The sequence below is a fragment of the Pseudomonas sp. LBUM1664 genome (assembly GCF_059695895.1).
In genome coordinates this window covers 1088347-1143427 of record NZ_CP166791.1, presented here as the reverse complement: position 1 = coordinate 1143427, position 55081 = coordinate 1088347, and the positions used below count along the sequence as shown (strand labels likewise).

General features: G+C 59.8%; 56 protein-coding genes and 1 riboswitch (2 of these 57 running past the window's edge). Of the genes, 25 read left to right on the top strand and 31 right to left on the bottom strand.

Features of this window, described 5'->3' with window-relative positions; genetic code table 11:
- Positions 1 to 17 carry the start of a winged helix-turn-helix transcriptional regulator gene (locus ACA047_RS05370; RefSeq protein ID WP_497357333.1) on the bottom strand. Its footprint begins 475 nt before the window's first position, so the window shows 17 of its 492 coding nt (coding positions 1–17); it begins with the start codon at positions 15 to 17; its stop codon lies beyond the left edge, outside the window.
- 112 nt (positions 18 to 129) lie between these two features.
- On the opposite strand from ACA047_RS05370, the gene fabF reads away from it, so the two are divergent.
- From fabF to ACA047_RS05355, 3 genes are all read left to right on the top strand, one after another.
- Positions 130 to 1398: a beta-ketoacyl-ACP synthase II gene (gene fabF, locus ACA047_RS05365; protein WP_497357331.1), complete on the top strand. Its 1269-nt coding sequence runs from the start codon at positions 130 to 132 to the stop codon at positions 1396 to 1398.
- 88 nt (positions 1399 to 1486) lie between these two features.
- Positions 1487 to 2575, top strand: coding sequence for a LirA/MavJ family T4SS effector (locus tag ACA047_RS05360; protein ID WP_497357329.1), 1089 nt, complete (start codon positions 1487 to 1489; stop codon positions 2573 to 2575).
- Between the two features lie 156 nt (positions 2576 to 2731).
- Positions 2732 to 2866 (top strand): hypothetical protein, encoded by a 135-nt coding sequence (locus ACA047_RS05355; RefSeq protein WP_497357327.1) that lies wholly within the window; start codon positions 2732 to 2734, stop codon positions 2864 to 2866.
- Positions 2867 to 3191: 325 nt separating this feature from the next.
- Here ACA047_RS05355 and ACA047_RS05350 read toward each other — a convergent pair whose 3' ends face one another.
- Positions 3192 to 4163, bottom strand: a complete 972-nt coding sequence (locus ACA047_RS05350; protein ID WP_497357325.1) for a DMT family transporter — start codon at positions 4161 to 4163, stop codon at positions 3192 to 3194.
- Positions 4164 to 4254: 91 nt separating this feature from the next.
- Here ACA047_RS05350 and ACA047_RS05345 point away from each other — a divergent pair, with 91 nt between their 5' ends.
- Positions 4255 to 5169, top strand: a complete 915-nt coding sequence (locus tag ACA047_RS05345; protein WP_497357323.1) for a LysR substrate-binding domain-containing protein — start codon at positions 4255 to 4257, stop codon at positions 5167 to 5169.
- On the opposite strand, the gene tnpC is transcribed toward ACA047_RS05345, so the two are convergent.
- The 5 genes from tnpC to ACA047_RS05320 all read right to left on the bottom strand — a co-directional run bounded on the left by tnpC (position 5166) and on the right by ACA047_RS05320 (position 8322).
- Positions 5166 to 6731 carry an IS66 family transposase gene (gene tnpC, locus ACA047_RS05340; RefSeq protein WP_497357321.1) on the bottom strand — a complete coding sequence of 522 codons (1566 nt, stop codon included), beginning with the start codon at positions 6729 to 6731 and terminating at the stop codon, positions 5166 to 5168. The genes ACA047_RS05345 and tnpC overlap by 4 nt on opposite strands.
- A 61-nt stretch (positions 6732 to 6792) precedes the next feature.
- Complete coding sequence (tnpB, locus tag ACA047_RS05335; RefSeq protein WP_497357319.1) at positions 6793 to 7128, bottom strand: IS66 family insertion sequence element accessory protein TnpB; 336 nt, start codon at positions 7126 to 7128, stop codon at positions 6793 to 6795.
- Positions 7125 to 7454: an IS66-like element accessory protein TnpA gene (tnpA, locus tag ACA047_RS05330; protein ID WP_497357317.1), complete on the bottom strand. Its 330-nt coding sequence runs from the start codon at positions 7452 to 7454 to the stop codon at positions 7125 to 7127. The genes tnpB and tnpA overlap by 4 nt, the downstream gene beginning before the upstream one ends.
- Positions 7455 to 7659: 205 nt before the next feature.
- On the bottom strand, positions 7660 to 7842 hold the full coding sequence (locus ACA047_RS05325; RefSeq protein WP_497357315.1) for a hypothetical protein: 183 nt from the start codon (positions 7840 to 7842) through the stop codon (positions 7660 to 7662).
- Positions 7843 to 7950: 108 nt separating this feature from the next.
- Positions 7951 to 8322: a PH domain-containing protein gene (locus ACA047_RS05320; RefSeq protein ID WP_497357313.1), complete on the bottom strand. Its 372-nt coding sequence runs from the start codon at positions 8320 to 8322 to the stop codon at positions 7951 to 7953.
- 501 nt (positions 8323 to 8823) lie between these two features.
- Between ACA047_RS05320 and dctP the strand changes: the two genes are divergently transcribed.
- The 5 genes from dctP (at position 8824) to ACA047_RS05295 (ending at position 14999) form a co-directional block, all read left to right on the top strand.
- On the top strand, positions 8824 to 9819 hold the full coding sequence (gene dctP, locus ACA047_RS05315; protein ID WP_497357311.1) for a C4-dicarboxylate TRAP substrate-binding protein DctP: 996 nt from the start codon (positions 8824 to 8826) through the stop codon (positions 9817 to 9819).
- Between the two features lie 65 nt (positions 9820 to 9884).
- Complete coding sequence (locus tag ACA047_RS05310) at positions 9885 to 10517, top strand: TRAP transporter small permease (RefSeq protein WP_497357309.1); 633 nt, start codon at positions 9885 to 9887, stop codon at positions 10515 to 10517.
- Positions 10514 to 11797 (top strand): C4-dicarboxylate TRAP transporter large permease protein DctM, encoded by a 1284-nt coding sequence (gene dctM / locus ACA047_RS05305; protein ID WP_497357307.1) that lies wholly within the window; start codon positions 10514 to 10516, stop codon positions 11795 to 11797. The genes ACA047_RS05310 and dctM overlap by 4 nt, the downstream gene beginning before the upstream one ends.
- A gap of 145 nt (positions 11798 to 11942) precedes the next feature.
- Entirely contained in the window at positions 11943 to 12938 is a 996-nt protein-coding gene (locus ACA047_RS05300; RefSeq protein ID WP_497357305.1) for a TRAP transporter substrate-binding protein, read from the top strand.
- A gap of 153 nt (positions 12939 to 13091) precedes the next feature.
- Positions 13092 to 14999: an alkaline phosphatase D family protein gene (locus tag ACA047_RS05295; protein WP_497357303.1), complete on the top strand. Its 1908-nt coding sequence runs from the start codon at positions 13092 to 13094 to the stop codon at positions 14997 to 14999.
- Between the two features lie 135 nt (positions 15000 to 15134).
- Here the strand turns inward: ACA047_RS05295 and ACA047_RS05290 are convergent, their stop codons facing one another.
- From ACA047_RS05290 to ACA047_RS05265, 6 genes are all read right to left on the bottom strand, one after another.
- On the bottom strand, positions 15135 to 15635 hold the full coding sequence (locus ACA047_RS05290; protein WP_497357301.1) for a methylated-DNA--[protein]-cysteine S-methyltransferase: 501 nt from the start codon (positions 15633 to 15635) through the stop codon (positions 15135 to 15137).
- A 90-nt stretch (positions 15636 to 15725) separates the two neighbouring features.
- Entirely contained in the window at positions 15726 to 18461 is a 2736-nt protein-coding gene (locus tag ACA047_RS05285) for a winged helix-turn-helix domain-containing protein (protein ID WP_497357299.1), read from the bottom strand.
- A gap of 263 nt (positions 18462 to 18724) precedes the next feature.
- Positions 18725 to 20089: a DUF1329 domain-containing protein gene (locus ACA047_RS05280; RefSeq protein WP_497357297.1), complete on the bottom strand. Its 1365-nt coding sequence runs from the start codon at positions 20087 to 20089 to the stop codon at positions 18725 to 18727.
- Between the two features lie 25 nt (positions 20090 to 20114).
- The gene (locus ACA047_RS05275) at positions 20115 to 21974 is read right to left on the bottom strand and encodes a DUF1302 domain-containing protein (protein ID WP_497357295.1); all 1860 of its coding nucleotides are present in this window, start codon (positions 21972 to 21974) and stop codon (positions 20115 to 20117) included.
- 334 nt (positions 21975 to 22308) lie between these two features.
- Positions 22309 to 23991, bottom strand: coding sequence for a fatty acid--CoA ligase (locus tag ACA047_RS05270; RefSeq protein ID WP_497357293.1), 1683 nt, complete (start codon positions 23989 to 23991; stop codon positions 22309 to 22311).
- A gap of 173 nt (positions 23992 to 24164) precedes the next feature.
- Entirely contained in the window at positions 24165 to 24794 is a 630-nt protein-coding gene (locus tag ACA047_RS05265) for a LysE family translocator (RefSeq protein WP_497357291.1), read from the bottom strand.
- Positions 24795 to 24949: 155 nt separating this feature from the next.
- Between ACA047_RS05265 and ACA047_RS05260 the strand changes: the two genes are divergently transcribed.
- The 3 genes from ACA047_RS05260 (at position 24950) to ACA047_RS05250 (ending at position 27794) form a co-directional block, all read left to right on the top strand.
- Complete coding sequence (locus ACA047_RS05260) at positions 24950 to 25915, top strand: 2-hydroxyacid dehydrogenase (RefSeq protein WP_497357289.1); 966 nt, start codon at positions 24950 to 24952, stop codon at positions 25913 to 25915.
- A gap of 33 nt (positions 25916 to 25948) precedes the next feature.
- Positions 25949 to 26947: a methyltransferase gene (locus ACA047_RS05255; RefSeq protein ID WP_497357287.1), complete on the top strand. Its 999-nt coding sequence runs from the start codon at positions 25949 to 25951 to the stop codon at positions 26945 to 26947.
- A 50-nt stretch (positions 26948 to 26997) separates the two neighbouring features.
- Positions 26998 to 27120, top strand: a riboswitch (yybP-ykoY riboswitch).
- A gap of 89 nt (positions 27121 to 27209) precedes the next feature.
- Complete coding sequence (locus ACA047_RS05250; protein WP_497357285.1) at positions 27210 to 27794, top strand: TMEM165/GDT1 family protein; 585 nt, start codon at positions 27210 to 27212, stop codon at positions 27792 to 27794.
- Between the two features lie 139 nt (positions 27795 to 27933).
- Here ACA047_RS05250 and ACA047_RS05245 read toward each other — a convergent pair whose 3' ends face one another.
- The 4 genes from ACA047_RS05245 to ACA047_RS05230 form a co-directional block, all read right to left on the bottom strand.
- Complete coding sequence (locus tag ACA047_RS05245; protein ID WP_497357283.1) at positions 27934 to 28749, bottom strand: M48 family metallopeptidase; 816 nt, start codon at positions 28747 to 28749, stop codon at positions 27934 to 27936.
- Between the two features lie 223 nt (positions 28750 to 28972).
- Entirely contained in the window at positions 28973 to 29596 is a 624-nt protein-coding gene (locus ACA047_RS05240; RefSeq protein WP_497357281.1) for an SOS response-associated peptidase, read from the bottom strand.
- 35 nt (positions 29597 to 29631) lie between these two features.
- The gene (locus tag ACA047_RS05235; RefSeq protein ID WP_497357279.1) at positions 29632 to 29892 is read right to left on the bottom strand and encodes a putative signal transducing protein; all 261 of its coding nucleotides are present in this window, start codon (positions 29890 to 29892) and stop codon (positions 29632 to 29634) included.
- Between the two features lie 11 nt (positions 29893 to 29903).
- On the bottom strand, positions 29904 to 30086 hold the full coding sequence (locus ACA047_RS05230) for a CPXCG motif-containing cysteine-rich protein (protein ID WP_497357277.1): 183 nt from the start codon (positions 30084 to 30086) through the stop codon (positions 29904 to 29906).
- A gap of 138 nt (positions 30087 to 30224) precedes the next feature.
- Between ACA047_RS05230 and ACA047_RS05225 the strand changes: the two genes are divergently transcribed.
- A complete protein-coding gene (locus ACA047_RS05225) occupies positions 30225 to 31391 on the top strand; it encodes a 1-acyl-sn-glycerol-3-phosphate acyltransferase (RefSeq protein ID WP_497357275.1) in 1167 nt (388 codons plus the stop codon).
- A gap of 231 nt (positions 31392 to 31622) precedes the next feature.
- Here ACA047_RS05225 and ACA047_RS05220 read toward each other — a convergent pair whose 3' ends face one another.
- Positions 31623 to 31904 (bottom strand): hypothetical protein, encoded by a 282-nt coding sequence (locus ACA047_RS05220; protein ID WP_497357273.1) that lies wholly within the window; start codon positions 31902 to 31904, stop codon positions 31623 to 31625.
- A gap of 202 nt (positions 31905 to 32106) precedes the next feature.
- On the opposite strand from ACA047_RS05220, the gene ACA047_RS05215 reads away from it, so the two are divergent.
- Positions 32107 to 32313 carry a hypothetical protein gene (locus tag ACA047_RS05215; RefSeq protein ID WP_025215433.1) on the top strand — a complete coding sequence of 69 codons (207 nt, stop codon included), beginning with the start codon at positions 32107 to 32109 and terminating at the stop codon, positions 32311 to 32313.
- Positions 32314 to 32396: 83 nt separating this feature from the next.
- On the opposite strand, the gene ACA047_RS05210 is transcribed toward ACA047_RS05215, so the two are convergent.
- The gene (locus ACA047_RS05210; protein ID WP_497357271.1) at positions 32397 to 32981 is read right to left on the bottom strand and encodes a YajG family lipoprotein; all 585 of its coding nucleotides are present in this window, start codon (positions 32979 to 32981) and stop codon (positions 32397 to 32399) included.
- A 205-nt stretch (positions 32982 to 33186) separates the two neighbouring features.
- Here ACA047_RS05210 and ACA047_RS05205 point away from each other — a divergent pair, with 205 nt between their 5' ends.
- The gene (locus tag ACA047_RS05205; RefSeq protein ID WP_497357269.1) at positions 33187 to 33420 is read left to right on the top strand and encodes a hypothetical protein; all 234 of its coding nucleotides are present in this window, start codon (positions 33187 to 33189) and stop codon (positions 33418 to 33420) included.
- A 736-nt stretch (positions 33421 to 34156) separates the two neighbouring features.
- A complete protein-coding gene (gene mqo / locus ACA047_RS05200; protein ID WP_497357267.1) occupies positions 34157 to 35665 on the top strand; it encodes a malate dehydrogenase (quinone) in 1509 nt (502 codons plus the stop codon).
- Positions 35666 to 35781: 116 nt separating this feature from the next.
- On the opposite strand, the gene ACA047_RS05195 is transcribed toward mqo, so the two are convergent.
- Together ACA047_RS05195 and ACA047_RS05190 are read right to left on the bottom strand one after the other, a co-directional pair.
- Positions 35782 to 36069 carry a PA4642 family protein gene (locus ACA047_RS05195; RefSeq protein WP_497357265.1) on the bottom strand — a complete coding sequence of 96 codons (288 nt, stop codon included), beginning with the start codon at positions 36067 to 36069 and terminating at the stop codon, positions 35782 to 35784.
- A gap of 61 nt (positions 36070 to 36130) precedes the next feature.
- Positions 36131 to 36616: a hypothetical protein gene (locus ACA047_RS05190; RefSeq protein ID WP_497357263.1), complete on the bottom strand. Its 486-nt coding sequence runs from the start codon at positions 36614 to 36616 to the stop codon at positions 36131 to 36133.
- 267 nt (positions 36617 to 36883) lie between these two features.
- Here ACA047_RS05190 and dauA point away from each other — a divergent pair, with 267 nt between their 5' ends.
- Positions 36884 to 38626, top strand: a complete 1743-nt coding sequence (gene dauA / locus ACA047_RS05185; RefSeq protein WP_497357261.1) for a C4-dicarboxylic acid transporter DauA — start codon at positions 36884 to 36886, stop codon at positions 38624 to 38626.
- A gap of 26 nt (positions 38627 to 38652) precedes the next feature.
- On the opposite strand, the gene ACA047_RS05180 is transcribed toward dauA, so the two are convergent.
- The gene (locus ACA047_RS05180) at positions 38653 to 39126 is read right to left on the bottom strand and encodes a WbuC family cupin fold metalloprotein (protein ID WP_497357259.1); all 474 of its coding nucleotides are present in this window, start codon (positions 39124 to 39126) and stop codon (positions 38653 to 38655) included.
- 3 nt (positions 39127 to 39129) lie between these two features.
- Entirely contained in the window at positions 39130 to 39687 is a 558-nt protein-coding gene (locus ACA047_RS05175) for a hypoxanthine-guanine phosphoribosyltransferase (RefSeq protein ID WP_497357258.1), read from the bottom strand.
- A gap of 176 nt (positions 39688 to 39863) precedes the next feature.
- Here ACA047_RS05175 and upp point away from each other — a divergent pair, with 176 nt between their 5' ends.
- Positions 39864 to 40502, top strand: coding sequence for a uracil phosphoribosyltransferase (upp, locus tag ACA047_RS05170; RefSeq protein WP_497357256.1), 639 nt, complete (start codon positions 39864 to 39866; stop codon positions 40500 to 40502).
- Positions 40503 to 40504: 2 nt separating this feature from the next.
- Complete coding sequence (locus ACA047_RS05165; protein ID WP_497357254.1) at positions 40505 to 41779, top strand: uracil-xanthine permease family protein; 1275 nt, start codon at positions 40505 to 40507, stop codon at positions 41777 to 41779.
- Positions 41780 to 41921: 142 nt separating this feature from the next.
- On the opposite strand, the gene hemH is transcribed toward ACA047_RS05165, so the two are convergent.
- Positions 41922 to 42947 carry a ferrochelatase gene (gene hemH, locus ACA047_RS05160; RefSeq protein WP_497357252.1) on the bottom strand — a complete coding sequence of 342 codons (1026 nt, stop codon included), beginning with the start codon at positions 42945 to 42947 and terminating at the stop codon, positions 41922 to 41924.
- Positions 42948 to 42960: 13 nt separating this feature from the next.
- On the bottom strand, positions 42961 to 43860 hold the full coding sequence (locus tag ACA047_RS05155) for a TIGR01777 family oxidoreductase (protein WP_497357250.1): 900 nt from the start codon (positions 43858 to 43860) through the stop codon (positions 42961 to 42963).
- Positions 43861 to 44056: 196 nt separating this feature from the next.
- Between ACA047_RS05155 and ACA047_RS05150 the strand changes: the two genes are divergently transcribed.
- The 6 genes from ACA047_RS05150 (at position 44057) to ACA047_RS05125 (ending at position 49833) form a co-directional block, all read left to right on the top strand.
- Entirely contained in the window at positions 44057 to 45043 is a 987-nt protein-coding gene (locus ACA047_RS05150; RefSeq protein ID WP_497357248.1) for an NAD(P)/FAD-dependent oxidoreductase, read from the top strand.
- A gap of 190 nt (positions 45044 to 45233) precedes the next feature.
- A complete protein-coding gene (locus ACA047_RS05145) occupies positions 45234 to 46196 on the top strand; it encodes a YbgA family protein (RefSeq protein ID WP_497357246.1) in 963 nt (320 codons plus the stop codon).
- Complete coding sequence (locus ACA047_RS05140) at positions 46193 to 47134, top strand: MerR family transcriptional regulator (protein WP_497357244.1); 942 nt, start codon at positions 46193 to 46195, stop codon at positions 47132 to 47134. Before ACA047_RS05145 ends, ACA047_RS05140 begins: the two co-directional genes overlap by 4 nt.
- A 12-nt stretch (positions 47135 to 47146) precedes the next feature.
- Positions 47147 to 48598, top strand: a complete 1452-nt coding sequence (gene phrB, locus ACA047_RS05135; protein ID WP_497357242.1) for a deoxyribodipyrimidine photo-lyase — start codon at positions 47147 to 47149, stop codon at positions 48596 to 48598.
- A 127-nt stretch (positions 48599 to 48725) separates the two neighbouring features.
- Complete coding sequence (locus tag ACA047_RS05130) at positions 48726 to 49499, top strand: SDR family NAD(P)-dependent oxidoreductase (protein ID WP_497357240.1); 774 nt, start codon at positions 48726 to 48728, stop codon at positions 49497 to 49499.
- A gap of 28 nt (positions 49500 to 49527) precedes the next feature.
- Complete coding sequence (locus tag ACA047_RS05125; RefSeq protein WP_497357238.1) at positions 49528 to 49833, top strand: YkgJ family cysteine cluster protein; 306 nt, start codon at positions 49528 to 49530, stop codon at positions 49831 to 49833.
- A 111-nt stretch (positions 49834 to 49944) separates the two neighbouring features.
- Here ACA047_RS05125 and ACA047_RS05120 read toward each other — a convergent pair whose 3' ends face one another.
- The 6 genes from ACA047_RS05120 to hemA form a co-directional block, all read right to left on the bottom strand.
- The gene (locus ACA047_RS05120; protein ID WP_497357236.1) at positions 49945 to 50463 is read right to left on the bottom strand and encodes an acyloxyacyl hydrolase; all 519 of its coding nucleotides are present in this window, start codon (positions 50461 to 50463) and stop codon (positions 49945 to 49947) included.
- A 114-nt stretch (positions 50464 to 50577) separates the two neighbouring features.
- Positions 50578 to 51369: a glutamate racemase gene (murI, locus tag ACA047_RS05115; protein ID WP_497357234.1), complete on the bottom strand. Its 792-nt coding sequence runs from the start codon at positions 51367 to 51369 to the stop codon at positions 50578 to 50580.
- Positions 51362 to 52117: a molybdopterin-synthase adenylyltransferase MoeB gene (gene moeB / locus ACA047_RS05110; protein WP_497357232.1), complete on the bottom strand. Its 756-nt coding sequence runs from the start codon at positions 52115 to 52117 to the stop codon at positions 51362 to 51364. Before moeB ends, murI begins: the two co-directional genes overlap by 8 nt.
- Positions 52111 to 52941, bottom strand: coding sequence for a peptide chain release factor N(5)-glutamine methyltransferase (prmC, locus tag ACA047_RS05105; protein ID WP_497357231.1), 831 nt, complete (start codon positions 52939 to 52941; stop codon positions 52111 to 52113). The genes moeB and prmC overlap by 7 nt, the downstream gene beginning before the upstream one ends.
- Before the next feature lie 14 nt (positions 52942 to 52955).
- The gene (gene prfA, locus ACA047_RS05100; protein ID WP_497357229.1) at positions 52956 to 54038 is read right to left on the bottom strand and encodes a peptide chain release factor 1; all 1083 of its coding nucleotides are present in this window, start codon (positions 54036 to 54038) and stop codon (positions 52956 to 52958) included.
- A protein-coding gene (gene hemA / locus ACA047_RS05095; RefSeq protein WP_497357227.1) for a glutamyl-tRNA reductase crosses the window boundary here: on the bottom strand, positions 54035 to 55081 show its 3' portion. 243 nt of this gene lie beyond the right edge of the window; 1047 of the gene's 1290 nt are visible here — the last part of the coding sequence; its start codon lies off the right edge, out of view; the stop codon is at positions 54035 to 54037. Before hemA ends, prfA begins: the two co-directional genes overlap by 4 nt.

The following is a 55081-nucleotide window of genomic DNA, read 5'->3' as shown; positions in this document are numbered from 1 at the left end:
AGGGTCTTGCGCTGCATGGCAGTTCCTTACGGGGGGGCAAACATTTGTTGGCCTGGGCATGTTACTTTCATAATGATAGTAACGTCCATATGTCGCTATACCCTCATTAGCATAAGGAGCCAGACCGTCATGAACAAACGTATCGTCGTCACAGGCATGGGCGCATTGACCCCACTTGGCTGCGGAGTTGAGCAGATATGGCAGCGCCTTCTGGCCGGGCAGTCGGGGATCCGCCGCTTGCCGCAAGAGCTGATCGGCGATCTGTCGATCAGCATCGGTGGCCAGGTCCTCGACCGCACCCAAGATCCTGAGGCCGGCTTCGATCCGGATCTACTGCTGGCCCCAAAGGAACAGCGCAAGATGGACCGCTTCATTCTGTTCGCCCTGGCAGCGGCCCATGAAGCGTTGACTCAGGCCGGCTGGGCGCCGCAAACCCCAGAGGCGCAGGAGCGCACCGCCACCATCATCGCTTCGGGCGTGGGCGGATTTCCGGCGATTGCCGAAGCCGTGCGGACCACTGACAGCAAAGGACCGCGACGCTTGTCACCCTTCACCATTCCGTCATTTCTCAGCAATATGGCCGCCGGTCATGTCTCAATCAACCATGGTCTCAAGGGGCCGCTGGGGGCTCCAGTGACAGCGTGTGCAGCGGGCGTCCAAGCCATCGGCGACGCTGCGCGGATGATTCGCGCCGGGGAAATTGACGTAGCAGTCTGTGGTGGGGCGGAAGCGGCCATTCACCGGGTCAGCCTGGCGGGCTTCGCTGCCGCACGCGCTTTGTCGAGCGATTACAACGACACCCCGGAGCGCGCCTCGCGCCCCTTCGATCAGGCCCGTGATGGTTTTGTCATGGGCGAAGGCGCTGGCCTGCTGGTCATCGAAGAGTTGCAACATGCCCTGGCGCGAGGCGCCAAGCCGATCGCTGAACTGGTGGGTTATGGCACCAGCGCCGACGCGTACCACATGACCGCCGGGCCAGAAGATGGCGACGGCGCCCGCCGAGCCATGCAGCAAGCGCTGCGCCAAGCCGGCGTGGAGGCATCCCAGGTTCAGCACCTGAATGCCCATGCCACCTCGACCCCGGTGGGTGATAAAGGCGAGCTGGCGGCAATCAAAGCCCTGTTCGGCACAGACAGCGGCCTTGCGATCAGCTCGACCAAATCCGCCACTGGCCACCTGCTGGGTGCTGCGGGGGGGATCGAGGCGATTTTCACCGTACTTGCGCTGCGTGATCAGGTGGCCCCGGCCACACTCAATCTGGAAAACCCGGACACCGCCGCGCAAGGCCTTAACCTGATTCGCGGTCAGGCCCAGCACCTGCCCATGGAATATGCCCTGTCCAATGGCTTTGGTTTCGGCGGGGTCAACGCCAGCGTGCTGTTCCGGCGCTGGATTTAAGGCTCGGTATACAGACCGCCCATGGCAATCTCGATCGGCGCTACTAAGCTGTCACCTATGGAAGGCTACCCGCCTCAGGAGATTGCTCATGGGCCAGAATATCGAGGAGGTCAAAGCAGAGCTTAAGACTCTGTTTTCCGATAAGTTTGCCGCCAGTCAGCACTTCGGCACTTACTGTCGAATAGGCGCTTATTTATCTTCAGCCGATAACTGCGAGGGCGAGCTGAAGAAGCTGAATGACGAAATGCAGATCATCCTCGACCATCGGCTGGCTGATATTGGTGGTCGGATCGCCAAGGAAGTGGGGGGTACGATCACTCAAGACACGTTGCTAGAGCTGCTCGGGACTTTAGCCGGCGTGAGGCAAAACCGATTTGGAAAAGCGTTGGATTCGGTGGGAACCTCGCCATTATTCAAGTTCGCTAAAGAGCTGTTCAGTAAGCTGCTTACCGATGTTTTGGGCCGCTGGGAGAAAGATAATGGCTTTGATGTCGATCATGCGTGGGGGCTGGGAGCTCGTCGACCTGCGGATATTCTGATTGGCAATCCAAAATCCGATTTCAACAAGCAATTGGAGAGTGGTCGCCCCTTTAAAGACTTGGGCGCCGGCCCTCAGCATGGCGAGTTTACTCATAGGATCCAGTGGTATCTGGTGGGCAACGCGTTGCAGGGCATTAACGCTGGGGACGTCTATAAAGATGTGAAAATCTGGATAAGCAGAGGCAAGCTACTCTCCCATGGTGAGCGCTCTTTAAGCCCTGAAACGTTCAGCACCGATAACGGCTATAAACGATACCTCTGGGAATATTTATTCGACCGCGATGGTGAACCCTCTAACGCAAAAACCGTTGCGTTTCTGGCAAAAGCCGGAGATTTCAGAGGCCCCAGTAATTTGTCTGGACACCTGCTTGAGTCGCCAGGCGACTGCGCTTATCGTTTGCTGGCGTGGTGCATTCGGGATCGATTCAACAAGCGCGCACATGGGGTTATTGACACGGCCTACATGTTGAAAAAGGCGCCAGATGATAGTCGGCTCATAGAAGCGGAGAGAGCCTTCAACAGCGAGGCCAAAAAAGACCTGGATTACGCAAAAATGTTTGCGCCCATTGATGGCTTATTTATTCGACGTGGGACCTTCCGTGTCGCCGTGGACTGGCAGAAGTGGCCGGGGAAATAACCTTGAAAAGGTCTTGATCAACCCGAACTTTTTTATGCTCAGAAAACGATGAGCGGTCCGTTTTATCCGTGAAAACTGTCAGCTTTGACAGTAGCCAGTCACACGCCAAAAGCCTTGAATACCGCTGAGACGGCCGGACTCTTCCAGGCGGTGAACATGAACAGCCTCACCCTTAAAAAATCGGGACAACTGATAATCCTGCTGGGCTTCCTGTTCCTTTCACAACAGACGTTTAGCCAAGCACTCACGGGGACTGCCCTGCAATCCGGCGATGAAACGGCAGCCGTCTGACCCGTAATTATTACAACACCACAGTCACGGCCGGTAAGCCCAACCTGTTCATTCTTGACCCGGACTGGGTGTTGCAAAACAAGGGAAGGACCGTGCTGATCAACTATTCGGTCTTTATTACGCTTAGCCCACAGTGGATGTTTTCCCGCGTGCTCAGGGTTCAATTTTAAAACGGTGGTTCAGGCGTATCCGTCCGGCCAAGCCATCTACTCAGCCCCGCATAACCAAGGTAACGCCCGCCAAATACAACCAGGATAGGTATTGGGAGCGCTAGCGCCCACCAATTGGACGTCTAACACATTTGGGTTGTATGCCCGTGGTTGGCTTAAGACGCCGATAGCTTATCTTGCCCCATCTCGTGAGAGGCGAAGAGCATTCGGATGGCCAGCATTGCGCCTGCTAACACCGCCGTAATACCTAAGGTTTCATACAGCGTTGGCAAACGTTGCTCAAAAAGCAATCCGAATAGGGTCGCGAAAAGGGATTCGAGAGCAATTAGTTGCCCCGAAAGTACCATGGGTAAATACCGAGACGCTTTGTTCCACGCCCACGCCCCCAATACGGACGACAAAATTGCAATTAGAAATGCCCACACATAAAGGCCTCCAGCGTTGGCAAAGCTGGCGCCTTGAGAGGGCATTTCAAAAAGGTTAAATGCATACCCCAAGGGCATCACCAGAAGCATACCCAGCGCGCTCCCGACCATCATGAGTCCTGTCCACGCGCTTGTTGAATGTGCTGGGATTTTGCTCAGGCCTTTTTGGTTCAGCACACTGAACGCTAACCAAAACGCCACGGCACAAACAGAAAAAAACACCCCGAACACGGCGGCCCCTTGCGAGGCGAGTGGGGTATCGTTAGCCATAATATTGATGAGCAGCAGGCCGAACACCAGCATGGATAAAGGCAATGCCAGTTTTCGCCACGCCAACATCTTGTTTTGCGCATTTCCAAGCAGAGCCAGCATCACTGGCACCACCGCGATGAATGCTGGCGTCAGCACGGGGCCGCTGATCTTAACACCGCATGCAATGCAGACGCTGTACCCTAGATAACCTATGGCTCCCAGCGTCAGCGCCACCGTCCGCATAGAAAGTGTCAACTCTCGAACATTAGTGCGGTCGACGATCATCCAAACGACACCGATTACTCCAACGATCATGAATTTAACTGCCAGAAAGTCAAATATGCTGTAGTTCCCAGTGACATACGGAACTATAAAATTCGAACCCCAGCATAATGTTGCAAATACCGCAAAAAATACGCCGAGGGCAAAAGGATGAGCTGATGTGTTCATAGGCGACTCCAAGGCTGGTAATCGCAAGTTTGAACGTTTCCGGATGTATGCTACAAACGAGTTCTCAGCCCTCAATGCATAATCCATGGTTATGAATTTACTCGGCAAGTCACTTCCTCCACTCGCTAGCTTGTTGCCTTTTGAAGCGGCCGCCCGCCTGGAAAGCTTTTCACGAGCTGCTGACGAACTCCATATCACTCAAGCAGCAGTAAGCCGACAGATTCGTGGGCTGGAGGAGGATCTTGGTGTAGCACTCTTCGACAGGCGCAATCGTGCGGTCTTTTTAACGCCAGAAGGACGGCAGCTTGGGCTTGTCGTGAATGCCGCGTTAAACCAAATAAGCTCAGTCGCTGAGAGCTTGCGAGGCGGTGCCCGCAGGCATCAGGTTGTATTGCTCTCACAGCTTTGTGAAGCGTTCTACTGGCTGATGCCGCGCCTTTCTCGCTTCCACCAACGCCATCCGGATATCGAGATTCAAGTCGTTACCACTACCCAACCGTTGACGGAGTTCGGTGGTCATTTCGACGTTGCTCTACAGAGCACGGGTCGAGCAAGCGGATTAAATCACCTGTTATTCACGGCCTCTGACAAAGTGTTCCCCGTGTGCAGTCCCGATTATCTCAATAAACAAGAGGAAGCGTTGAAAGTCACAGATTTGGTACATCACACGCTCTTGCACCACCGGGCTACGCCTCCTCATTTGATGGAGTGGGACAGTTGGCTAGCCGAGTTCGGCATCGCTCTGGATGGCCGCACCAAAAATCGTTATTTCGACAGTTACCCGATGATGCTTCAAGCCGCAGTGGAAGGACATGGTATCGCCGTCGGCTGGGCTCGAACTGCCGGGAGACTGGTTGAAAGCGGAGACTTGAGAAAGCCTTGCGCTGAAAGCGTGTTTTTACCGCAAGCGATATCTGTTTTTAAACGCCCTGTTATTACCGAGCGAAGAGAAACCAACTCTCTGATAGAGTGGCTCAGGATTGAACTGTTAGAAGCGATAGATTAGACGCACGAGTTCCCTGATCGAAACGCGACCGATTCGACTACCGGTTGCCACCTATGCGGTAGCAACTCGGAAATTTCACTCGCCCGCTGCGTCGGCAGGCGCGTGAGGACGTCCTTCAAATAAGCATACGGATCATGCCCGTTGAGTCGCGCCGACTGGATCAAACTCATGATCGCCGCTGCCCGTTTTCCGCTGCGCAGTGATCCTGCAAAGAGCCAGTTCTTGCGTCCAAGAGCCCATGGTCGGATCTGGTTCTCTGCCCAGTTGTTGTCTATGGGTACGGCTCCGTCATCGAGGTAACGCGACAGCGCTGCCCAGCGTTTCAGGCTGTAATCGAGTGCTTTGCTGATGGCTAAGCCTTCGGGCACCAGATCGCGCTGGGCGCTCATCCAGGCATGTAGCATGTCCATTACCGGGACGGCTTTTTCTTGCCGTATTCGGCGCCGTAAATCCGGCTCCAGATCGCGGACTTCGCTCTCGATTTCGTACAACAATTGGATATAGCGCAGGGCTTGCTCAGCAAGCGTGCTTTTATTCGTGGCGTGCAGCTCGAAGAATTTGCGCCGAGCATGGGCCATGCAGCCGATCTCGGTCACGCCGAGTTCGAAGCTGGCTTTGTAACCGCTAAAATCATCGCAGACCAACTTGCCTTTCCATTCTTGCAGGAAATTGCGAGCATGCTCTCCGGCGCGGCTGGGGCTGAAGTCGTAAACCACCGCTGCCACATCCGAGAACTGGCTGGTGGCGTAGGCCCAAACATAGGAACGGTGGGTTTTCTTTGTTCCCGGCTTGAGCATTTGCACCGGTGTTTCATCGGCGTGGATGACTTGTTGCCCGAGTACCACGTCGCGCAACGCATCGACCAGCGGCTGCAACTGAACCCCAGTCACGCCAACCCATTGAGCCAAGGTTGAGCGTGGAATCGCCAGACCCGCTCGACCAAAGATCGATTCCTGACGGTAAAGCGGCAGATGGTCAGCAAACTTGGCGATCATGACGTGGGCCAGTATCCCGGCGGTTGGGATGCCCTTGTCGATGACCTGCGCCGGAACCGGTGCCTGGATGAGCGTTTCGCAGTCATCGCAGACCCATTTGCCACGCACATGGCGTTCGACGGTAAATACGCCGGGCGTGTAGTCCAGCTTCTCGCTGACGTCCTCGCCGATGCTCTTGAGGGCGCAGCCGTATGGGCAGTGAGTGTTGTCAGGTTCGTGATGGATCAGTGTGCGTGGAAACTCAGCCGGTAATGCAGTGCGCTTGGGCTTCTGCTTTTTCTCGGTCGCCGCTAGCACTGTTTGCAAGGCCTGAAGCTCTGCTTCAATCGCTGCGATATCGATATCGATCAGGTCATCGAGCAAACTGGCCTGCTCAGGATTCATCTGCTCGCTGCGCTTGGCAAACTTCAAACGTTTGATCTGTGCGATCTCGAAGGTTAGTTTCTCGATGACTGTTTGATCATGGTTGATTTTCTTGCCCATCGTGTCGACTTGCGACAGCAACTGCTTTGCCAAAGCACGCAGTTGGTCGGGGGACATTTGGTCGAGATTGGGCGAAGAAGTCATGCGCCGGATTTTGCCAGAGCAGGCGCTTCGCGGTGATAGACCGATAGGCTAATGGCAGCCGTTAAAGCAGTGTGATCGAGCCTCCAGAACCTGCGCGCTGCCATGGCAGACCCAGCACCAATGCCTGAAGTTGCTCGGTATCCAGTTCCATTTCAGAACCGTGGCGAATGCCTGGCCAGTGAAACTTGCCTTGGTTTAACCGGCGAGCCGCCAGCCATATTCCGAAGCCGTCATGCACCAGCACTTTTATGCAATTGGCGCGGCGGTTGGCGAACAGATAAGCACAGTGCGGCTGCGCCGCACCGAACACCGCAATCACCTTGGCTAACGCCGTGTCGGTGCCTGCGCGCATGTCCATCGGCTCGGTGGCGAGCCAAATGGAGTCGATGCGAATCATCGCAAAAGGTCTCGAAGAAAGGTCGCGCAGGCAGCAGCATTTTCAGTGGGCCAGTTCACTTTTACGGTGCCGCGCGAGTGCTGTATTTCAACGCAGATATTCGATGATGAGTGGGGTTTTGCCCCAGCTAGCGGCACGGGTAACGGAACAAATGCAGGTTGCAGCGCTGTGCTTTTGTGCGCTTGCAGCCGAATACATTTGTGGACAAGGTTGGCGTTGAGGTTATGGCTGAGTGCGATGCTGGCAATCGAAGCGCCGTGCTGGGCACACTCTTGAATGACTTGGGCTTTGAAGGACTTGGAATAGGAACGGCGTGTTGGCTGCATGAAATACCCGCTTAAAAGGCTAGAACTGGTGCCCACTTAAATTAAGTGCACACCATGTCTTGGCTTTGCGGGGCTGGGTAGATGACTTGGCCGGACGGTTACGTTCAGGCGGCAGCGCTCCCAGGTGCGCCAGCCGATCACGCCTGTGGGTGAGGAGGTTGTAGCGCTGTTTGAAGAGCGCATCCTGGGATGCCTTCGTATGCCCTTAGAACGCCAATTTGTTGGGTTCAGCGTTGATCCTGATGATGATCGGGGCCTTGCGGGTGTCTGCGCTGTCTTTGTGTTGCTGGGAGTTGCAATAGGCGGACGCAGCGGACGCGGCGGATACGAGCAATGCGAATAACGCAATGGCGTCTGTCAGGGTTAAGTTCTTGAGCCATTTTTTCATGAGGCGGTCTATCCAAGCATCGGTGGTTGAACGGGCTGACGCTATCGCGAGCAGGCTCGCTCCCACATTAGGGGAGTTGTGTTGAGTCTGTTTTTTTTCGCCGTGCGTTTAGGCCAGCAGATGCTTGGAGATCAGTTTGGAGATTTCGACAATGCCTGTCTTGCCAGTGAATTCGAATTTCACTTTGCCCAAGGCAGAGAAGTAGATCTCCAGTTCGGAGTCCAGGTCGAACGTGCCGGAAGTTTCGACCGAGTAAGCCACGATGTTTTTGTAGGGCAGGGATGTGAAGTCTTTTTTGCTGCCCGTGATGCCTTGCACGTTCACGGCGATGATGCGTTTGTTGGTGAAGACCACGCCGTCGCGCATGGATTTGTAGGCATCGATGACCTGTTCACCGTCCAGCAAAAGAGCCGTTACGCGTTCGGCGTATTCATCGTTTTGCTTGAGCTTGAAGAAGCCTTTGTTGTTGAAGTCGATCATCCGTGTAGTTCCTTATTGAGTTGAAATGCCTTCCAGGCTTGCGGTCGCCAGTAGAGGCTGGCGGGGGGATTCTGGCTCAGTCGGGGGGGAGATCACAAGGCCGTGTTGGGTTGCTTTGCAACCCGGGGCGAGGATGGCGCAGATGCAGGAGCAGTAGGGGATTTGTGGCGAGGGATCTGTGGGGTTCCAAGGGTTTTGTAAACACTTATTACATTGGCGGCGGGCCAGTAGCCATTACTGCACGTCTATGGTTACCTGACTCAGGTCGCGGTGGCCGGTTGAAACCCTTCGCCCTGTGCCGGTCGCGACGGTTTCGCCCCGGCCGTGGAAGGCTCTAACGTACCTTTCGAGGTGTTTATCAATACTGGGGGTTTCCCCCATATTGACCGCCGCAACCCTCCGGCACGCTGTTTTTCTGCCTAGACTTGCAACTGTTCCGCCGTGCACTGTGTTTTGAATGAGCCCGCACGAAAAATACTAAAAACAAGAGGAAACCCCGCAATGTTCAAACCCATTTGGAAAGCGCTCGTCTGCACCTTGGCCCTCAGTGCGTTAAGCACAGCTATGGCGGCTGATCCGGTCATCATCAAATTTTCCCACGTGGTAGCCGAACAAACGCCTAAAGGCCAGGGCGCGCTGCTGTTCAAGAAACTCGTGGAAGAACGGCTTCCGGGCAAAGTGAAGGTCGAGGTGTATCCCAACTCCTCGTTGTTTGGCGATGGCAAGGAGATGGAAGCCTTGCTGTTGGGGGACGTGCAGATGATTGCGCCGTCGCTGGCCAAGTTCGAGCAATACACCAATTCCATACAGTTGTTCGACCTGCCGTTTTTGTTCGATGACATCTCCGCCGTAGACCGCTTCCAGTTAAGTCCTGAAGGCCAGTCGCTGCTCAAGTCCATGGAAAGCAAGAACATCACCGGCCTGGCCTATTGGCACAACGGTATGAAGCAACTGTCGGCGAACAAACCACTGCGCGAACCCAAGGATGCCCGTGGCCTGAAGTTCCGCGTGCAGGCGTCTGCGGTGCTGGAGGAGCAGTTCAAGGCAGTGAATGCCAACCCGCGCAAGATGAGTTTTGCCGAGGTGTATCAAGGCTTGCAGACCGGTGTGGTCAACGGTGCAGAAAACCCCTACTCGAACATCTACAGCCAGAAAATGCATGAAGTTCAGAAGTACATCACCGAGTCCAACCACGGTGTACTCGACTACATGCTGATCACCAATACCAAGTTCTGGAACGGCCTGTCTCCGGACATCCGCACCGAACTGGACAAGATCCTGGTTGAAGTCACCGCTCATGTGAACAAAGAAGCCGCTCAACTGAACCAGCACGATAAACAGCGCATCCTCGACGCCAAGACCACCGAGATCATCACCCTCACGCCTGAAGAACGCGGTGAATGGCGCGACAAGATGAAACCGGTGTGGAAGAAGTTTGAAGGTAATATCGGCGCTGACCTGATCAAAGCCGCCGAAGCCTCCAACAACGCTCAGTAATGGGTGGGTCGGTGCTGCCGCCCTGGCAGTGCCGGCCTGTCGTCCCCCAGCAGGAGATGTCATCCATGAATGCCCTTCGGCGCATCTGGGAACACTTCGAGGAAGGTTTCATTGCCTTCCTTCTGGCCGCCATGACGCTGGTTACTTTCGTCTATGTGGTGCTCAACAACCTCTATACCGTTTTTTACAGCCTCGGTGACAACTGGCCGGCCGCCAGCGAGCCGATGTTCGCCATGGGTGACGGCATCATGGGCATGGCCCAGGCCATGACCTGGAGCACGTCGCTGACCAAGGCCCTGTTTGGCTGGCTGATTTTTTTCGGGTTGTCATACGGCGTGCGCACGGCCGGGCACATCGGCGTCGATGCGCTGGTAAAACTGGCGAGCAAACCAGTGCAACGCTTCATCGGCGTGATCGCTTGTTTGTGCTGCCTGGCCTATGCCGGGCTGTTGGCCGTCGCCAGTTTTGAGTGGATCAACACCTTGATGATTGCTCAGATCGGCGCAGAGGACTTGGGCCACTTCGGCATCATGCAATGGCACATCGGGCTGATTGTGCCGGTGGGCTTTGCCTTGGTATTTATCCGTTTTACGGAAATTCTCATACGCATTCTGATGAATCGTCAGACAGGCCTGGGCCTGGCCGATGAAGCAGCGGAAGCCATCAAACTGACCGAACACGAGGAAGACAAGCCATGACTATTGCCTTCCTGTTCGTGGCGCTGTTCGTGCTGATGTTTATCGGCGTGCCCATCGCCATTTCGTTGGGGCTGGCTGGTTCGCTGACCATCATTTTTTTCAGCCCGGACTCCGTGCGCTCCCTGGCGATCAAGCTGTTCGAAACGTCGGAGCACTACACGCTGCTGGCGATTCCGTTCTTCCTGCTGGCCGGTGCATTCATGACCACCGGCGGCGTAGCGCGACGGCTGATCGACTTTGCCAACGCCTGCGTTGGGCATATCCGTGGTGGCCTGGCGATTGCGGCAGTGCTGGCGTGCATGCTGTTTGCCGCGCTGTCGGGCTCAAGCCCGGCGACGGTGGCGGCGGTCGGCTCCATCGCCATTGCCGGGATGGTGCGCTCGGGTTATCCACAGGCGTTTGGCGCGGGCATCGTGTGCAACGCCGGGACCCTGGGCATCTTGATTCCGCCCTCGATCGTGATGGTGGTGTACGCCGCAGCGACGGAAACCTCGGTGGGCAAGTTGTTCATGGCCGGCGTGATTCCCGGCTTACTACTGGGCCTGGCGCTGATGGTGGCGATTTATATCGTCGCCGTGAAGAAGAACCTCCCCGCCCTGCCCCGCGCGACGTTCCGCGAATGGCTGGCCACGGCGCGCAAGGCGATATGGGGCCTGTTGTTGATGGTCATCATCCTCGGCGGGATTTATTCGGGAATGTTCACACCGACCGAAGCGGCAGCCGTGGCGGCGGTGTATTCAGCGTTTATCGCATTGTTCGTCTACAAAGACCTGACGATTCGCGAAACTCCGAAGGTGCTGCTGGAGTCAGCAAAACTGAGCATCATGTTGATGTTCATCATCGCCAACGCCATGCTCTTCGCCCACGTGCTGACCACCGAGCAACTGCCGCAGCAAATCACCGCGTGGGTGATCGATGCCGGGCTGACGCCGGTGACGTTCCTACTGGTGGTGAACATCGTGCTGCTGATTGCCGGCGCGTTCATGGAGCCCTCGGCGATCATCCTGATCCTGGCGCCGATCCTGTTCCCCATCGCCATGAAACTGGGCATCGACCCGATCCACCTGGGCATCATCATGGTGGTAAACCTGGAGATCGGTTTGATTACGCCACCGGTGGGCCTGAACCTGTTCGTCACCTCGGCGGTGACCGGCATGTCCCTGCCCGCCACCATCCGCGCGGCCATGCCGTGGTTGATGATCCTGCTGGCGTTCCTGGTGTTGATTACCTATGTGCCATGGATCTCGTTGGCGTTGCCTGATTGGTTGGGGATGAGTTAAGCCCGGCTCAACACAAACTTCTGTGGTGAGGGAGAACGCGCCCTCGCCACAGAAGTGTAGGGCCTAAGCGCCGGTTTTGCGCCTTCGGTTTCAGATGTGTATGAGCCCCGCACGATAAACTCAAGATAGAAGGGGAAACCCCACAATGCTTAAACCTATATGGAAAGTACTCGTCTGCTACCTGGCTTTCGGTGTGTTGGGCACAGCCATGGCGGCTGAACCGATCGTTATCAAATTCTCCCATGTGGTGGCCGAACAAACGCCCAAGGGCCAAGGCGCGTTGATGTTCAAGAGGCTGGTGGAAGAACGGCTGCCAGGTAAGGTGAAGGTCGAGGTGTACCCAAACTCCACACTGTTTGGCGATGACAAGGAGATGGAAGCGTTGCTTTTGGGGGACGTGCAAATCATTGCCCGGTCGCTGGCCAAGTTTGAGCAGTACACCAAGAGCGTGCAGTTGTTCGACTTGCCGTTTTTGTTTGACGACATTGCCGCGGTAAACCGTTTTCAGCAGAGTCCCGAGGGCCAGAAGCTGCTCAAGTCCATGGAAAGCAAGAACATCACCGGCCTGGCCTATTGGCACAACGGCATGAAGCAGTTGTCGGCCAACAAACCACTGCGCAGGCCCGAAGATGCCCGTGGCTTGACGTTCCGGGTGCAAACTTCGGCGGTGCTGGAAGAACAGTTCAAGACCTTGGACGCCAAAGGGCAGAAGATGATTTTCTCGGTGGTGTACCAGGGCTTGCAAACTGGCTTGGTCGACGGTACGGAGAACCCCTACTCGAACTTCTATAACCAGAAGCTCAATGAAGTGCAGAAGTACGTCACCGAGACCAACCACGGCATACTCGACTACATGCTGATCACCACGTCCGACTTCTGGAACGGCCTGCCACCGGATATCCGCACTGAACTGGACAAGATCGTGGCGGAAGTTACCGCCCATACAAATGCAGAGGCGGAGCGGTTGAACCAGCAGGACAAACAACACGTCCTGGATGCCAAGACCACCGAGATCACTACTCTCACGCCGCAGGAGCGCAACGCATGGCGCGACAAGATGAAGCCGGTGTGGACGAAGTTCGAAAAGGAGATTGGGCCGAATCTGATCAAAGCAGCTGAGGCTTCTAACAAGGTTCAGTGATGGGCCAAATACAGCCCCCCTGTGAACACAGCTCTTTGTGGCGAGGGGATTTATCCCCTCGCCACAAAAGCACGTTACCGAACCACCTTCCCAGCCACAAAGCGCATTGCGCTATGATCCCCGCCTCTACCTGAGCCAGAGCTTTACCCGCGAATGCTGCCGTCCACCTCCGACATCACCACTGCCCTGCCCCCTGTTCTGGTCGGCCCGCTGTTGCGGCGGCTGGAGCCCACGCGGTTGGTGATGTGGCTGGTGGGCACGCAACCATTGGCGTTGACCCTGCGTTTGGACGGGGTGGGTGATATTGCGCTGGATGCCACGCACTGCACGGTGGTGCCGGTGGGGCAGCAGGCTTTTGTGCATCTGATCGATGTACAACTCGACAATCCGCTACCCCAGGACGTGGTGATTGATTACGACCTGCTGGTGAACAGTGCCCCCATCGCCGATTGGGCGCCACATCTGTTATATGCCGGGGCGCAGCGCCCGAACTTCGTGCTGCACTCGCGCATCGAGCAACTGGTGCACGGCTCCTGCCGCAAACCTCATCACTCGGCAAATGATGGTCTGCTTTGCGTCGATCGACTGCTGGCACAGACCCCGGCGCAGCGGCCGGCGTTGTTGATGATGAGCGGCGATCAGATCTATGCCGACGACGTCGCCGGGCCGATGTTGCGAGCGATTCATGCGTTGATCCAGCGGCTGGGGTTGTTCGAAGAATGCCTGGACGGTGCGGTGGTGGAGGACAGTGCCAGGCTCTATCAACACCCGGCCAGTTATTACCACCGCGCCGATTTGTTACCGGCGTTGGAAAGCAACGAAACCCTGCGCGAGCGATTTTTCGGCGGAGCGCGTAAGCCGATTTTCACCAGCAGCAGCGCCGACAACCATCTGGTGACTTTCGCCGAGGTCATGGCGATGTACCTGCTGGTCTGGTCGCCAGTGCCGTGGACGCTGATCGTCCCGCAACCACCGGAGCTGACAGCTGAGCGGCGCCAGCGCTACGACCAGGAACAGCAACACATCGATGGCTTCAAGGCAGGGCTGGGCGGCGTGGCGCGGGTGTTTGCTCACCTGTCGTGCCTGATGATTTTCGACGACCACGATATTACCGATGACTGGAATTTATCCGCGCAGTGGGAGGAAACAGCCTACGGCCATCCGTTCTCCAAGCGAATCATCGGCAACGCGTTGATAGCCTACATGCTCTGCCAGGGTTGGGGCAACAACCCGGATGCCTTTGGGGACGTGGTCCAGCAAACCTTGGCGCTGAGCGACACTGCCCGGGACCGCTACCTCGACAGCGTTGCACAGGACAAACTGATCGATACGCTGCTGGGTTTCCAGCAATGGCATTACGTGCTACCGACCACTCCGGCCCTGGTGGTGCTCGACACCCGCACCCGCCGCTGGCGCAGCGAGCGCAACCTCAAGCACCCTTCGGGCTTGCTGGATTGGGAAGCCCTGAGCGAGCTGCAGCAGGAGTTGCTGGATCATCCCTCGGCGATCATCGTTTCGCCAGCGCCGATCTTCGGTGTGAAGTTGATCGAGGCCGTGCAGCGGGTGTTCAGTTGGTGCGGTTATCCGCTGCTGGTGGACGCGGAAAACTGGATGGCCCATCGCGGCTCGGCCCAGGTGATCCTGAACATTTTCCGACACTCACGTACGCCCGGTAATTACGTGGTGCTGTCGGGCGATGTGCACTATTGCTTCGTCTACGAGGTGTTGATCCCACATCGCAAGGGCGGCCCACGGATTTGGCAGATCACCAGCAGCGGCATCAAGAATGAATTTCCGCCGGCACTGCTGGAATGGTTCGATCGCCTGAACCGCTGGCTCTACTCCCCGCGCTCGCCCCTGAACGGGTTCACCAAGCGCCGGAGCATGCGCATCATCCCCCACACCCCGGAACACGCCGAGGCCGGGGAGCGGTTGTGGAACTCAGCAGGTATCGGCCAGGTGTTCTTCAATGAGCAGGGGCAGCCGGCAGAGATCTACCAGCACAACGCCAACGGCAAACCTGCGACGCGCATGTTGCCACCGAAGAGACCACAGTTTTGAAAAAACACTAGGGACAATTGTGGGAGCGAGCCTGCTCGCGATGACGGCAGCCTCGTCGACATCACTATTAACTGACCCACCGCTATCGCGAGCAGGCTCGCTCCCACCTTAAGGGATTGGTGGTGTCGCTCAAATTCAGAACGCCAACTGCAGGGTCTGCTGGCCTTCCAGGCTGAGCAGGAACTGTTTGGCTGCGAGGCCGCCGGCAAAACCGGTGAGGCTGCCGGAAGCGCCGATGACGCGGTGGCAAGGGGCGATGATGGAGATCGGGTTTCGACCGTTGGCCGCGCCTACGGCTCGTACCGCAGTCGGTTGGCCGATCTGGGTGGCGATGTCGCGGTAGCTGCGGGTTTCGCCGAAGGGGATGGTCAGCAGTGCCTGCCAGACCCGGGTCTGGAAGTCGGTGCCGGTGAAATCCAGTTCCAGGTCGAAGCGGCGGCGCTGTCCGGCAAAATACTCCATGAGCTGGCGTTCGGTTTCCTTGAGAGTCGGATGGTGGTTGTCCTCCTCCAATGGCCCCAGGCGCACCCGGTTGAGCCGCTCGTTTTCCCACAGGATGGCCGCCAGTTTTGTGCCACGGGCGACGAGAATCAGTTGGCCAACGGGGGAAGGGATGGTGGTGTACAGGGACAACATCGGGTAATTCCTTGTCACGGGTCAACCCGCTTTTATGGCGAGAGAGCTTGCTCACTCGCCACCGGTTTCTCGCCTGGGCCAACGATTCACTTAACCCAACAACCCCAACGCCTTCGCCCGCGCCACGGCCTGGGTGCGGCGTTCGACGCCGAGTTTACTATTGATGTGGCTGGCGTGGGTCTTGACCGTGTGCAGCGAGATAAATAACTGCTCGCTGATTTCCTGGTTCGAACACCCTTGGGCGATCAGTTGCAGCACTGCCCGCTCGCGGCTGCTGAGGGTTTCGACAGGGGCCGATGGATCGCCAGGGTGAGCTGCCGTCGATGGCAAGCGTTCAAGCAGGTTCTCACGCAGGGGGCTGAGTGGTGCGTGCAGCAGTTGTTCGCGCAGCCATTCCCGATGTTCACCCAGCAACCATTCGAACGGCAGCAGCACACCACCGGCGGCGGCTTCGAAAGCCTGGGCCAGGGTGCTGCGGGCTTCAGGTTCGCGCCCGACGCTCAGCAGCAAGGCAACTTTCTGATTGAGCGCCATCACGCTGAGCATCTGCCGGCCGGTTTGCTGCCCCTGCTCAAGCAAGGCATTGAGTCGCCCTTCGGCCAGCATCGGTTGGCCTCGGATGGACTCCAGCACCGCCTGCTGCAGTTCGACATGCAGCGGCAGTTGCGGGTGGAATTCCGGCGGCGCGGCGGCCCCTTCGCCGGTGTAGGTCTGGCCCAACCGCGCCAGCCACGCTTCAGCCAGGTCGGTGCGGCCCTGGGCCAACCAGAGTTCACATTTGACCAGGGTGATCATCGCCAGGTAGTAGATCGGCGGAACGTCCCAGATGTGCATCAGGCGCTCGGCTTCGGCCAGCTCGGCAAAAGCCCGGGCGAATTCGCGGTGGTGGCCTTCGATACGCGCAATCAGGCAATGGCCGATCAACACGCTGATGTCGCGACAGGCCCGAGCTTCGGTCAGTCCCGCCTGTAACCGCATCAACCCGGCCTGGGGCTGCATGCGCAATGTCAGCAGGAAACCTTCGTACAGAATCAACCGCGCCCGCACCGCATAAAGCCGTTGGGGCGACAGTTTGTGCAACCGTTGCAGGCCTTGGTGCACTTCATCCAGCGCCCGCAGGATCTCCCCCCGCGCTTGCAATACCCGGGCGCGATCGTAATGGGCCAGGGCCTCGAACAGCGGATTGCCGACCCGTTGCGCCAGCTCCAGGGAATCGCGGTTCAAGCCACGGGCGCGCCAAAGGTCACCGTCGGCAATCGCCAGGTTCGACAGTGTGGACAGGCACATCAGGCGCTGTCCGTAGCGTTTTTGCGGCAGGCTCTCCAGGGCTTCGGTGCAGTAACGCACGGTGGCTTCACGATCTCCGCGGCCACGGGCGACGATCCCACTGAGGGCCAGCCATTGGGCGAGCATGGATTTTTGCGCGGTGGCCGAAGGGGCCGGCAGGAAGCGACTCAAGTGAGCGGCCAGCTCTTCGGCGGCGTCAAGTTGGCAGGCCAGCCCCAGCGCCCAGCTGTAGAGCACGATCAGCCGCGGGGTGCTGATGAGCAGGCTGTCGGGCAGGTCCATTTTCCAGCGCAGCAACATGCCGACGTTCTGCTCGGCCAGCAGTTGCTCTTCCGAGAGGTTCTGCACCAGGTTCGCCGCCACGTCCAGGTGCCCGGCCCGTAGCGCCTGTTCCACGGCTTCGTCGATCAGCCCTTGGGCATTGAACCAGCGACAGGCCCGCAGGTGCAGGGTCGCAGCGGGCACCATGGCCGGCGCGCTGGGGCGGCTGCGTAGCAAGTCGGAAAACAGGTGGTGGTACCGATACCAATGACCATGCTCGTCCAGCGGCACCAGGAACACTTGATGGGCCGCCAGGTACCGCAGGATTTCGGCACTGTCATGGGCTTCGCGCACGGCGTCGCACAGTTCGCTGCAAAAGCGGTCCTGAGGCGCGGTGTCATAGAGAAACGCTTGCACCTCGGCGGGCAGGCAGTCGATGACTTCTTCGAGCAGGTAGTCGCGGATCAGCCCTTCCCCGCCATGCAGGGCTTGGGGCAGCAAGCCTTCAGTACCCGCTTCGGAGGCCGCCAGCAACCAGAAACGCAGCCCAGCCACCCAGCCTTCGCTGCGCTGAATGAGGTTTTCCAGGGCTTCGCCGCGCAGCGAGCTGCTGTGATGCTGAAGCAGGGTCAGGGCTTCGTCATGGGTCAGGCGCAGGTCCTGTTCGTTCAGCTCAAGCAATTGCCGCGACAGACGCAGGCGCGCCAGATGCCAATCGGGGCGCTGACGGCTGGTGACCAGCACCAGCAAACCGTCGGGCAAGTGATTGAGGAAAAATTGCAGACAACGATCCAGCACCGGACTTTGAGCCAAGTGGTAATCGTCGAGCACCAGCAGCAAGGGCTCGCGGGGCGATAAATGCGTGGACAACTCATCCAGCAGGCCGTCGAGCCATTCTTCGAAAGCAAAGGGTTGGTGGCGCTGACGCATTTTCAGCAGCCCTAACGCCCGGCCGCCCAACTGCGGGAAGAAGGCCTGGAGCCCTTCGAGCAGGCGCTCCAGAAAGCGCCCCGGATCATTGTCCCGAGCGCTGAGCCCCAGCCAGAGACTTTGCCAGTAGGCCGGCAGGCTCTGGCAGAACTCTACCGCCAGGGAGCTTTTGCCAAACCCCGCCGGTGCACTCACCAGCAGTAACCGGCCACCGAGCCCCGCACTCAAACGCTCGCACAGCCGCGGCCGCACGACGTGGCCGTCGGGCAAGGGCGGGCGGTAGAAGCGCCCGTCCTGTACCGCGATGGCTGCGCGGACGGAATCCGGAAGTGGAGACAAATCAGTCATGGCCGGCTCTTGTTGAATTGCGGATGGCGGCGTTGCAGATGTCCGCAGACTAGCCGTAAACGAGGAGGTATTGAAGGGAGTGCTACAAATGGCTACAAAAAGACTACAGATTGATTCATTTGGAAGAGCAATGGAGGGCGCCGCTTTTTGTGGCGAGGGGATAAATCCCCTCGCCACAGGGTTCTGTTGCTGATCGAGCCAAAAATAAACGCCCCGAACCAGTCGGGGCGCTTATTCGAGGATGCGGCCTCAGGTAAAGCGGTTTAGCGAATGCCGTCCTGGCGCAGTGCGTTCGGAGTGAAGTCGGAGGTGGTGGCAGTAAAGCCGAAGTCGTAGGCCTGTTTCTCTTCGTTCTTCATGCCCAACGCCAGGTAGCGGCCGGACTGCAGGTCATAGAGGGTTTCCAGCGCGTACCACGGCACTTGCTTGTCGTAGTAGTTCTCGGCATGGGCCTCGGCAACGCGCCACAGTTGGCCGCGACCGTCGTAATGGTCGATCACCGCGGCTTGCCAGGTGTCTTCGTCGATGTAGAAGTCACGCTTGGCGTAGATGTGACGCTGGCCTTCCTTCAGGGTCGCGGTGACATGCCAGACACGACGCAGCTCGTAGCGAGTCAGGTCCTGGTTGATGTGGCCGGCCTTGATGATGTCGGCGTACTTGAGCAGCGGCGAATCGATCTTGTAGCTGTTGGCGGCAATGTACAGTTCTTTCTTGCCTTCCAGCTTCCAGTCGTAACGGTCCGGCGCACCGTTGTACATGTCCAGGTTGTCGGAGGTACGCAGGCCATCGGCAGCGGTACCCGGGCCATCATAGGACACCTGCGGTGCACGGCGCACACGGCGCTGGCCTGCGTTGTAGACCCAGGCCGAACGCGGCTCCTTCACCTGATCGAGGGTTTCGTGCACCAGCAGTACGCCACCGGCCAGACGCGCCGGCGCGGTCACTTGCTGCTTGAAGTAAAACAGGATGTTGCCAGGGTTGGCCGGATCGAAATCCTTCATCTTGTCGCGGAACACGAACTGATCCTTGAAATACACCAGGCTGTACGAACCGTTGGGCTGCGGCGTGGCCTGGGTCACCAGGCGGGTCACGCTGCCACCGCGATAGCGGGTGATGTGGTTCCAGATCACTTCCACGCCGCTCTGGGGGATGGGGAACGGCACGGCCGTCTCGAAGCTCTCCAGGCCGTTGCCGCCGGACACCAGCTTGGTGTTGACTGCGTTTTTCTTGATGGAGGCGAACACGTCATCCGGCACGGTGGCGCCGCGATGGGACGGGTAGACCGGCATCCTGAAGGTTTCCGGGTAGCGCTTGAACATCGCGTACTGGCCAGGCGCGAGCTTGTCCTTGTACTGGTCGACGTTCTGCGCGGTGATGGTGAACAGCGGTTTTTCACTGGCGAACGGGTCGGAAAGGAAACCCTTGCCGTCCACGGTGCCGGCGTTCTTGGCCAGGGGTTTCCAGGCCGGGATCGAACCGTCGGCATTGCCGGCCATTTCGGCGCCCATCGGCGTCAGGCTTTTGCCCAGTTTGTCGGCGTCGGCGGCAGGCACCGCCGCCATGACGCTGGCGGCCAGCAGGGATAGCCCCAAAACACCCGCCTGCAACAGACTCTTTGTTATTTTCATAGTGTGTCGTCCTGAAATACTGTGCTTAGAAGTTCACGCCGACGCTGAGCGCCAGGAAGTCTCGGTCGTCCACGGTGCTGTAGTCGCCACCAAAGTAGTTGGTATAGGCCAGGCTCGCGTTGTAGGTGTTCTGGTACTCGGCATCCACCCCGAGGCTGACGGCTTTACGGCCTTCCTCGAAGTTGGCGCCAGGGCCTGGCGAGTAGCCTTTGACGTCGTGGGACCAAGCCACGTTGGGCTTGAGGTTCACACCGGCGAAGACGTCCGGGTATTCCCAAATGGCGCGCGCGCGGTAGCCCCAGGAGGTGGCGGTGGTAAAGCCGTCGTTGTTGCAACTGGTGTTCAGGCCGCTGCTGTTGGCCAGGCCGGCACCTGATGCGGTCGATGTATTGAGCGTGTTACAGAAACCATTGGGCAGCTCGCCCGGACCGAACACCGGGTCACGGCCGTAGCGAGCCTCGGATTTGCTCTCCAGGCCACCCACGTGGGTGACACCGACTTCGCCCACCAGGGTCAGGCGGCTGGCGCCCATGACTTGATCCAGGAAGTGGGTGAAGGTGGTCTGGAATTGGGTGATTTCCTTGCGGCGATAGCCATGCAGGTCCTGGCCCGGGGAGCCCTGGAGCACCGATGCATTGCCATACCCGGTGAGGGGCGTCACGCCAGCATAGAGGATATCGGTGGTGCTCAGTTGCACAGGCGCGTTTGGACGATAGCTGATCTCACCGCTCCACGCCGTACCGGTAGGCAACGTTGTGGAGAAACTCAGGCCATAGAGGCGGATGTCTTCCGGGTACTCGACGAAGTAGCTCGAGTTGCCTGCCACGATCAGTGGCGCCAGTGCCGACCCTGCGACCGAGTTATAAACCGACTGCGCCGCACCGGTGGCGCTGAATATCGGCGCTCGGCTGTGGTAATTCATGAAGTAGGCACCGAATTCGGTGTCCAGCGGCTCGAACATGTACTTCAGGGACGCGCCCCACTGGCCGCTGTCGCGGGCATCGCGATCCGCGCCACGGCGTACCAGCACGCCTTCTTCGTTGATGTCGACGCCCTGGGCTTCCAGGATTGGCAACACCACGCCTGGAGCCGGCACGCTCGAGCGCTTGTACAGAACGCGCAGGTTGTCGTCGCAACCGTCGGAAATCACATCCGCCTGGGAGAAGAACGTACCGCAATTATCGGTAACGGTCTGGTCCCATTCCAACTGGTAGAACGCCTCAGCCGACAGGTTGTCGGTCAGGCTCTGGGACACGTAGAACATGTTGACCGGGATCAGGCCTTCCTTCACCTCGGCACCGGGACGACGAAACGCGGACACGTCGACCGGGTTGATGGAGTTGATACCACCCTGGATGAAGGTACTTTCACCCCAACTGACAACCTGTTTGCCCAGGCGGACCGAGCCCGGCTGATCGGCGATGTCGTAGTTGTGGTAGATGAATGCATCGAGAATCTGCCCGCCGGAAGACTTGGCGCCTTCCTTGCGATTGTTGTCGCTGATGTCCTTGAACTCACGGCTCTCGTCCTTGAGTTCAAAGTCGTACCAATACTTGCCGCGCACAAACACACCCGTGTCGCCGTACTTCAGTTCCAGGTCGTGGATGCCCTTGAAGATCTTCGAGAAGGTTTCGCCACGCTTGAAGTTCGCGTGACCGTCATCGGAGGTTTGCGACAGGCCCGAGCCTCCGTTGTTGGCGCCGATCAGGTCCTTGTTGGGGTTAGCTGTGGACCAGCTCGCGCCAACCGACAGGGCCGAGTCGAACTGGCCTTCGATTTCACCGATATTGAAACTGACGCCGAATGCTGGCCCGGCGAGCGAAGAGGCGAGACTGACCGCCAGAGGCAGTTTTGCCCGGCGCCAGAACGTGTTTGCTGAGGTCATCGACGCTACTCCATGTGCTTTATTGTTATGGCAGTGGGTATTTTCAAAGAACACTTCAACGGTAGGGAGCGGCAGCATCCCGGCACCCGTTAAAGTCGCGTCGCTCGATTCGTGCACGCGCCCCGTTCTTGAAAATCCTTGAGCGGACTATAGCCAGCAGGTAGTACGGCTTGATCCCTCTAAAGTGTGATTTGCAGCCTCTGACCACTCTGGAACAGTCCTTCGCCAGGCCGACAGGTGTCGACACGGCAAGGATGGCTGATATTTCAGGTTTGACAAGATCAAGCGCTTGCTTGGTGGGGCTGCCGTGCCGTTTCGGGCACGGCAAAAACGCTTAAAGCGTCGAAAGGAAGGTGCTGTTGTTGCTCTGCCATTCAGTGATGTCGACGCGGATGCGCTTCTTGTCGAGCTTGCCGACGCTGGTCTTGGGAATTTCCGTAACAAGGGCTATCTGGCTCGGGATTGCCCACTTGCTCAGGTGCCCCAGCTCCACGAACGGCTTGAGGTGTTCCTTGAGCTCACGAGCCCCGATCTGATGCCCTTCGCGAATCACCAGCAAGGCAAACGGCCGCTCCCCCCACTGCGGATCGGGAATGCCAACCACTGCTACTTCGCGTACCGCCACGTGACGGCTGATGAGGTCTTCCAGGTCCAGGGACGAGATCCATTCGCCACCGGTCTTGATCACATCCTTGATGCGGTCACGGATGTCGATCACGCCCATGCTGTCGAGCGTGGCGACATCGCCGGTGTGCAACCAGCCACCGGCCCAGAGCTCGGCGCCTTTGTGCGGTTCGTTGTAATAGCCCTCGGTGAGCCACGGCGCACGCAGCACCAGTTCGCCCTGGGTCTCGCCGTCGGCGGGCAGGAAATGGCCCTCGGGGTCGACAATCGCCGCCTCCACCAATGGTCCCGGCACGCCGGCCTTGATCCGGTAGGTGATGCGTTCGTCTTCGCTGCCGGCCATCAGTTCGTCGTTAAGGTGGGCGCAGGAAATCAGCGGGCCGGTTTCCGACATGCCGTAGGCAGCGGTGAGCTGGATGCCCTTGGCCTTGGCGGTTTCGTACAGGGTGCGGTTCAGGGCACTGCCGCCGATGACGATTTTCCAGCCACCAAAATCGGTGTCCTGGGCGCCCTTGGCGTTGAGGAGCATCTGCAGGATGGTCGGCACGCAATGGGAAAAGGTGACTTTCTCCTTGCGCCACAGTTGCACCAGGAATTCGGGGTCGTAACGGCCGGGGTAAACCTGCTTGAGCCCAAGCATGGTCGCCACGTACGGCAGGCCCCAGGCGTGGACATGGAACATCGGCGTGATCGGCATGTACACATCGTTGGTGCCTAGCAGCCGCACGCTGTCGATGGCGCCCATGATGGTGGCCACGCCCATGGTGTGCAGCACCAGTTGCCGATGGGTGAAGTACACGCCCTTGGGGTTGCCTGTGGTACCGGTGGTATAGAACATGGTGGCAACGGAGTTTTCGTCGAAATCCTGGAAGTCGTAGGCGGGGCTGGCGGCGGCCAGCAACTGCTCGTATTCGCCCACCAGGTTCGGCAGGTCAGCGGTTTTTTCCGGCAGGTCGGTCAGCAGCAGGGTCTTCTCCACCGTGGTCAGGTGCCCGGCAATCGCCTGGTACAAGCCGACGAACTCGCTGTTGACCAGTACAAAGCGGTCCTCGGCGTGGTTCATGGTGTAGAGGATCTGTTCCGGTGACAGACGCACGTTGATAGTGTGGATCACTGCGCCGATCATCGGAATCGCAAACATGCATTCCAGGTAGCGATGGCTGTCCCAGTCCATCACCGCCACGGTATCACCGGCCTTGACCCCTGCCTCGGTCAGCACATTGGCCAGCCGCGCGACCCGTTCGAGCAGCGTCGGATAGCTGTAGCGCAACTGGTCACGGTAAATGATCTCGCGGGTTTTCTCGTAACGCGCACCGGACATCAGCAGCCGCTTGATCAGCAGCGGGTATTGATAAGCGCCTTCGGCTGGAGGAATAACGCGAGTCTGCAACATAAGAGTCCCTTTTCTGACTTCACGGTCTTGGCTGGAGGTAAGCACTCTAGAGCGCTTATACACGGATCAAATCAGCCAAAGGAATGATTTAATCAGCAGGCAAATACTAGCCTTGAGCCATCCCCAGGGACTTATCGCAGCCTTCGCCAGCGCCTACAAAGGGACCGCGCCGATCAATGTATCTCGGTAAACGCCAGCTTCACACCAATGACGACGAGCACCGCGCCCATGGTCCGATCGAACCAGTGGCCCATGCGGGCAAAGCCGGCACGCACCCGTTGCTGGCTGAACAGCATCGCCACCAGGCAGAACCAGGCTGCCGTCGCAACCGCCAGGTACACCCCGTAACCGGCCTGGATCGCCAACGGCGTATGCGGGTTGATCACCACGGTGAACAGCGACAGGAAAAACAGCGTCGCCTTGGGGTTCAGGCCATTGGTGACGAAGCCCGAGGTGAACGCGCCGCGGGCAGTACGTTCGCCGGCCTCTTGGTGCAAATTGTCGGCGGCCGGCTTGGCCGGTTGCGCCCGCAGCGCCTTGAAGCCGATGTACAGCAGGTAGGCGGCGGCGGCCCATTTCAGGGCGTTGAACAGCACGATCGATTGGGACACGATCAGGCCGATGCCCAACAACGAATACCCGACGTGCAGGAAAATCGCCGTGCCAACCCCCAGCGCCGTCCAGGTCCCGGCGCGCCGGCCATGGGTCACGCTTTCGCGCACCACCACGGCAAAATCCGGCCCGGGGCTGGCAACGGCCAGCAGGTGGATCAGGGCGACGGTGAGGAATTCGGTGAGGTACATGAGGGCTCCTTGACTGACTCAATCTCAAAACAGACATCAACTTTGTGGCGAGGGGGCGGCATGACGCTGAAAATTGCGGGCAAGACCTTCAGAACAATTCATCTGATAGGCTCGCCACATTACGCCTTCGGTTCTTTACATAAAAGGTACAGCTGATGACGAACACTGGCCGCGCAGTTTTCCTCGACCACCCCTCCCTGGACCTCGGCGACCTGGACCTGGACCCGCTGCGCAACTGCTTCAGCGAACTGCAACTGTTCGCCCGGACCGCGCCGGATCAGGTGATCGAGCGGCTCAAGGGCGCCACCGTCGCGATCACCAACAAGATCGTGATCGATGCGGCCGCCATGGCCGCCAGCCCCGAACTGAAGCTGATCCTGATCAGCGCCACCGGCACCAACAACGTCGATCTGGCAGCGGCTCGTCATCACGGCATCACCGTATGCAATTGCCAAGGCTACGGTACGCCTTCGGTGGCCCAGCACACGATCATGCTGTTGCTGAACCTGGCAACGCGCCTGGCCGATTATCAAAAAGCGGTGGGCGAAGGGCGTTGGCAGCAGGCCTCTCAGTTCTGCCTGCTGGACTATCCCATCGTCGAACTGGAAGGCAAAACCCTGGGGTTACTGGGCCATGGCGAACTGGGCAGCGCCGTCGGGCGACTGGCCGAAGCCTTCGGCATGCGCGTGCTGCTGGGGCAGATTCCCGGGCGCCCTGCTCGTCCCGACCGCTTGCCGCTGGATCAGTTGTTGCCGCAAGTCGATGCCCTGACCTTGCACTGCCCGCTCAACGAGCACACCCGAAACTTCATCGGTGCCCGGGAACTGGCGCTGCTCAAACCCGGCGCCTTCGTGCTCAACACCGCACGCGGCGGGCTGATTGACGAGCAGGCCCTGGCCGATGCCTTGCGCAACGGCCACCTGGGCGGCGCCGCCATCGATGTGCTGAGCGTGGAGCCGCCGACCCAAGGCAACCCGCTGCTGGCCGCCGACATTCCCCGGCTGATCGTCACGCCCCACAACGCCTGGGGCAGTCGCGAGGCGCGGCAACGAATCGTGGGTCAAATGACGGAAAACGCCCAGGGCTTTTTCAGCGCTACAGCGCGGCGGGTCGTCAGTTGATAAACTGCCGCACTTTTTTTCAAGGAGCAGACCATGGATCCGCGCAGTGAAGTACTGCTTCGTCAGGCTGAGTTATTCCAGGGTTCGGTGTTGCTGGCCGGCCTGCCCGCCGACGATCTGCTCGGCCGCTTGCCCGAGGCCCATGGCTGGTGCTGGCACGCTGGCGATCAGGCCGCGCTGGACGCCCGTTTCCCCGAGCGCAGCCACTTTGGCGTGAACGTACCGCAGCGTGGGTTCGACACCGCCGTGGTGTTCCTGCCCAAGGCCAAGGACCTGACCGACTACATCCTCAATGCCGTGGCCTCGTGCCTGGCCGGTCGTGAGGTGTATCTGGTGGGTGAAAAACGAAGCGGCATCGAAGGCGCGTCCAAGCAGCTCAACCCGTTTGGCAAACCGCGCAAGCTCGACAGCGCGCGGCATTGCCAGCTGTGGCAGGTCACCGTGGCCAACGCCCCCGAGGCCACGCCACTGGAAAGCCTGGCCCAAACCTACGAGTTGCCACTGGCCGAAGGCCCGCTGCAGGTCATCAGTCTGCCGGGGGTGTTCAGTCACGGTCGCCTGGATCGCGGCAGTGCGCTGCTGCTTGAACACTTGGATAAACTGCCCAGCGGCCACTTGCTGGACTTCGGCTGCGGTGCCGGTGTGCTGGGGGCTGTGGTCAAGCGTCGCTATCCGCACAACACCGTCACGCTGCTGGATGTCGACGCCTTCGCCGCCGCGAGCAGTCGTCTGACCCTGGCCGCCAACGGCCTGGAAGCCGAGGTGCTGACCGGTGACGGTATCGACGCCGCGCCGATGGGTTTGAGCGCGATTCTGAGCAACCCGCCGTTCCATGTCGGCGTACACACCGATTACCACGCTACGGAGAACCTGCTGAGAAAAGCGGCCAAACATCTGAAAAACGGCGGCGAACTGCGCTTGGTGGCAAACAGTTTCCTCAAATACCAACCGCTGATCGAAGAGCATTTGGGCGTGTGCGCGATCAAGGCCGAAGGCCAGGGTTTTCGCATCTACCGGGCCAAGCGTGGCTGAAGCATTTTTAAAAAACAGCACTTGCCCAATCGGATTTGCCTAGGCAGAATCCGCTCCGTCCTAGGGGAGTAGTCTCCCACGAGCACCATGCTCGTCCGGCATACGTCAACATACTTGGTCAGCAGACCATGGCGTATGCGGCCCAAGCGTCCACGCAGATGGTCGCTGGGTTTGACAAGACCTATGACACGCACACCTTACCCGGGGCGGGAAGGCTGTACGTGTCATAGCCGTGTCGACCCGCCCCTCTAGGAATCACCTGATGCTGGACTCTTTCCTCGTACCTACCACGATCGTTGCCCTGGCCGAAATCGGCGACAAGACGCAATTGCTCGCGCTCATTCTTGCGGCTCGCTTTCGCAAACCCTGGCCAATCATCGCTGGCATTGTCGCCGCGACCCTGGCCAACCATGCGGCAGCCGGGGCGGTGGGCGCCTGGGTCGGTGGCTTTTTCTCGAATGCGGTCTTGCACTGGATTCTGGCAGCAAGCTTTACGGCCACGGCGCTGTGGACCCTGGTCCCGGACAAGCTGGATGACGAAGAAGCCAATACGGCCCGCAAGTTCGGACCGTTCCTGACCACGCTGATCGCCTTCTTCCTGGCGGAAATCGGTGACAAGACGCAGATCGCCACGGTGATGCTCGCCGCGCAATACCCGGAGTTGTGGTTGGTGATCATCGGGACCACCGTGGGCATGCTGATTGCCAACGTGCCGGTGGTATTGGCCGGCAATTTCGCCGCTGAGAAACTGCCCCTGACCCTGATCCGCCGCCTGGCTGCCTCGGCATTTTTCATCCTGGCGATCGTGGCGGTGTACAAGGCGATGCAGAGTAGCGGGTGGGTTTGATCCAGGCTCAGGTGCGCCATTGTGGCGAGGGAGCTTGCTCCCGCTCGGTTGCGCAGCAACCGCCATTCAGGCCTGCTGCGCAGTCCAGCGGGAGCAAGCTCCCTCGCCACAAAAAACAGCTTTTATTGCATGACGCGGGTTATTTCTTGGCCTGCTGATAAAGCGGCATCACTTTCGGAATCGCCGCCTGCAACGAGGTGATCCGGCTGCTCGACGACGGGTGGGTGCTCATGAATTCCGGTGGAGCCCCTTCCGATGCCTTGCTCATCTTGTTCCACAAGGTGATCGCGGCGTTCGGGTCGTAGCCGGCGCGGGCGGCCAGTTCCAGGCCGATCAAGTCGGCTTCGTTCTCGTTGCTGCGGCTGTTGGGCAGGGTCATGCCGTAGTTGGCCACGGTGTCGGCCAGTGCCAGGCTGTCCTGGCCCAGGCCTAACAAGGCACCTGCGCCCTGCTTGGCCATCTCGATGCCGTAGGCCTTGGACATCGCTTCACGGCCGTGCTCGCGCAGGGCGTGGGCGATTTCGTGGCCCAGGATCGCGGCGATTTCGTCATCGGTGAGCTTCAGCTTGTCCATCAGCCCGGTGTAGAAAATGATCTTGCCGCCGGGGCCGCAGTTGGCGTTGAGCTCATCGCTCTTGATCAGGTTCACTTCCCACTTCCACTGCGCCGAATCCGGGCGGAATATCGGGGCCTGGGCAATCAGCCGGTTGGAAATGGCCTGGATGCGCCTGGCATCGTTACTGGTCTTGTCCAGCACACCTTGGGTGCTCGCCTCGCCCACGGTCTTTTGATAGGACTGGGCGTACATCTGGTTGACCTCATCGGTCGACAACATGCTGAACATGTACTGCTTGCGCTCCACGCCCACGGCTCCGCCGCTGGTGGTGTTGACCGACTGGCAACCAGCAAGCAGCAGGCCCGCGCTCAGTACGCTCACCATCAATGTCTTGTTCATGTAAAAAGCTCCCTGGAAACGTGGGCGTATCCTAGGCGGACATTTGTATCGGCGCCAGATACAAATCGAGGGACTACAGTCTTTTCAGACACCTCCTATGCAGCCATTTGCGATACCCACGAAGCCAAGACAGCGCGGCCCAGGCCCTGGAGTCTATGAACACCCACGACCTGGTGTGAGAGCGGGCTTGCTCGCGAAGGGGCCAGAATAAACGCCACAACACTCAGGCCGGCGTCAGGCACTCCGGGCCATTGAGTTTCGGATCATTGACCATGTTGGCCAGCACCCGCTCGCGCAGTTGCGCCGGCTCGCTCGCCAGCAGCCCTTGCAGGACATGTAGCGGCGTTTCAGGGTCCAGCCACAACCGCTGCCCTTCTTCATCCAGAATCAACGGCCGACGCTGGCCCGCCGCCGGTTGGGTGATGACGGCGGTGCTCAGCCACACCTGTTCCTGCACCGGATAAGCCTCCCAAATCGCGGCAAAAAACAACGACGAGCCCTCACCCGGCGTCAGCCAGTAAGGGCGCTTACGGGTGCCACCGCGCCATTCGTAGAAACCGTTGGCCGGCAGCAGGCAGCGACGCAGGCGCAAGGCTTCACGAAACATCGGTTGCTCGGCCACGGTTTCGGCCCGGGCGTGGGCCGGGGTGCGGGACAGGTCGGTCAGCCACGGCGGCGTCAGCCCCCAGCGCGCCCGAGCCAGTTCGCGCTGGCCCTCGGCGCTAGCACGCAGCATCAGCACCGAATCGTTGGGCGAAATATTCCATTGGGCCTTCTGATCGGCGGGGAAGCCGGGCAAGGCCGCGAAGGCGGGGTTCCAGCGAAACAGGGCATAACGTCCACACATGGGGCAACACGACTCTTGTTCAAACGGCCGCCAGCCTAACAGACCAGGGTGCCGGGGTAGCTGTCCAGTTCATCACCGGGCATCGGCAGCGCGGCATTGTATGCGGCGATCAGCTCCCGGGCGTATTGCGCCTGGTCATCCTCTACCGCCAGCCCCAGCAGGCCATGCATCGGCAATTCCCCGGCACCGCCCAGCAGATCACGGCCCACCAGGTGCGCCGTGATGCCTTCGCTGGCGAGCATGCCTTGCAGCAACTCGCCTTCCATCAGGTTTTCCAGCTCGTAGATTCGCTGCATGGGCGCCCCCATCAATCGTTTTCGCTAAAGACCTCGAGATGCCACTCCTCACCGTGGACTTGCAGCACAAACTTTATGGGCTTGCAACAAACCTGACAGTCCTCGATATAGGTCTGATCGCCGCCGGACAGGTCCAGGCAAGTGTCAACCTCTTCACCACAGTACGGACAATCATACAGAGCGGTTTCCAGCATCGCGGTCTCCCAAGTGACTTGTGCGTATAATCGCCGGTCTATTTGCAGGGCTATTTTTGTCTGGCTTATTTTCCAGACCGTGCCCTGTCGGTTCTCGATCGAACTTTTACTTACCCTAGCCGTTTCCTACAAGAGAGCATGATGGGCGAATTCGATGCCATCCGACCTTACGACGACAGCGAAGTCCCAGCAGTGCTGGCACGGCTGCTCGGCGACAAGGCGTTTCTAGATATCCTCACCCACTTCCGCTTCCCGCGTCTGGCCGGTGCTTTCGGCTGGATGCTCAAACCTCTTATAGCGCAAAGGTTGCGTCGTGAGTTCGCCGGCGTGACGACCGTGGCCACGTTGCAGGACAAGGTGGAGCTCTACGTCGACCACACCATCGAGCGCGCCACCGATGGCGTGACGTACACCGGAGTGGAGCAATTCAAGTCCGGCAGTGCGTATGTGTTCATCGCCAATCACCGCGACATCGTGATGGACCCGGCCTTCGTCAACTATGCCGTGTACCACGCCGGTCTGCCGACCCCACGCATCGCCATTGGCGATAACCTGCTGCAAAAGCCTTTTGTCAGCGACCTGATGCGCCTGAACAAGAGCTTCATTGTGCATCGCTCCATCACCGGGCGACGGGAAAAAATGGCGGCGTACCAGTTGCTGTCGGCGTACATCAACCACTCGATCCGCAACGATTGCGCCTCCATCTGGATCGCCCAGGCCGAGGGTCGAGCCAAGGACGGTGACGACCGTACCGAATCGGCGATCCTCAAGATGTTCCACATGAGCCGCAAGGACGAGCCGTTTGGCGAAGTCATCCAGTCGCTGAACCTCACGCCGGTGTCGATCAGCTACGAATACGACCCCTGCGACCAGGCCAAGGCCCGCGAGTTGTACATCCGCGCCACCACCGGCACCTACACCAAGGCGCCGGGCGAGGATGACGTGAGCATCGCCACGGGCATTACCGGCTACAAGGGTCGGGTCCACGTGAACTTCGCCGCGCCGATCACCGAGTTGTTCGAGGACACCAAGCAATTGGCCCAGGAAATGGATCGGCAGATTCTCGGCGGCTATCGCCTGTTTCCCGTGCATTACCTGGCTTATGCCCAATGGGCCGACGCCGATCCGCTGTTACAGGTTCCGACGGCGGCCGAGGTGTTTGGTGCCGACGAACTGGCCAAGGCCGAGGAAGAATGGCAACGCCGGTTGGACGCTTGCCCGCAGGAACACCGACCGTTCCTGGTGCTGCAATATGCGACGCCGGTGCGTAATCAGTATCGGGTCAAGGCGGGGCTGGCGCTGTAAGGCAGCATTTGCGGGAGCGTGACACTCCCTGTGGCGGGGAGTTTGTTGTGGCGAGGGAGCTTGCTCCCGCTCGATTACGCAGCAATCGCCATCGGGCTGGCGGTTAAATAAGAGCTTTTGGTTGATCTTTCGAGGGGCTGCTTCGCAGCCCAGCGGGAGCAAGCTCCTTCGCCACAAAAGCGCCTGCCTCAACAAGCGCGTTTGCCACCACACACGGTCATGCCACAGCGATCAGAACTGCGTGCTGACCCACGACACCAGCAACGCCAGCGCGAGGCAGGCAAACCCGAACCGATAGAAAAACCGGTTCATGCGCTGGGTGGCCAGATCCAGCAGCGCTTCGAATCGTTCATTGCCATTGCCATTGCGCGCTTCAAGGCAGGCCCGCGCCCGTTGTTCACGACGGCGCGTGGCGTGCAGCACCCAGCCGCCAGGGCAGGCAAACAGCAACGCGAGCAGGTTGATCAGTTTGGCGGGGTGGGCAGAGAACAACGAAAGCAGATGCAGCGACATCACGAACCTCAAGCGAAAAACGGACAGGACGCGCCCGGGACCTACGAACACGACGCAGATTCTACCGAAAGCCCGCCGCCCTGCCCCGCTTTTTCCGACCAGTAACGATCCTGTTCCACACTGCCCGGTTAATTTCGCCCGTCACGGTTTCGTCATATGAACAGGCCACTCTGTCGCCCTTCAAACCTGCACGGAACCCGTCATGCTGCACGCCGAAAACCAGGATCGTCTCTATCTCATCAGCCCCAGCGAAGAACAACAGAACCTCGTCGGCAGCCTGTCCTTCAACGTACAGGATCGGCATTGGCTGGTGTATTGCGCCCTCGGCGGCCATCAACACGCCGATCTGCCCGAGACAGACCTGCTGACCGGGATCAGCGTGCTGGAGTTGTATTCGCAGGCGGCATAAAGGCCGCGCCCACAAAAAAGCCCGCCAATGCGGGCTTGATCGTTCCCAGATCAGCGCGTGGGAACGATCAACAGATCGAAACCTTACTCAGCCAGCACTTGACCAATGGTCGGGTCTTTGAACAACCGGGTCAGGGCATCGCTCAATACGTCGCTGACCAGCTTGGTGTTGGTGTCCTGGTTAGGCGCCATGCCGAAGCGCTGGTCCAGCGAAGCACCATAACGACCGCTGTAACGGCGGCTGGCGTTCTGCACGTCGGAACGGAACGTCGCGCCGATGGTGGCTTCGGTCACGTACATGCCTTCCTTGGGCGACTGGTACTTGAGCTCAGCCAGGGTGACGGTCAGTTGCGGCGCATTCATTGCGTTCGCGGTAGGGGTGAAACCCAGCAAACGCACGGCTGCTTCGGCCTGGGCCTGCAGCTTGGGCAGAATCTGCGCACCCTGTACCGTGATCACGCTGGTTTCCGGATACAGCCCACCCCGGGTGCCGAGCGTCGGCGACGGACGACCATCCACTACCCGCACCACCACCGGCTGGCCACGACCTACAGGCGCCAGTTGGGCATTGAGCTTGGGCTCCGGGTTAAGTTGTTGCGGGCTGTGGGCGCAGCCGACGAGGGTTAGACTGGCCACAGCGATCAAACCGAACAACAGGCGTTGCAACATGCTCTTCTCTCCAGAATCGGGCACAAACAGGCCGGCAGTATAGCGGTGCGCCATCGCCGTGAACTAGCGCCGCACGATGAATACTGAAATGTCTGACACGGGCCGTGATTACCGGTTCCTGTCACCCCATTGTCACGGTCCGTACACCGTCATGTCATGGCCGGCTGTCAGGCTAGTCACAAGCTCCCCGATCCGGTATCCGACCATGCGTTTTCTCATTTCCCTGTTCACCCCGCGCCCACATCATCGCAGCTTCGCCCTGCTGGACCGCAACGGCCGCTGCCAGGCGTTCAAACAGTGCAATCTGCAACCGATGGGCGAAGGCTGGGTGGAAATCGAAGAGATCCGTCTCAACTGGCTGCACCAGCCATTGCCCGCCAGCGCTCGCGTGAAACCGCTTCGCACTCGCTCACGTAGTCGGCAGCTGTTGGCCATCTGACCGGACGGCTAATAAAAGTCATTAAACACGACCATTTCCCTGCGTTTCTTCGATACAATCTCCCCCCGATTATAAGGACGTCTCCTGATCGGGCCTCGCAACACCGCTAATGCGCTTGTATTGGCACCCCGCATCGCCCACAGAGAGCCGCCCACACAGATCGAGTGAAGCTGGCGCACCTGCTGTTTCTGGGCAAATCACCACTTTTCGCGAATCTGCAGAGCTGTCATTACGCTCGGTCACTGAGCTGTCTGCCCGTTTTGCCTGTCATGTATTACATGGGGGCAACCAAACCGGGCGCGGTGCCAGGCTGGGACAGCCCTTTTTTGAGGTTCACGTCTTCAAAAGAGCGTGAAAAAACGGGTTTTCACAACTTCACGAGAGTGTGGCGAGCAAATGAAGAGTTTTGCGTCTGAACAAGCACCATTAGCGTCTGAAACAGCCCAACGACACAGGACCGGATATCGCTCAAGAACCGGCGCCTGAAGCCTGTCCGCTACGGATTTGGTTGCACGAACGGATGTCTCGGCCATAAGTCGAATTGCCCGCCCGTCGCTTAAATGAGTTCATGTGACTCTTGAGGCCAGGCTGCATGCATCCGTAGTAGTTGCAAAAAATTGCGAAGATTCGGACATGGCGATCCTGGCCACGGGTACCTGGGGCGCAACTGACCTGCCCCGCCAATCCTGGCCGCTATGCCGACAATTTGGTGCTGCAGATTTTGGAGACGCGTTAAATGGCGCATAAAGAAGCAGTCGATGTAGTTCTGGTAGGGGCCGGCATCATGAGTGCCACCCTGGCCGTTCTGCTCAAAGAGCTCGACCCCGCGATCTCGCTGGAAGTCGTCGAGCTGATGGATTCCGGTGCCGCGGAGAGTTCCAACCCGTGGAACAACGCCGGTACCGGCCACGCCGGTCTGTGTGAGCTGAACTACACGCCTCAGGCAGCCGATGGCAATGTCGACATCAAGAAAGCCGTGCACATCAACACCCAGTTCGAGGTGTCGAAGCAGTTCTGGACCTACCTGACCAAAAAAGGCACGTTCGGCTCATCCAAATCCTTCATTGCCCCGGTGCCACACCTGAGCTTCGTGCAGGGTGAGAAAGGCGTTTCGTTCCTGAAGAAGCGCTTTGAGCTGATGCACCAGCATCACGCCTTCGCCGACATGGAATACACCGAAGACAAGGCCCTGATGGCCGAGTGGATGCCCCTGATGATGCCAGGCCGGCCGACTGACGAAGTCGTCGCCGCCACCCGCGTCATGAACGGCACCGACGTCAACTTCGGCGCCCTGACCAATCAGTTGCTCCAGCACTTGGGTAGCGCCCCGGACACCCAGATCAAATACTGCAAGCGCGTCACCGGCCTCAAGCGCAACGGCAGTGGCTGGACCGTGAGCATCAAGGACGTCAATTCCGGCAGCAGCCGCGAAGTCGACGCCAAATTTGTGTTCCTGGGCGCCGGCGGCGCGGCGCTGCCGCTGCTGCAAGCCTCGGGCATCGAAGAAAGCAAGGGCTTCGGCGGCTTCCCGGTCAGCGGCCAGTGGCTGCGTTGCGACAACCCCGAAGTGGTCAAGCATCACCAGGCCAAGGTCTACAGCCAGGCCGCGGTGGGCTCGCCACCAATGTCCGTGCCACACCTGGACACCCGCGTGGTCGACGGCAAGAAATCCCTACTGTTCGGGCCATACGCCGGTTTCACCACCAAGTTCCTCAAGCACGGCTCGCTCATGGACCTGCCGCTGTCGGTACGCGCCGGCAACATCGGCCCGATGCTGGCCGTGGCCCGGGACAACATGGACCTGACCAAGTACCTGATCAGCGAAGTGATGCAGTCCATGGAGCAACGCCTGGAATCCCTGCGTCGTTTCTACCCCGAGGCGAAAGCCGAGGACTGGCGCCTGGAAGTGGCCGGCCAACGGGTACAGATCATCAAGAAAGACCCGAAAAAAGGCGGCGTCCTGCAGTTCGGTACCGAACTGGTAGCGGCCAAGGACGGCACCCTCGCCGCCCTGCTCGGCGCCTCGCCAGGCGCTTCGGTGACCGTTTCGATCATGCTGGACCTGATCGAACGCTGCTTCCCGGACAAAGCCAAGGGTGAGTGGGCTGCCAAGCTGGCGGAAATCTTCCCGGCTCGGGAAAAAGTGCTGGAAACCGACGCGGCGCTGTATCGCAAGATCAATGCGCAGAACAACGTTGCGCTGGAACTGGTTGAAGAAAGCAACGAGACCCAAAGCTACGCTTGATTCAGCCGCCTAAAAAAACGCCCCGCTCTTTCTGAGAGCGGGGCGTTTTTTATGGGAGAGGCTTTCGTGGCGAGGGAGCTTGCTTCCGCTGGCCTGCGAAGCAGGCCCAGGATCAATCAGCCACGCGCCTTATTGATCAACTCAATGTATTCCTCGGCATTACGCTGATCCTGGATCAACGCAACAAAATCGTTACCGTGTTCATCCTTGCCGTTGAGGTCGTAACCGGCTTCGACGAAGAACGTCAGGAACCGCTCGAAGTCGTCGACCCGCAGGCCACGGTAGGCCTTGATCAGTTTGTGCAGCGACGGCGAAGTGGCATCGACCGGTTTGAAATTGAGGAACAGCTTGATCTGTTCATCGCCAATCTCGTCACCAATCACTTGTTTCTTGTCTTTACGCATTGCCGGCTCCAGCTCGCACAGTTCACGGGGCGGGCAGTTTACCCCCGGCAGGCCTCGGGGCTCAACGCGAGCGTTCGGCGCCGGTGTGCAGGTCGGCCCAGATATGGCCGTTGGCGTAGCTGAGGAACTGCACGTACACCGTATTATTGCGCAATAGATCGATGACCACCCGGTACTGAGCCTGGGGATAAGACAGCGTCAGGGTCTTGCTGGCTTCGTCGAAAACCGGCTTCTTCAGGCTTTTGCTTTCGATGTCGAAGTTAAGGATCACCTGATTGAGGGTGGCGCCTTTATTCATGGGCTTGCCCTTGAGGCGCACCAGCAGCGGTGAAGTGACGGGGATCGGCTGCTGGTTGGACTGACGCTGATTGCCCAGTACCACCGAATACTCGGTGACCTGCAGTAACTGCTGCTGTTCGGGCGCTTCCTGACGCAACACCAGGTCATCGGGCGGCAGGAACTGGCTGTGCATCGGCGCAGCAACGGCCGCCAGGGGCAGGCTGGACATCAGCAGCAGAGCAGCGCAACGACGGATCGATACAGTCATGACAGGCTCCAGGGTCTTGGCCCGGCACTCTAGCATGAGCACCGACGGTAAAAATAAACGATCTGGTCAATACTTCCGAGCCTCGGGCGCGGCATACTCAAAGGGCCATCCGCCTTGCCTACCAGCGTATGCTTTGTGGCGAGGGAGCTTGCTCCCGCTGGGTTGCGCAGCAACCCCTGAATTTGCGAGTGCTACGCACTCGAGCGGGAGCAAGCTCCCTCGCCACAGGTTAAGTATCTACCCCGACCCTTCACGCGTGGAGTGCCTATGTCCTTCTCCGCCCCACCCTTATTCGCTGCCTGGCGTCAGGCCTGGCGCTCCGGCTACACCATTGAGCGCCTGCGTGGCGATCTCGTGGCGGGGCTGACCGTCGGCATCATCGCCATCCCCTTGGCCATGGCCCTGGCAATCGCCGTCGGCGTGCCGCCTCAACACGGCTTGTACACGGTGCTGGTGGCCGCCCCCCTGATCGCCCTCACCGGCGGCTCGCGTTTCAACGTGAGCGGGCCGACGGCGGCGTTCGTGGTGATCCTGCTGCCCATCACCCAGCAATACGGCCTGGGTGGCCTGCTGCTGTGCACGATGCTCGCCGGCCTGATTCTGATCGCCCTGGGGCTGATGCGGGCCGGGCGGTTGATCCAATACATTCCCTATCCCGTCATCCTCGGTTTCACTGCCGGGATCGGCGTGGTCATCGCCACCTTGCAACTCAAAGACCTGCTGGGCCTGACCACCGCAGGCCAAGCCCGACATTACATCGAACAGTTGGGCGAGTTGATCATGGCACTGCCCAGCGCCCACCTCGGCGACGGCCTGATCGGCATCACATGCCTGGCGGTATTGATCGTCTGGCCGCGCTGGGTGCCGCGCATTCCCGGGCATCTGGTTGCGTTGCTGGTCGGGGCGCTGCTGGGGCTGGCAATGGAGCATGGCGGATGGCCGATTGCGACATTGGGTGAGCGCTTCAGTTACGTCGTCGATGGCATCAGCTACCCCGGCATCCCACCGTTTTTGCCGAGCTTCGACTGGCCATGGAATTTGCCGGACGGCCAGGGTCAGCCCTTGACTCTTTCCTATGACCTGATCCGCCAATTGCTGGCGCCTGCCTTCGCTATCGCCATGCTTGGCGCCATCGAGTCGCTGTTGTGCGCAGTGGTGGCGGACGGCATGACCGGCAGCAAACACGACCCCAACGCCGAATTGATAGGCCAGGGCCTGGGCAATCTGGTGGCGCCGCTGTTCGGCGGCATCACCGCCACCGCAGCCATCGCCCGCAGCGCCACCAATGTACGCAGCGGCGCTTCTTCACCGCTGGCTGCGATCATTCACAGCCTGGTGGTGCTGGTGGCGATTGTGCTGCTGGCGCCGCTGTTCAGCTACCTGCCCATGGCGGCACTGGCGGCGCTGCTGGTGATGGTGGCCTGGAACATGAGCGAAGCCGGGCACGTGCTGCACACCTTGCGCATCGCCCCGCGCAGCGACGTGCTGGTGCTGCTGACCTGCCTGAGCCTGACCGTGCTGTTCGACATGGTCATGGCCGTCGCCGTCGGCCTGCTGCTGGCCGCCGGGCTGTTCATCAAGCGCATGAGCGAGCTGACCGACAGCGCCGAACTGCCACGCCACTTTCATCAAGCGTTGCTAGACATGCCCGAGCATGTTCGCTGCTATGGGATTCGTGGGCCGCTGTTTTTCGGCGCGGCAGAAAAAGCCCTGGATGTGCTGCGCAAGTTCGATCCGGGGATTCGAGTGGTGGTGGTGGAAATGAGCGCCGTGCCGATGCTCGACATGACCGCGCTGGCCGCTTTTGAAAACATCCTGAAGGACTACCGCAAGCAGGGCATCGGCCTGATTCTGGTGGCGACCGCGCCACGGGTAAGGCTGAAGTTGCGCCGTGCCGGCATTCATCGCGAGCAGCGCCAACTGGCCTATGTGCAAACCCTGGAACAGGCGCGGATCAAAAGCGAGCAATGGCTCGCTGCCGATAGCACTGCCCATTCAAGACGTGTTTGATCCGTGGTGAGCGGGCTTGCTCGCGCTCAGTCGAACTGGGCGCGCATCCAGGCCAGGTACTCTGCCCCACCGACCTCGCCTTCACGGGGCGCCCAGTGAGCCAGTTCACCTTCACCCACAGGCCGGTAGGGACCGGCCTTGCATTCGAACATCATACTGTCGGCTTCCAACACCACCAAGCTGTGATACATCCCCGCCGGCAGGTCGACACCGAGGCAATCGCCGCCGGCCTGCAGGATGCGCTTGTCCACCAACGTACCGGCTTCGTCAAAAACCAACACACCGAGCCGGCCCTTGAGCACCAGCAGCGTTTCAGCCTTGTCGGCATCCAGATGGCGATGCGGCGGTATGTAAGTGCAGGGCTGCAAGCCAACCACCATGCGATGGCAGGGCTCGTGCATCTGATGAAACGTATGGTGTTGCCGCCCGCGAGGGCTGGCCGTGGCTTTCTCGGCCAATTCATCGAACAGTGCTTGATCCAGAAAGCCCGGCCGGGTCATTGATTACATGCCTTTGACGGCAAAAATACCGTTGGCGTTGCGCCAGTAACCTTTGTAATCCATACCGTAGCCAAAGATGTAGCGGTCGATGCACGGCAGACCAACGAAGTCGGCCTTCAGGTCAGGACGGGCCTTGCGGTCGTGGTCCTTGTCGATCAGCACAGCGGTGTGCACTGCTCGGGCGCCGGCGTGTTTGCAGAAGTCGATGATGGCGCCCAGGGTATGACCTTCGTCGAGGATGTCGTCGATGATCAGCACGTCGCGGTCGATGAACGAAACTTCCGGCTTGGCTTTCCAGAACAGGTCGCCGCCGCTGGTTTCGTTGCGATAACGGGTGGCGTGCAGGTAGGACGCTTCCAATGGGAAGTTCAGATAGGTCAGCAGCTTGCCGGAGAAAATCAGCCCGCCGTTCATGACGCAGAACACCACCGGGTTGGTATCGGCCAGTTGATCGTTGATTTGCGCACCGACACGGGCGATGGCCGCTTCGACTTCGGCGTCGGTGTACAGGCAGTCAGCCTCTCGCATGATTTGACGGATATGCTCGAGATCAGCGGACATGGCGCTCTCCAAGGGAAGTTGAGGGGAGGGACGGGTTCGGAAAAACGGGCAAAGGTACGCATCCCGCCCGGCCAGATCAAGCGTTTGTGGACTAACGTTCTGTATTGTCTATAGGACAACACCCTCGGATAGATTAATCTAGGCCGGTTTTTTTGCCCGCCGCCGGAGCCTTCACCATGCCCATTCTCGAGATCCGCCATCCGCTGATCAGACACAAACTCGGCCTGATGCGCCGCGCCGACATTAGCACAAAGAACTTCCGCGAGCTCGCCCAGGAAGTCGGAGCACTGCTCACCTACGAAGCCACCAAAGACCTGCCGCTGGAATCCTATGAAATCGACGGCTGGGCCGGAACGGTCCAAGTGGAAAAAATCGCTGGCAAGAAGATCACCGTGGTGCCGATCCTGCGCGCCGGCATCGGCATGCTCGAAGGCGTGCTGAGCCTGATCCCGGGGGCCAAGGTCAGCGCCGTGGGCGTGGCTCGCAACGAACAGACCCTGCAGGCTCACACCTACCTGGAAAAACTGGTGCCGGAAATCGACGAGCGCCTGGCAATGATCATCGACCCGATGCTCGCCACCGGCAGCTCGATGGTCGCCACCATCGACCTGCTGAAAAAGGCCGGTTGCCGGGACATCCGCGCCATGGTGCTGGTGGCTGCCCCGGAAGGCATCAAGGCCGTGCATGACGCTCACCCTGACGTCACCATTTACACCGCTTCCATCGATGAGAAACTCAACGAGCACGGCTACATCATCCCGGGCCTGGGCGATGCCGGCGACAAGATCTTCGGCACCAAGCAGAAGGACGCTTGAGCATGCAGGATGAGTTCAACGATCCGCTCTGGCGCCAGGTGCTGTCCGGCGCACAGATGCTGTTCGTCGCCTTCGGCGCGCTGGTATTGATGCCGCTGATCACCGGGCTGGACCCCAACGTAGCGCTGTTCACCGCAGGCCTGGGGACGCTCCTGTTCCAGATCGTTACCGGGCGTCAGGTGCCGGTGTTCCTGGCGTCGAGCTTTGCGTTCATCACCCCGATCATTCTCGCCAAAGGCCAGTTCGGCCTGGCAGCGACCATGGGCGGCGTGATGGCGGCCGGTTTCGTCTATACGTTCCTGGGCCTGGCAGTGAAGATCAAAGGCACTGGGTTCATCGACCGGCTGCTGCCGCCGGTGGTCATTGGCCCGGTGATCATTTCCATCGGTCTGGCGATGGCGCCGATTGCCGCCAACATGGCGATGGGCAAGGCCGGCGACGGCACTGAGCTGATTCATTATCAAACGGCGATGCTGATTTCGATGCCAGCCTTGCTTACCACCCTGATCGTCGCGGTGTTCGGCAAAGGCATTTTCCGCCTGGTGCCGATCATTTCCGGCGTGCTGGTGGGGTTTGCCATGGCGTTTTTCTTCGGTGTCGTGGATACCGCCAAAATCGCCGCCGCCCCCTGGTTCGCCTTGCCAAACTTCACCGCACCGGAGTTCAACTGGCAGGCGATCCTATTCATCGTGCCGGTGGCCCTGGCACCGGCCATCGAACACATCGGCGGTGTGATTGCCGTGGGTAGCGTGACCGGTCGCGACTACCTGAAAAAACCCGGACTGCACCGCACCCTGCTCGGCGATGGCATCGCCACCACCGCAGCCGGCCTGTTCGGTGGCCCACCCAACACCACCTACGCCGAAGTCACTGGCGCGGTGATGCTGACCAAGAACTACAACCCGAAAATCATGACCTGGGCGGCGATCTTCGCCATCAGCCTGGCGTTCATCGGCAAGTTCGGCGCATTGCTGCAAAGCATCCCGGTGCCGGTGATGGGCGGGATTCTGTGCCTGTTGTTCGGCTCGATCGCGGCAGTGGGCATGAACACGCTGATCCGCCACAAGATCGACCTGGGGGAAGCGCGCAACCTGGTGATCGTTTCGGTGACGCTGGTGTTCGGCATCGGCGGTGTGCTGGTGGGCACCGGCACCGGCCCGGACGACTTCGGCCTCAAAGGCATCGCGCTGTGCGCGGTGGTGGCGATAGCGCTGAACCTGATCCTGCCGGGCAATGACAGTTGGAAGCAGGAGAAGGCGGATGAACCGCGGATCTGACTCAAGTTTGAGGTTTTTGTTGTCAGTCAGATAGCTATCGCGAGCAGGCTCGCTCCCACAGGGGGATCTGTTGTGGACACAAATTTTGTGACCACTCGAGATCCACTGTGGGAGCGAGCCTGCTCGCGATTGGCCCTTGAATTTATAGAGCTATGGGCGCCCGTTCACATAGAGTGCTCAATGCCTCGGCCCACTGCGGCGCGTCATTGAGACACGGCACCAGCACCAGCTCCTCGCCTCCCGCCTCGCGGAACTGCTCGCGCCCGCGGTCACCGATTTCTTCCAGGGTTTCGATGCAATCGGCCACGAACGCCGGGCACATCACCAGCACTTTCTTCACGCCGCTTTTGGCCAGTTCGTCCAGGCGCGCTTCGGTGTAGGGTTCGATCCACTTGGCACGGCCCAGCCGCGACTGGAACGACACCGACCATTTGCCATCCACCAGCCCCATGCGCTGGGCGAACAGTTCGGCGGTGCGAATGCATTGAGCGCGGTAACAAGTGGCCATGACCTCTGGCGGCGCGTTCTTGCAGCAATTGGCATCCTCGAAACAATGGAACCCCGTGGGATCGAGCTTGGTCAGGTGCCGTTCCGGCAAGCCGTGGAAACTCAGCAACAGATGATCGTAATCCTGCACCAGATACGGCTTGGCGCTGGCAACCAGGGCATCGAGGTATTCCGGCTGATCATAGAACGGCTGGAGAATTGAAAACTGCACATTGAGCTTCTTATCCCGCACCACTCGCTTGGCTTCTTCGATCACCGTGGTCACGGTGCTGTCAGCGAACTGCGGGTACAACGGCGCCAACGTGATCTTCCTATGGCCCTGGCTCGCCAGGCGCACCAGTGTCGATTCAATGGACGGCTCGCCATAACGCATCGCCAACTCCACCGGGCCCTGGGTCCATTGCGCGGTCATCGCCTGCTGCAGTCGACGGCTGAGCACCACCAGCGGTGATCCCTCCTCCCACCAGATCGACGCATAAGCGTGGGCCGATTGCTCGGGCCGCTTGATCAGGATCAGCGACACCAGTAACCGCCGCGCCGGCCAGGGCAGATCGATGACGTACGGGTCCATCAGGAATTGATTGAGGTAGCGGCGCACATCGGCCACCGAGGTGGAAGCAGGCGAACCCAGATTCACCAGAAGCAACGCGTGATCGGTCATGCAACGTCCTATTTCAAAGGCGGCCCGATAAATCGTCCAGGGCCGCAGGCAAATCAGTGAACCGGAATGTGAAACCCGCCGCCTGCAATCGGGTCGGCGTGGCGCGCTGGCCGCCCAGCAACAGCAATGACAATTCCCCCAGTGCAACTTTCAACGCAAGTTCTGGCATCGGCACCACGGCCGGCCGATGCAACGCACGTCCCAGGGTCTTGGCAAAATCGCGGTTACGCACCGGGTTCGGAGCGCAGGCATTATAGGGACCGCTGGCATCAAAGCGATGCAGAAGAAAATCAATCAGGGCGATTTGATCGTCAATGTGAATCCACGGCATCCACTGCCGACCGCTGCCGATACGCCCACCCAGCGCCAGTTTGAAGGGCAGTAGCAACCGCGACAAAAAACCGCCCTCGGCGGACAGGACCAGGCCGGTGCGAACCAGCACCACACGTATGCCCATGGCCTCGGCCCGTTGCGCAGTTTCTTCCCAAGCGATACACAACTGGCTGGCGAAATCCTCGCTGACCGGCCCCGACGCCTCGGTCAGCTCCCGCTCGCCGCCGTCGCCGTACCAGCCCACCGCGGAACCGGAAATCAACACCTGCGGTTTCTGCTCGCAACGCTCCAGCCATGCCAACAAGACCTCTGTGAGGGTGATGCGGCTACTCCACAACAGCATCTTGCGTTTGTGGGTCCAGAGGCGATCGGCAATCGGCGCACCCGCGAGGTTGACCACCGCGTCCACCGGCTCACGAATCTCATCGAGTTTGGTGATTCCCCGCACCTGCGCTCCACAGATTTTCGCCACCTCTTCAGGTCGGCGACTCCATACTGTCAGGCGATGTCCCTGCTCCAACCAGTGGCGGCAGAGCTGACGTCCGATCAAACCAGTACCGCCGGTCAGCAATATGTGCATGAGATGTTCCTCGCATCGCGTTTTACTCGGCCCATTAGTCTATTTTTATAAGCAGGGATTTTTCGTATCGGGCGGGGTCTGTGTTTAACAATAGGACACCCTGTCAGAATGCGAACGGTAAAACTTATACCAAAAAGCCCAATTGTACAGGTTTAAACGACGGCGTAGTCTGTGCAGAAAGGTAAACGAGGCCCTCATGACCGTACCTATCGCAATCATCGGCACCGGCATCGCCGGACTCTCAGCCGCCCAGGCCCTAACGGAGACCGGGCATATCGTTCAACTCTTCGATAAAAGCCACGGCAGTGGCGGTCGCATGTCGAGCAAACGCAGCGATGCCGGCGCGCTGGACATGGGCGCCCAATACTTCACCGCCCGCGATCGCCGCTTTGTCACGGAAGTCCAGCGCTGGCAGGCCAACGGCTGGGCCGCGGAATGGAACCCGCAACTCTATAATTTCCAGGGCGGGCACCTGAGCCCTTCGCCGGACGAGCAGACCCGCTGGGTCGGCACCCCGCGCATGAGTGCTATCACCCGCGCCCTGCTCGGCGAGTTGCAAGTGCAGTTCTCCTGCCGGATCACCGAAGTGTTTCGCGGCCAGGAACACTGGCACTTGCAGGACGCGGAAGGTTTCACCCACGGCCCCTTCGGCCAGGTTGTCATCGCCACGCCCGCGCCCCAGGCCACCGCATTGCTGGCGGCCGTACCAAAACTGGCCGGGGTAGCGGCTGGCGTGAAAATGGACCCGACCTGGGCGGTGGCGCTGGCTTTCGAAAAAACACTGGATACCCCCATGGAAGGCTGCTTCGTGCAGGACAGCCCGCTCGACTGGCTGGCCCGCAACCGCAGCAAACCAGGACGCGACAGCAAGCTCGATACCTGGGTGCTGCACGCCACCAGCGACTGGAGCCGCAAACACATCGACATGCCCAAAGAAGCGGTGATCGAACACTTGCACGGCGCCTTCGCCGAACTGCTGCACAGCGCGATGCCGGCCCCGAGCTTCAGTGTGGCCCATCGCTGGCTCTACGCCCGCCCCGCTGGCAACCATGAATGGGGCGCCCTGGCCGACGCCGACCTGGGCCTCTATGTGTGCGGCGACTGGTGCCTTTCCGGCCGGGTCGAAGGCGCCTGGCTCAGCGGCCAGGAAGCTGCACGCCGGTTGCACGCCAGCTTGCAGTAGATCGCGTCACCCTGCGCTACCCGCTGCTGTCGAAAGAGACAGCAGCCCATCTGCGAAAAAATATCAACGCCGCCCGCTCATACACGGACACTTATACAAAATAGTTTGACTTGTACACGTTCTGACCTAAGATAAAACAGGTTGTACATAAATTATTACTTGTACAACATTGTAAATCCAGAGGTCGCCCATGCCCAGCGAAGCCGTCACCCAACCGAAAATCGCCATCAGCGCCTGCTTGATGGGTGCTGAAGTTCGCTTTAACGGCGGGCATAAACAATCACAGCTGTGCAGTCGTACCCTGGTCGATTACTTCGATTTCGTGCCGGTGTGCCCTGAAGTCGCCATTGGTCTGGGCATTCCTCGGGAGCCGATCCGGCTGGTGGGCCATCCCGAACACCCCGACGCGGTCGGCACGGTAAACCGTGACCTCAACGTAACCCGGCCATTGGCCGATTACGGGCAGTGGATGGCCGAGGAACTGGATGATATCTGCGGCTACATTTTCATGCAGAAGTCACCGTCCTGCGGGCTGGAGCGGGTCAAAGTCTATGATCACAACGGCGTGCCACAGGACGGCGGCGGACGTGGCATTTATGCCCAGGCCTTTTGCCAGTGCCATCCCGATCTTCCGGTGGAGGAAGACGGTCGCCTCAACGACCCCGTGCTGCGAGAGAACTTCCTGACCCGGGTGTTCGCCTATGCCGCCTGGCAACCGCTGCGACGACAAGGCCTGACCCGACGCGATCTGATCGAATTCCATTCGCGCTACAAATATTTGCTGATGGCCCACAACCCGGTGCAATACAAGGCCTTGGGTAACCTGCTCGGCAACATGGGCAAAGCCGACCCCGACGAACTGGGCCCGCGCTACTTCAGCGCGCTGATGGCGGCCTTGAAGAAATGCGCCACCCGTCGCACCCACACCAATGTGCTGCAGCACCTGAGCGGTTACCTCAAGCGCGCCATCAGTGCGCAAGACAAGCAGGAAGTGCAGCATCTCATCGGGCAGTATCGCCTCGGCATCGTGCCGCTGGTGGTGCCGCTGACCTTGCTCAAGCACCACTTGCGCCAACACCCCGATCCTTATCTGGCGCAGCAGGTCTATCTGCAACCGCACCCGGAAAACCTCAGTTTGAGGAACGCCATTTGACGAAGGGCCAACCCGATTCCAGTGCCAGCGAAGACCTGGGGGCCGACTTCGCCAAAGCCCTGGCGCAGGGCTGGCTGCCCATACGCGAAGTCGCCCGGCAAACCGGTGTCAACGCCATCACGCTGCGGGCCTGGGAGCGCCGTTATGGCTTGATCGTGCCGCACCGCACGCCCAAAGGTCACCGGTTGTTCAATGCCGAGCACGTGCAACGGATCCTGCGCATCCTCACCTGGATCGATCGCGGTGTAGCCGTGAGCAAGATCAAGCCCTTGCTCGACACACCACAGCCGCCGACTGAACCGCTGGAAAACGACTGGCAGCGTCAGCGCCACGCCCTTGTGCTGGCCGTGACGCAGTTGGCCGAGCGTCAGATCGATGATTTGGTCAACCAGGCGATGGCCCTGTACCCGCCTTGGACAGTGTGCGAACAGTTGCTGTTGCCCTTGCTGGCCGAGCTGCAATTGCGCTGGCAGGGCCAGTTTGGTGCGCAACTGGAACGTCTGTCTCTGCACGCCTGGCTGCGCAGCAAATTCGGCAGCCGGATCTACCACAACAACCGTCAGTTGCGCGGCGCGCCGTTGCTGCTGGTCAATCATTCGGACCTGCCCCTGGAACCCCAACTGTGGCTCACCGCCTGGCTGGCCAGCAGCGCCAATTGCCCGGTGGAAGTCTTCGACGGGCCGATACCGGCAGGCGAACTGGCCCTGGCGGTCGAACGCCTCAAGGCCCGCGGCGTGCTGCTGTATTCCAGTCACGCCATCAACCTGTCCCAGTTGCCCAAACTGCTGAGCGGAGTCGACTGCCCGATCATCATCGCCGGCCCGGCCGCGTCGATTCACCACGCCAGGTTATCCACAGGCGTCTCGATGATTGACGTGAGCTGGGCCGAAGATCCGTTATCGGCTCACCGCGAACTGAGCCGCAGAGCACTTCTTTAAATGGAAAACAGCATGCAACTGATCTGGCTGCGCAACGACTTGCGCCTGCACGACAACACCGCCTTGGCGGCAGCCACAGCCCGGGGGCCATGTGTGGCGGTGTACCTGCCGAGCCCGGAACAATGGCGCGCTCATGACGATGCAGCCTGCAAGATCGATTTCTGGCTGCGCAACCTCGCATCGTTGAGTGCGGCCCTGGACGCGTTGAACATCCCGTTGCTGATTCGCCACGCGCCACACTGGGATCAGGCGCCGCAGGTACTGCTCACGCTGTGCCACGAACTGAAAATCGGCGCCGTGCATGTCAACGAAGAATACGGTCTGAACGAAACCCGGCGCGATGCTGAGGTTGCCCAAGCCTTGCAGGGCCAGGGCATCGAGTTTCACAGCCACCTTGACCAGTTGCTCTTCAAGCCCGGCAGCGTCCTGACCAAGACCGGCAATTATTTCCAGGTGTTCAGCCAGTTCCGCAAGGTTTGCTACAACCGTCTGCACGTCTCGTTGCCTAGCCTGGTCCCCACGCCGGCCCGCCAGGCCCCCACCGGCATTGTCAGCGATCCGGTGCCGACGCATGTCGAAGGGTTCGCCCCACCCAGTGAAGCACTGCGCGCCCTCTGGCCTGCCGGTGAACACGAAGCGCGGCGGCGCTTGGATACGTTTGTCGAGCAACACATCGATTACTACCAGAGCGAACGGGACTTCCCGGCCAGACCCGGCACCAGCCAGCTTTCGGCTTATCTGGTGGCCGGCGTGGTCTCGCCGCGTCAGTGCCTGCACGCTGCGCTGCAAGCCAACCAGGGTGAATTCGAGAGCGGAAACGTCGGTGCTGTGACGTGGATAAATGAATTGCTCTGGCGCGAGTTCTATAAACACATTCTGGTGGGCTATCCACGTGTCTCTCGCCATTGTGCGTTCCGCCCGCAAACCGAGGCATTGGCCTGGCGTAATGCTCCTGAAGAACTGGCGGCCTGGAAACAAGCACGCACCGGCCTGCCGATCATCGATGCGGCCATGCGCCAATTGCTCGAAACCGGCTGGATGCATAACCGTTTGCGGATGGTCGTCGCCATGTTCCTCACCAAGAACCTGCTGATCGACTGGCGCGAAGGCGAGCGCTTTTTCATGCAACACCTGATCGACGGCGATCTGGCCGCCAATAACGGCGGCTGGCAGTGGAGCGCCTCCACCGGAACGGACTCGGCGCCCTGGTTCCGGATTTTCAATCCTTTGAGCCAGTCGGAGAAATTTGACCGCGAGGGCTTGTTCATCAAGCGCTGGTTACCCGAACTGAACGATCTCGACAAGCAACAGGTCCATAACCCAAACACCCAGGGCGGCTTGTTTGAAGCGGTGAACTACCCGCCTGCGATCGTCAATCTCAGTCAGTCCCGGGTGCGTGCTCTGGCGGCTTTCAGAGACCTGGCGGCGCGACAAGACGTTGCAGTTGTAAAGTTGGGCGGTTAGCGAACATAAAATTGCTGACCGGCGGGATGCACTTTCAAGCAGGTGGCTTATAGTCTTACAAAATATATGGACTTCATCGTAAAGCATTGCATCAGACTCAGCGCTGCCCGATCAAAAGGAGTATGGAATGGGCCCAAGACCGCCACGGCGATATTGGCTGACCGGTGCTGGCAACGGAGTCGGCGCTTCGTTGGCCGAAGCGATACTCAAAACCGGTGCGCACCTGGCCGTCAGCTCGCGCTCGGCGCAATCGTGCGAAGCCCTTTCGGTACGCTATCCAGGCCAAGTACTGGCGCTGCCCGGCAATTTGACCGACAACCTGACTGTGCGCGAGATCGGCGAGCACATTGCCCAACAGTGGGGCTCCCTGGACACGGTCATCCTCAACGCCGGAACCGCTGAATACGTCTACGGCCAGCCCGACGACAACACGCTCATCGAGTACATCGTGCGCAGCAATCTGTTGGCTGCCAGCCTCTGCATCGAAGTTGCCTTACCCTTGTTGCGCATGGGTACCACGTCCCATCTGGCGGGGATCGCCAGCCCGGCGACGTACCTGCCACCGTCGCGGGCCGAGGCCGATGTTGGCGGGATGCGCTATCTGTTCGAGTCGGCTCGCGTCGACCTGGCCTGTGAGGGCATCGATGTAACGCTGTTCCACCCGGGCTTCGACAGCCCGTCGCTGAGGCTCGACGAGTGTTTTTCGACCCCGGCCCGATGCTCGGCAGACGAAGCGGCGGCTCATATCCTGAGTCACCTGATCGAACGGCCCCATGAAATGGCCTTCCCCGTCGCATCCATGACTGCGCTCTGGCCATTGCCTTCATCGACAGAGACCGTGCAAGCCAACATCGACTCAGGCCAGGCGAGTCACAAGGACCCGATCAAGGGGCAACCCTGAGCGGCCCGGTTGCCTTACACTGCGCGCCATGAAAACCATCCCCCTCCATGACATCGCTACACCTGCCGTCACATGCTCGACGTGTGCGGCGTGCTGCTGTCAGCTGGAAGTGATGCTGATCACCGACACAGGTGTACCGGAACGCTTTATCGACACCGACGAATGGGGCGGGGAGGTGATGCTGCGGCTCGATGACGGCTGGTGCGCGGCACTGGATCGCGACAGCATGATGTGCACCATCTACGAAAAACGCCCGCTGATCTGCCGCGAGTTCGAGATGGGTTCGCCGGAATGCATTGAAGAACGCCAGGGGATTGCGACGGCGTATCGGTAGGAAATCAACCCGGTTTCTGTGGGAGCGGGCTTGCTCGCGAAAGCGGTGGATCAGCCAGCATTGAAGTGACTGACACTACGCCTTCGCGAGTAAGCCCGCTTGTGTCTGGTGTTACAGCGGCATTGTGTAGTGCAGCGTGTAGCTTTCTATACCGTCGTTAGTCGACTTGATACCAGCGTTGGAATAATGAGTGGCGCGAATGCCCACTTCATGTCCGCCATTAAAGCGCAGGCCGAAACCAATGCGGTCTTCGAATTGGAAAGCCGTTCCGAGTTTGTTGTCTTCCACTTCGGTATTCGCGAACAACGCAACGCCCACACCGGCCTCGATATAAGGTTTTACGTTCTGGCCGGAAAATTCATACACGAAGACAGGCGAGAACGACAGGCTGTGGTTGCTGGATGTTTCATCCCCCTCCCAATACGTGTAGGCACCGCTCCAGTAGCCGGTCAGACGGCCGACGTCGCTCTGCAACCAACTCTTGTCCCAATCAAACTGCATGCCCAAGCGATAGGTCATGGTCGAGTCACCGGTCTGGCCGACTCCAAACTCCACGCCTGCCGCCTGTGCGGTGTAAGCGTGCCCCAGCAATGCAGCCGCAAATGCGGCAAAGCAGAATAAGCGCTTCATTAGAAACATCCTTTTCCGAACAAGCTTAGTTGGTTTTTTGTTACAAATGGACAAGGCTATAAAAATCGGCGATTAAACAGAAGTTCAGCCAGGTTCAGGTATTTTTCACGCTTTTTACAGGTCGAAGCTTCGCACAACGCCGGAAAAATTCCATAGCATCGGTAGGATTTTTCTTAAATGTATCGGACTTGAGCTAGTCCAGAATTGAGTTTCGCTGGCAGGTCCTTCGGCCAATAACGCCCGCTCCGCTAACAGGCGCTGAAGTTGCCGCGCCACGGCGGCACCGGTGTCGATCAGGCTGATGTGCTCCGGGATCATTTGCTTGAGCAATGGCTTGAGGAACGGATAGTGCGTACAGCCCAGGATCAGTGTGTCGCAGCCGGCTGCCAACAAGGGATCGACGTAGCCTTGCAGCAATTGATACACGACCGGGCTGCGTAAATCACCCGCTTCGATCAGTTCCACCAGCCCCGGACACGGTTGAGTAATCACCCGCACATCGGTGGCGAAACGATCGAGCAAAGCGGCGAACTTGGCGCTCTGCAAGGTGCCGGTAGTGGCCAGTACGCCAACGATGCCGCTACGGGTGGCGGCGGCGGCCGGCTTGACCGCCGGCTCCATGCCAACGATGGGCCAGTGGGGGTAATCGCGACGCAAATCCGCTACCCCGGCGACCGTCGCGGTATTGCAAGCCACTACCAGCGCCTTGGCACCCTGGCGCTGGAGAAAGTCAGCAATGATCGCGCATCGCTGTCGGATGAATTCCGGAGTTTTCTCGCCATAGGGAATATGCCCACAGTCGCCCACGTACAACAGCGACTCATTGGGCAGCAGCCGACGGATTTCTCCCAGCACCGACAGCCCGCCGACACCCGAGTCGAACACAGCGATCGGCGCCTCACCCATGTTGGCGGCCACAGACGCTGCAACCCGGATCGCGCTTGACCCGCAACTCACGGAAACGCGTGCCCAAGGCATCGATCAGTAACAAGCGCCCCACCAGCGGTTCACCAAAACCGACCAGCAGTTTCAGCGCTTCGAGTGCTTGCAGGCTGCCCACCAGCCCCACCAGCGGCCCGAGCACCCCGGCTTCGCTGCAGGTCAACTCGGCTTCGCTGCCATGGCCGTAGAGGCAGTGATAACAAGGGCTTTCGGGACGGCGTGGATCAAATACCGACAACTGCCCTTCCAGGCGAATCGCCGCACCGCTAACCAGCGGTTTGCCGGCCGCAACACACGCCGCGTTTACCGCTTCGCGGGTCGAGAAATTGTCGGAGCAGTCCAGCACCACATCCACCGCCACGACCGCAGCGGCCAGGCTATCTGCGTCCATGGCCGTCGGATGAGGCACCAGGCGAATCTCGGGATTGATCGCCGTCAGGCGACGCATCGCCGAATCGACCTTGCCCAGGCCAACACTGTCGGTGTCGTGAATGATCTGGCGTTGCAGGTTGGTCAAGTCGACCGTGTCGAAATCCGCCAGATGCAATTCGCCGACGCCAGCAGCGGCCAGGTACAGCGCCGCTGGGGCGCCGAGACCGCCGAGACCGACGATCAATACACAGCTCTGCTTGAGGCGCAATTGCCCGTCGATGTCGACGTGCTGCAACAGAATCTGCCGGCTATAGCGCAACAGCTCCTGATCGTTCAGCACGGCAGGCACCCCAGGCTGATGCGCTCATGGCCGCCCAGGTCCTTGCGACTATGGACTTCAATAAACCCTTGGTGGTGGAGCAAATCACGCACGGCATCGGCCTGATCATAGCCGTGCTCGAGCATCAGCCAACCGCCCGCCTCCAGGTGAACCGGCGCCTGGGCAATGATCTCGCGCAAATCATCGAGTCCATCGGGCCCGGCAACCAGCGCACTGGCCGGCTCGAAACGCACGTCACCCTCGGCCAGGTGTGGATCGCTGGCCGCGATGTAAGGTGGGTTGCTGATGATCAACTCAAAACGCTCGCCGTCCAGGGCGCTGAACCAGTGACTGCTCAAAACCGTAACGTTGCGCAGGTCCAGGCGCTGGCGATTGCGTTCGGCCAGGGCGACGGCTTCCAGCACACGGTCGACCGCGGTGACCTTCCAGGCCCGGCGCTCGCTGGCCAAGGCCAGGGCAATCGCACCGCTGCCGGTGCCCAGGTCCAACACCCTGGCCGGTGTGGCGGGCAACAACGCCAGCGCGGTTTCCACCAGCAGCTCAGTGTCGGGACGTGGAATCAGCGTATGAGGCGCCACTTCTAGGTCGAGCTTCCAGAAGCCCTGCTGCCCAAGGATGTAGGCCACCGGCTCGCCGGAACGCCGGCGACGCAGGTACTCGGAGAACAGCAACGCCGCCTCGCTCGGCACAATCCGCTCGGGCCAGGTGTGCAGAAAGCTGCGGGATTTGCCCAGGGCAGCGGCCAGCAGCAACTCGGCATCCAACCGTGACGTGGGTGAGTCCGGCAGCTCGGCGGCACGTAACAAACTGGCGATGATGGTCATTTATTCACCTCTGCTTACTCGCCAATCGCAGCCAACTGGTCGGCCTGGTATTCGGCCAGCAACGGCTCGATGACCGAATCGACACCACCGGCAAGAATTTCGTCAAGGGAGTACAGGGTCAGGTTGACACGGTGGTCGGTGACCCGGCCCTGGGCGAAGTTGTAGGTACGGATCCGCTCGGAACGATCGCCCGAACCCACCAGCAATTTTCGCTCGCTGGCGATGGCGTTGGCCGCGGCGCTGGTTTGCTGATCGTTGAGCTTGGCCGACAACCAGGACATGGCCCGCGCCCGGTTCTTGTGCTGGGAACGTTCTTCCTGGCACTCGACCACAATGCCCGAGGGCAAGTGCGTGATGCGGATTGCCGAGTCGGTCTTGTTGACGTGCTGACCACCCGCGCCGGAGGAACGGTAGGTGTCGACCCGCAGATCCGCCGGGTTGATCTCGATAGCTTCCTGCTCGTCCGGCTCGGGCAATACCGCAACTGTGCAGGCCGACGTATGGATGCGCCCCTGGGATTCGGTGGCCGGCACACGCTGCACACGGTGGGCGCCGGATTCGAACTTCAGCTTGCCGTAGACGTTGTCACCTTCGACCCGGGCGATGACTTCTTTATAGCCGCCGTGTTCGCCTTCGTTCTCGGAAAGAATCTCCACGCGCCAGCCGCGACGCTCGGCGTAACGCGAATACATGCGGAACAGGTCGCCGGAGAAAATCGCCGCCTCGTCGCCGCCAGTACCGGCGCGGATCTCAAGGAATACGTTACGTCCGTCATTCGGGTCCTTGGGCAGCAGCATGCGTTGCAGATTGCCTTCCAGTTCGACCAACTGCTCCTTGGCCTCGCGGACTTCCTCGACGGCCATTTCGCGCATGTCCGGGTCGCTGTCCTTGAGCAGCGCCTGGGCGCCTTCAAGGTCACCCTGCACTTTGAGCAACTGTTTATAAGTGGCGACAATCGGCTCGACTTCCGCGTACTCCTTGGAATAGGTGCGGAATTTGTTCTGATCGCAAATGACTTCGCCATCGCCTAGCAAGGCCGTCAGTTCTTCGAAACGGTCCTGGAGGATATCCAGCTTATTGAGCAGTGACGCTTTCATTGCGGTTTTTTATCCGAAAAGCTATCCGGTGAACCCTCACCGAGGGCAAAGAGTTCCTGGGCCATGGCCAGCGCATCGAGGCGGCCTTCGGCGGTCAGCTTCTTGAGCTGGACACTGGGGGCGTGAAGCAATTTGTTGGTCAGGCCGCGGGCCAGTTGCACCAGTATCTCTTCGGCGCTGCCGCCGTTGGCCAGCAGGCGCTGGGCCTTTTGCAGTTCTTCGTCGCGCAGGCGTTCGCTCTGCTGACGATACGCCTTGAGCACATCCACCGCCGCCAGCTCGCGCAGGCGCACCATGAAATCGTCGGCGCCGATGGTGATCATTTCCTCCGCCGCCTGGGCAGCGCCTTGCCGGCTCTTGAGGTTCTCGGCGACCACTTCGTGCAGGTCGTCGACGCTGTAGAGGTAAACGTCGGCCAGTTCGCCGACTTCCGGCTCGATGTCCCGGGGAACGGCAATGTCCACCATGAAAATCGGCTTGTGCTTGCGCAGTTTCAGAGCGCTTTCCACCGCGCCCTTGCCCAGGATCGGCAACTGGCTGGCGGTGGAACTGATGACGATGTCGCTGTGCACCAGCTCGGCGGGAATGTCCGACAACAAAACCGCGTGGGCGCCGAACTGTTCGGCCAGGGTGCTGGCCCGTTCCAGGGTACGGTTGGCGACGACGATGCGCTTCACACCCAGCTCGTGCAGATGGCGGGCGACCAGGGTGATGGTCTCGCCAGCGCCGATCAGCAGCGCCTGGCTGCGTTGCAGATCGCTGAAAATCTGTTTTGCCAGGCTGACGGCGGCAAACGCCACGGACACCGGGTTCTCACCGATGGCCGTATCCGTGCGCACCTGCTTGGCAGCATTGAACGTGGCCTGGAACAGGCGCCCCAGCATCGGGCCGACGGTGCCGGCCTCGCGCGCCACGGCGTAGGCCGACTTCATCTGGCCGAGGATCTGCGGTTCGCCCAATACCAGCGAGTCGAGCCCCGAGGCGACGCGCATCATGTGACGAACTGCCGCATCATCTTCATGCACATAGGCACTGGCGCGCAG

Coding starts and splice junctions, on each gene's coding strand:
- fabF (WP_497357331.1), top strand. CDS start 130: ATGAACAAACGTATCGTCGTCACAGGCATGGGCGCATTGACCCCACTT.
- ACA047_RS05360 (WP_497357329.1), top strand. CDS start 1,487: ATGGGCCAGAATATCGAGGAGGTCAAAGCAGAGCTTAAGACTCTGTTT.
- ACA047_RS05355 (WP_497357327.1), top strand. CDS start 2,732: ATGAACAGCCTCACCCTTAAAAAATCGGGACAACTGATAATCCTGCTG.
- ACA047_RS05350 (WP_497357325.1), bottom strand. CDS start 4,163: ATGAACACATCAGCTCATCCTTTTGCCCTCGGCGTATTTTTTGCGGTA.
- ACA047_RS05345 (WP_497357323.1), top strand. CDS start 4,255: ATGAATTTACTCGGCAAGTCACTTCCTCCACTCGCTAGCTTGTTGCCT.
- tnpC (WP_497357321.1), bottom strand. CDS start 6,731: ATGACTTCTTCGCCCAATCTCGACCAAATGTCCCCCGACCAACTGCGT.
- tnpB (WP_497357319.1), bottom strand. CDS start 7,128: ATGATTCGCATCGACTCCATTTGGCTCGCCACCGAGCCGATGGACATG.
- tnpA (WP_497357317.1), bottom strand. CDS start 7,454: ATGCAGCCAACACGCCGTTCCTATTCCAAGTCCTTCAAAGCCCAAGTC.
- ACA047_RS05325 (WP_497357315.1), bottom strand. CDS start 7,842: ATGAAAAAATGGCTCAAGAACTTAACCCTGACAGACGCCATTGCGTTA.
- ACA047_RS05320 (WP_497357313.1), bottom strand. CDS start 8,322: ATGATCGACTTCAACAACAAAGGCTTCTTCAAGCTCAAGCAAAACGAT.
- dctP (WP_497357311.1), top strand. CDS start 8,824: ATGTTCAAACCCATTTGGAAAGCGCTCGTCTGCACCTTGGCCCTCAGT.
- ACA047_RS05310 (WP_497357309.1), top strand. CDS start 9,885: ATGAATGCCCTTCGGCGCATCTGGGAACACTTCGAGGAAGGTTTCATT.
- dctM (WP_497357307.1), top strand. CDS start 10,514: ATGACTATTGCCTTCCTGTTCGTGGCGCTGTTCGTGCTGATGTTTATC.
- ACA047_RS05300 (WP_497357305.1), top strand. CDS start 11,943: ATGCTTAAACCTATATGGAAAGTACTCGTCTGCTACCTGGCTTTCGGT.
- ACA047_RS05295 (WP_497357303.1), top strand. CDS start 13,092: ATGCTGCCGTCCACCTCCGACATCACCACTGCCCTGCCCCCTGTTCTG.
- ACA047_RS05290 (WP_497357301.1), bottom strand. CDS start 15,635: ATGTTGTCCCTGTACACCACCATCCCTTCCCCCGTTGGCCAACTGATT.
- ACA047_RS05285 (WP_497357299.1), bottom strand. CDS start 18,461: ATGACTGATTTGTCTCCACTTCCGGATTCCGTCCGCGCAGCCATCGCG.
- ACA047_RS05280 (WP_497357297.1), bottom strand. CDS start 20,089: ATGAAAATAACAAAGAGTCTGTTGCAGGCGGGTGTTTTGGGGCTATCC.
- ACA047_RS05275 (WP_497357295.1), bottom strand. CDS start 21,974: ATGACCTCAGCAAACACGTTCTGGCGCCGGGCAAAACTGCCTCTGGCG.
- ACA047_RS05270 (WP_497357293.1), bottom strand. CDS start 23,991: ATGTTGCAGACTCGCGTTATTCCTCCAGCCGAAGGCGCTTATCAATAC.
- ACA047_RS05265 (WP_497357291.1), bottom strand. CDS start 24,794: ATGTACCTCACCGAATTCCTCACCGTCGCCCTGATCCACCTGCTGGCC.
- ACA047_RS05260 (WP_497357289.1), top strand. CDS start 24,950: ATGACGAACACTGGCCGCGCAGTTTTCCTCGACCACCCCTCCCTGGAC.
- ACA047_RS05255 (WP_497357287.1), top strand. CDS start 25,949: ATGGATCCGCGCAGTGAAGTACTGCTTCGTCAGGCTGAGTTATTCCAG.
- ACA047_RS05250 (WP_497357285.1), top strand. CDS start 27,210: ATGCTGGACTCTTTCCTCGTACCTACCACGATCGTTGCCCTGGCCGAA.
- ACA047_RS05245 (WP_497357283.1), bottom strand. CDS start 28,749: ATGAACAAGACATTGATGGTGAGCGTACTGAGCGCGGGCCTGCTGCTT.
- ACA047_RS05240 (WP_497357281.1), bottom strand. CDS start 29,596: ATGTGTGGACGTTATGCCCTGTTTCGCTGGAACCCCGCCTTCGCGGCC.
- ACA047_RS05235 (WP_497357279.1), bottom strand. CDS start 29,892: ATGCAGCGAATCTACGAGCTGGAAAACCTGATGGAAGGCGAGTTGCTG.
- ACA047_RS05230 (WP_497357277.1), bottom strand. CDS start 30,086: ATGCTGGAAACCGCTCTGTATGATTGTCCGTACTGTGGTGAAGAGGTT.
- ACA047_RS05225 (WP_497357275.1), top strand. CDS start 30,225: ATGATGGGCGAATTCGATGCCATCCGACCTTACGACGACAGCGAAGTC.
- ACA047_RS05220 (WP_497357273.1), bottom strand. CDS start 31,904: ATGTCGCTGCATCTGCTTTCGTTGTTCTCTGCCCACCCCGCCAAACTG.
- ACA047_RS05215 (WP_025215433.1), top strand. CDS start 32,107: ATGCTGCACGCCGAAAACCAGGATCGTCTCTATCTCATCAGCCCCAGC.
- ACA047_RS05210 (WP_497357271.1), bottom strand. CDS start 32,981: ATGTTGCAACGCCTGTTGTTCGGTTTGATCGCTGTGGCCAGTCTAACC.
- ACA047_RS05205 (WP_497357269.1), top strand. CDS start 33,187: ATGCGTTTTCTCATTTCCCTGTTCACCCCGCGCCCACATCATCGCAGC.
- mqo (WP_497357267.1), top strand. CDS start 34,157: ATGGCGCATAAAGAAGCAGTCGATGTAGTTCTGGTAGGGGCCGGCATC.
- ACA047_RS05195 (WP_497357265.1), bottom strand. CDS start 36,069: ATGCGTAAAGACAAGAAACAAGTGATTGGTGACGAGATTGGCGATGAA.
- ACA047_RS05190 (WP_497357263.1), bottom strand. CDS start 36,616: ATGACTGTATCGATCCGTCGTTGCGCTGCTCTGCTGCTGATGTCCAGC.
- dauA (WP_497357261.1), top strand. CDS start 36,884: ATGTCCTTCTCCGCCCCACCCTTATTCGCTGCCTGGCGTCAGGCCTGG.
- ACA047_RS05180 (WP_497357259.1), bottom strand. CDS start 39,126: ATGACCCGGCCGGGCTTTCTGGATCAAGCACTGTTCGATGAATTGGCC.
- ACA047_RS05175 (WP_497357258.1), bottom strand. CDS start 39,687: ATGTCCGCTGATCTCGAGCATATCCGTCAAATCATGCGAGAGGCTGAC.
- upp (WP_497357256.1), top strand. CDS start 39,864: ATGCCCATTCTCGAGATCCGCCATCCGCTGATCAGACACAAACTCGGC.
- ACA047_RS05165 (WP_497357254.1), top strand. CDS start 40,505: ATGCAGGATGAGTTCAACGATCCGCTCTGGCGCCAGGTGCTGTCCGGC.
- hemH (WP_497357252.1), bottom strand. CDS start 42,947: ATGACCGATCACGCGTTGCTTCTGGTGAATCTGGGTTCGCCTGCTTCC.
- ACA047_RS05155 (WP_497357250.1), bottom strand. CDS start 43,860: ATGCACATATTGCTGACCGGCGGTACTGGTTTGATCGGACGTCAGCTC.
- ACA047_RS05150 (WP_497357248.1), top strand. CDS start 44,057: ATGACCGTACCTATCGCAATCATCGGCACCGGCATCGCCGGACTCTCA.
- ACA047_RS05145 (WP_497357246.1), top strand. CDS start 45,234: ATGCCCAGCGAAGCCGTCACCCAACCGAAAATCGCCATCAGCGCCTGC.
- phrB (WP_497357242.1), top strand. CDS start 47,147: ATGCAACTGATCTGGCTGCGCAACGACTTGCGCCTGCACGACAACACC.
- ACA047_RS05130 (WP_497357240.1), top strand. CDS start 48,726: ATGGGCCCAAGACCGCCACGGCGATATTGGCTGACCGGTGCTGGCAAC.
- ACA047_RS05125 (WP_497357238.1), top strand. CDS start 49,528: ATGAAAACCATCCCCCTCCATGACATCGCTACACCTGCCGTCACATGC.
- ACA047_RS05120 (WP_497357236.1), bottom strand. CDS start 50,463: ATGAAGCGCTTATTCTGCTTTGCCGCATTTGCGGCTGCATTGCTGGGG.
- murI (WP_497357234.1), bottom strand. CDS start 51,369: ATGGGTGAGGCGCCGATCGCTGTGTTCGACTCGGGTGTCGGCGGGCTG.
- prmC (WP_497357231.1), bottom strand. CDS start 52,941: ATGACCATCATCGCCAGTTTGTTACGTGCCGCCGAGCTGCCGGACTCA.
- prfA (WP_497357229.1), bottom strand. CDS start 54,038: ATGAAAGCGTCACTGCTCAATAAGCTGGATATCCTCCAGGACCGTTTC.